The organism is Mycobacterium sp. GA-1199, from assembly GCF_001500045.1.
GTDB lineage: Bacteria > Actinomycetota > Actinomycetes > Mycobacteriales > Mycobacteriaceae > Mycobacterium.
Window position 1 is genome coordinate 1 of the sequence record NZ_LQIX01000016.1, and the last position, 57,120, is coordinate 57,120.

Here is a 57,120-nt window from a genome sequence, read left to right on the forward strand (position 1 = left end):
CCGGGCACACCTCGCATGATCGAGACGACGCCGTCGTGGGCGGTGACGTAGAAGTTGCTGCGGATGATCTCGCGGCCGACGGCCAGTCCGGCCAGGACGACCAGTACGACGAGGGCGGCGGCGATGAACATTCGCCGCCGCGACTTGGGCGGTCGCGGCGGTTCCTCCGGTTCCGGTAGCGCGCGCTTGGCTTCATTGCGTCGCGGGTTGAACGCCGACGCGCGACCGGCCGCGGTGTTGGGCGGCGGCTGGTCGTCGTCACCGGATACCGCACCGGCGATGATCGGTTGGGTCTGGCCGTAGTCGTAGGCATTGTTGTCGATGACGTCGGCCACCACGACGGTGACGTTGTCGGGCCCGCCGCCGCGTAGCGCCAATTCGATGAGCCGGTCGGCACTTTCGGCGACATCGGGGATCTGCAGCGCCTCGAGGATGGTCTCCTGGCTGACCGGGTCGGACAGGCCGTCAGAGCACAACAGATAGCGGTCGCCTGCGCGCGCCTCGCGCATGATGAGGGTGGGTTCGACCTCGTGGCCGGTCAGTGCGCGCATGATCAACGACCGCTGCGGATGGCTGTGGGCCTCCTCGGCAGTGATGCGGCCCTCGTCGACGAGCGTCTGGACGAACGTGTCGTCCTTGGTGATCTGGGTCAGCTCACCGTCGCGCAGCATGTAGCCGCGTGAGTCGCCGATGTGCACCAAACCAAGTCGATTGCCCGCGAACAGGATTGCGGTCAACGTGGTGCCCATGCCCTCGAGCTCGGGGTCGGCTTCCACGTGGGCGGCGATGGCGGAGTTGCCCTCACGCACCGCGGCGTCGAGCTTGCTCAGCAGGTCGCCGCCGGGTTCGTCGTCGTCGAGGTGGGCCAGCGCGGCGATCACCAGTTGAGAGGCCACCTCACCCGCGGCGTGCCCACCCATACCGTCGGCCAGCGCGAGCAGGCGGGCACCGGCGTACACCGAGTCCTCGTTGTTCGCCCTGACCAGGCCGCGGTCGCTGCGCGCGGCGTATCGAAGCACCAGGGTCACGGGCGCAGCTCGATTACCGTCTTGCCGATCCGAACCGGCGTGCCTATCGGAACGCGTACCGCCGTCGTCACCTTCGCCCTGTCGAGGTATGTGCCGTTGGTCGATCCTAGGTCCTCGACGTACCATTCCGAACCTCGAGGCGACAGCCTCGCGTGGCGCGTCGAGGCGTAGTCGTCGGTGAGGACCAGCGTCGAGTCGTCGGCCCGCCCGATCAGCACCGGCTGACTGCCGAGCGTGATGCGGGTGCCGGCCAGCGCACCCTCGATGACCACCAGATGCCGGGCCACGTTACGGCGCGCACGATTGGGCAGCAGCGAAGAGCGCAGCGGCAACCCGCGACGGACCATGACGGCACCGGTCGGGGCGTAGAGATCCGTCCGCAGGATCCTCAGCACCGACCAGATGAACAGCCATAGCAGCAACAGGAATCCGACGCGCGTCAGTTGCAGTACCAACCCCTGCATCTGACGTCCTCTCCGTCTCCATCCCGTTGCACCGCCTCGGCAACGCGGCCAGCCTCGGCACCGTCACGATACTTGGACGGTTACCGACATGAGGGGGAAGCGACAGCTTCTCCGCCCCGCCAGGCGCTCAGTGCACGCGGACGATGATCTCGGAGTGGCCCAGCCGGATCACGTCGCCGTCGGCGAGCTGCCACTCCTGGACGGGGGCGTTGTTGACGGTGGTCCCGTTGGTGGAATTCAGGTCGGACAGCAGCGCGACCTGGCCATCCCACCGGATCTCCAGATGTCGCCGGGACACCCCGGTGTCGGGCAGCCGGAACTGGGCGTCCTGGCCGCGGCCGATCACGTTGGTGCCCTCGCGCAGCTGATAGGTGCGACCACTGCCGTCGTCGAGCTGCAGCGTGACGGTCGCGCCGCTCGTGCCGTAGTCGGCCTGGCCGTAGCCACCGCCGTAGCCGGCCGGCTGACCGTAGTCGTAGCCGCCGCCCGCGGGCTCGGAGTAGCCCGGTTCGGCGTATCCGCCGGCGGGGGCGTCACCGTAGCGGCCGTAGTCCGGCGGGGCGCCGTAACCCTGGTCCGGGCGCCCGTACGGTTGGCCTCCGTAACCGCCCTGGTCGGGATAGCCACCCTGATCCGGGTAGCCGCCCTGATCCGGATAGGCGGGCCGGGGCTCGGGACGGCCCTCGGGACGGCCCTCTGGATGGCCGTAGCCGCCCTCCTCGTGACGGCCGGGGGCCGGGGGACGCCCGTAGTCGTAATCGGGTGCGCCGTAGCCGGGCTGCCCGCCCGGAGGGGGACCGTAGCCGCCCGGGGCCTGGCGGTAACCCTGGTCGGGATAGCCGCCCTGTGGGGGCGGGCCGTAGCCGGCCGGGGGGCGCTGCTCGTATGACGGTGGCGGGTAACCCTGGTCGGGGTAGCCGCCTTGATCCGGGTAACCACCTTGGTCGGGATAGCCACCCTGATCCGGATAACCGCCCTGGTCGGGGTAGCCGCCCTGGCGCGGGGCGTAGGGGTCGCCCTGCGGCGGGTAGCCGCCCTGCTCGTGCGGGGGATACGGTCCGCGGTCGTCGGGGCGGCCGTAGCGGTCGTCTTGCGGACGGTCCTGCGGACGGTCGTAATACTCGTCGCCGGGCCTTCCCGGCCCCTGGCCGCCGCGGTAGGTCGGGTTGTCGCTCATCGGTGGTACTCCTGATTCTGCGCTGGACGCACGTACATGGGGTGGTGGTGCGGATTGGCCAGTGGTCGTGTCGGGATTGACCGCTCCACGCGCGCGAAACTGTCCGGTGTGCAGGGTGGGTGATTGTTCGAACCTGACGACCACATCACCATACGTTTGCCACCCCTGCTCACGGATGTATCCCTCCAAGTGCTTGGCAAAAGTCGCTGACGTGAGGTCTGGGTCGGCGCTCACCTTCTGATAGTCAGGCACACTGAGGGTAATGACGTAGTCGTTCGGTGCCAAAACCTGGCCGCCCAGCACTTCGCGCCCACCGGTGTCGGCCTCCCGCCGAAGCATCGCCTCGACCTCCTGCGGGACGATCGAACCGCCGAACACCCGAGCGAAGGCATCACCGACCGTCGACTCGAGCTTGCGCTCGAAGCGGTCGACTAGACCCATGTCACCGCCCGCCTCACTCGGTCGTCGTCCGCCGGCCCTGCCCACCGCGACGGGAGCCAGCGTGTCGGCTGGCCACATTGTTCATGTGCATGGTATCGGCCGAGCGCCGGACAGCGGGACCAACAGAACTCTGAGAATCGCATCGCCGCAGTTCAGCGGCCCGGATCACGATCGGCCGAACGTAGCCGGGGGCCAGCCGGTACGGTTGGGGAGCCGGGTGTTGTGCGTGATAGGCTCCCCCGGTTGTTGGGGCGAGTGGCGGAATGGCAGACGCGCTGGCTTCAGGTGCCAGTGTCCTTCGGGACGTGGGGGTTCAAGTCCCCCTTCGCCCACAAACAGCGGTTATGGAATCGCAGCCATGAAGGTCACGAACTCGAAAGAGATCGTGGCCTCCAGTGCTCTGGTGGGGCGGGGTGTTTTGGCGGGGCAAGGTGTTCCGGTGGGGCACGCGTTGTAGCGGTTTGAGGCTGATCACGCACCGGTTGTCGGGGCATCGAGGTCGGCTTGGCGAAGCCGGCAGTCCGATTTCGCGGACAGGATCGTGTTGGCTTTGGTGCCGAACTCGAGTTCTATACCGTCGGCGCCGCCGAACACGACGTCGCGATCGCCCGGATTGTCGACAAGGGTGGTCATGTCGGATGCGCCGAGGCGCGCTGCCCCATCCTTGACGATCGCGAGCGCGGGTGCCCACTTGTCATCGGGCACCGGCCCCGCGAACACGATGTAGACATACACCTGGACGGCCGACGTCTTGGCGTAGGCGCCGCCGCAGCCACGCCAACTGTCTTCCTTGATCTGCCACGTCAGGCCCGGCACGAGCGCGCCGACACGATCGGCCATGTCGCGCAGCGCCGTTCGGTACTGCGCTTGGGCGGCTTCGAACGTTGGCTTGGAACGAAGCGCGGCTTCTGGATCGCTGGTAGGTGACGTGCTCATACCACCGTCTTCCTGGCCGGCCTCCGACTGCTTGCCGCAGCCAACCGCGATGAATAGTCCGATAAGGGTCAGCGCGATGATTCGCACGACGCGTTTCGCCACCTTCAGCCTCCCGGTGTCACTCGCGGCAGGGGTACCTGGCCGCCCTGTGGGATCAGAGGGACCGCGGGCGGTGGTGGCGCGAACACCAGCTGGCTGTCCGGCAGCCCGGCCACCACCGCCGCCAGGTTGTAGCCGGACATCCGCAGGCCGCCGGCATCGTCGGCCCGGGGATAGTCGGCGTGGCTCTGCACCCCTTCACGAAAGACGCCGCCGGCGTCGAAGCCCGCCTGTGACGACAGCTCTGCGAACATTCCGGCGTAGGGGTCGGCACCCCACCCGTGCAGCGGCGCCGTCGGCGCGACGAACGTGGTGATCGGATCGTCGGGCGCTCGCATCACATAGGCGTTGTCGGCGCCGAGGCCGAGTTGATCGGGACTGGTGAGTCCCAGCCCGGGTGAGCCGTAAAAGACGACATCGTCCACCGGGTGCAAGCCTTGCGCGTGCAGGTCCTGCAGGGCCAGAGACGACGTCAGCGAGCCGTAGGAGTGGCCGAGCAGCGTCACGTGTGCATCCGGATTGCTTGCCCGGACCTCTTGTAGATACGAGGACAATCCGGCCGCACCCGCATGGGCTTGGTTGTCGGTCACTGTGGTCCAGAGGTCGGCCGGGCTCATGGTGTTGAGGGGGTTGGGAGGTGCGTCGGAGCCCAGCCAAGCGATTGCCGTGACCGAGCCGGGCGCCCCCACTCGGTCGAGCTGGCGTTGGGCTGTGTCGCGCAGATTGCTTGCCTCGGTGACCATGTCGGGCAGGCTGCCGGTTGTGGTGCCGACGCCGGGCGCGGACACCGACACGTGCCTGGCCGTGTCCGGATTACCGACCGCGACGGCCGCCAGCACCGGCTTGCCCGTGCCCGTTCGCGGGTCGAACATCGTCAAATAGGTTTCGGGCGCCTTGCCGAGCGCGTAGTGCACGGCGTCCAGTTCACCGAGATACCTCTTGGCGTCGGTCAGCTCCTTGCCGAGAGTCTCCAGCTCGCTCATGGTGGCGGGACTGTGGTCACCGGTCGTGTAGGCCGCCGCAGCGAACTGGTCGTAGCGGCTCTGCATTTGATCGACATGGGCTCGGGCACTCACTCGTTCAGCGTTGAGGCGCCGCTCGTTGCCGTCACTGCTGACTTGGGTCGGTGTGAGACCCTCCGGCCCCACCGATGGCCCGGCCTCGTGGCGAATCGGCTCGGCACCGGTGGCCATTTTGATCGCGCGGGCCAGTTCGTCGTCGACGTGGCGGGCCTCGGCCAGGATCGCCGTGAGCTCCGTTTGGAGCTGCTCGGTCTTGAGCAAGATCTCCATCGGGTTGTCGCCGGCGTTGGGCCCCGGTACGACTGCGTTCGTCAAGGGGTCGATCTCCATGCCGAGCCGCGAGGCTTCAGCGCGCAGATTGGCCAACCGATGCTTGACCGACTCGATGCCACCGGCGGCCTGGTCGGCCGCCCGGGCGACCGCCAACGCTTCGTTGCCGTGGGCGTCGAGATCCTTCCGCAGTCGTTCGTTCGCGTTCTTCGCCGCTTCGGCAGCGTCACCGCCCCACGTCCCGAAGGCGGGCAGCGTGGCGATGCCGTCACGCGCCTCGAAGGTGGCCTCCGCCCGAGTGCGCGCAGCGTTGAACACTTCGCGGACATCGCCCGCGTCCCAGCGATCAACGTCGGCGACCGAAACCGTCACGACAGCTGACCGTGAGAGTCCGCGGTCAAGGGCGCCATCTGATCGCGACCCGGGCCATATTCGACACAGACTCTCCTCACGCGTCGAACAAACACCAGCGAACCGAGGTTACCGCGCCGGCGAGCGCGCCATGTGCGAGCAATCGGTGCAGATCGTCGGCGCACGACGCCGACCGGAGGGGGAGTCGAGGGCCGATCAGAAGGACTTCGGTGGCTCGTCTCATTTGTATGACGTCCCGCCTCGGCACCGGCACGCCTGAATCCCCGACCGACCCGGCGCGGGTACTTTTCACAGACATGCGGAACGCGATCCTTGCGCTCATCTCTGTCGTCGCCCTGCTTGCCACGGCGTGCACATCGACCGTCGAGGGATCCGCGGTGAGGGCAGCCGGGGGGCCTGCGCTGGATTTCGACCGGTTGGACCCGGGCCGGTTTGCCACGGCACCGCGGGATCCGCTGGGCGTCGCAGGCGACGCCATGCTCGGCGTCGTGCTCGAGGGCCAGCGACTGGCCAACCACGTCATCGGCCCGTGGGAGGTCGACGACGCGCTGACGGAATGGTTCGGCCTGGGCGCGATGGTGCTGCCCCGCGCCGAGGCGCTGGCCATGATCGGCCCGATGCACGTCGCCGCGGCGGCGGCCCGGCACGACTTCGTCACCGGCTTCGCCACGACCCGTACCGAGAAGAACAAGCAGATACTGCTCAACGCGGTGCTGCGCTTCGCCGACGATCGCGCTGCGCAGGCCGCGGCCGACGATATGGGCGACGCGGTATCGCAGCCGCGGGGCACCGACGGGCCGTCACCGAAACTGGAGATCCCCGGCCATCCCGAGGCGCGCGCGAGCAGTCACACCGGCACCGATCGCAACATCGGGAAATTCGGTGCGGTGCGGTCGTTCACCGCGCACGGACCCTACGTGTTGATGCAGCTAGCCCAGGTGACCGCCGGCATCGACGCCGCCGCCCGGCTGGTGACCGAGAGCCTCGACCTGCAGGCGCCGCAGATCGACAAGTTCCGCGCCACCGATCCCAGCGAGCTGGCCGACATCTCGATCGATCCGACCGGCCTGTTGGCCCGCACGCTCCCGCTCGACGGCCGCGACCCGACGTTCACCAAGGGCGGGACCTACGAACGGCGGGGCGCGCTGCACTTCCAATCCGACCCGGTGCGCTCGGCCAAGCTCTTCTCGGACACCGGCGTCGACCTGGTCGCGATGGCGGGGACCACCGTCTACGAAACCGAGGACGGCGCGGGCGCCCAAGGCGTGGTCGAGGAGTTCGCCGAGGAGGTGTCGGCGACGGCCAAACCGGCCAACCCGGTTCCGGACATGCCCGGCAGCCGCTGCCTGCGGACGAACGAGGGCGCCTTCTACTGCCTGGCCACCGCCGACCGGTACACGATCGAGACCAGTGCACCGACTCTGCTTGCGGCCCAACAGATGACGTCCGCGCAGTACATCATGCTGATGAGCTAGCCAGCCTGAACCCCATCCCGGTGGCGGTCGCCGCCCCCGCGACCTGACAAGATCGGGCCGTGGGCAAGAACGAACGCGCGAAGATCGTCATGTCCGGCGACGAGATCGCCGAATTCATCGAACGCAGTCGCACCGCCACCATGGCCACGGTGCTGCCCGACGGGCGGCCCCACCTGGTCGCGATGTGGTACGCCGTGCTCGACGGCGAGATCTGGTTCGAGACGAAGGCCAAGTCGCAGAAGGCGGTCAACCTGCGGCGCAACCCGACGGTCACGGTGATGATCGAGGACGGCGACACCTACGACACGCTTCGCGGCGTGTCCATCGACGGCAGGGCCGAGATCGTCGACGATCCGGAAACGGTTCTGCGCGTGGGTATCAGCGTCTGGGAGCGCTACACCGGACCGTACTCCGACGACATGCGCCCGTTCGTCGACCAGATGATGAACAACCGCATCTGTGTACGGGTGGTGCCGCTGCGCACCCGCAGTTGGGACCATCGCAAGCTCGGTATGCCGGCGATGCCGCTGGGCGGCAGCACGGCGCAGTACCTAGGTTGAGCCCATGGACCCGAACAACAAGCCCAAGCAGCTGAACTCGCCCGTCGTCGACAGGCTCATGAAGTACGCCGGCAAGGCCCACGTGTGGGTGTACCGCCGCACCGGGGGCAAGATCGGCGCGAACTGGCGCGTGGGCGCGGGGTTCAAGAAGCCCGTGCCGACCCTGCTGCTCGAGCACACCGGGCGTAAGTCCGGCCGACGGCTGGTGTCGCCGCTGGTGTTCATCCATGACGGCGACGACGTCATCGTGGTGGCCTCGAAGGGCGGCAGCGACACCGATCCGCAGTGGTACCGCAACCTGGTTGCCAACCCCGAGGCCTATGTCGAGATCGGTTCGGACCGCCGGCCCGTCCGCGCCGTGACCGCGTCGCCCGAGCAAAAGGCGCGGTTGTGGCCGAAGCTTGTGGAGGCCTACGCCGACTTCGACACCTACCAATCCTGGGCCGACCGCGAGATTCCGGTGGTCATCCTGCAGCCGCGCTGAACGACACGCCGACTGCGATCCATCTCACACCCCGAAGGCGTTCGGCTCCCCCCGCGCACCGGGTAGCCAACTGGACAGGTGCACCCCAGCGCCGACCCAAACCGTCAACGCTTAAGGGGCGAAAATCTATGACTACCACGAAGAGCACACTGATCGCGCAGTTGCGCACGATTCTTGACCTCACGCATACCGAGATCCAGGTCGCCGAGACCCGGATCGCGCAGGCCCGCACCGAGGCGGTGCGTCGCGAGCTGACGCAGAACGCCGAGAACGGTCGGATCCGCGCCGAGGCGATCGAGAAGGCGATCCGCGATCTGGGTGGCTTCCCGGACACGATCGGTCCGTTCCTGGGCCGCGCCGCCGCCGCGGTGAAGGCGCTCACCGAGCAGGCGCAGCCGTTCGATGAGGCGCTGCTGGGCGACCTGGCGCTCGAGGATCAGCTGCTCGACCGCGCCCGCTACGTCAAGGCGCTCGCGGTCGCTGCCAAGGAACCGGCTGTGCAGGATCTCGCCGATCGCCTGATCACCGCGCATTCGGCGACGGTGAACTGGCTGACCACGGTGCTGGCCGAGGATGCACTCGGCGGCCCGGCCGCGCTGCAGCGCACCCCGCTGCAGGCCGCTGCGGGTACCGCGGTGAAGCTGGTCAACCTGCCGGGGCAGTGGTCGGCGCAGTCGGTCGAGCGGCTCGCGGAGCTGCTGCGGTCGGCCGGACCGGCCGTCGATGACCTGCGCGAGCGCGCCCAGCGCGCCAGCGAGATCACCCTCAAGGCGCTCGGGGCGTCGCGCGACGGTGCCCTGCGCAGCGCGGAGAAGGTTGTCCGCCGCGAAGGTGCCGACGACGCGGCCGATGCGCTGCACAAGGCGCGCGCCCAGAGCGGTGTCGTGGACGCCGACGAGCTGCCGATCGCCGGGTACGACGACCTCAACCTCAGCGACGCGGTGGCTGCGGTGAAGGATCTCGACGATCCGTCCGACATCCGCACGATCATCGCCTACGAGGAGATGCACAAGAACCGCCAGCGGCTGGTGTCGGCAGCGCAGACGCGCCTGGCCGATATCGCTCAGGAGGTCGTTGGCATCAGCTGACCTTTTGGATGGCACCGGAAACACCCCGCGGGAGACCGCGGGGTGTTTCTCATTGGCGGACTACATGCGCGGCGGGGTGAAGCCGGGGTTCGCCAGCGCGTTGGCCACGCCGCTGCCGATCGGCCCGAACTCATCGACGATGGTCGCGGTGCCGGTGGCCACTCCGGCGTCGCTGAAGTGCGTCAGCGCGGCCAGCCCGAGATAGGGCCCCTTCGGTAGGCGGGACAACGTCAGGGTGTAGTCGGCGTTGATCCACTGCAGGCCGCTGGGCCCGAAATGTGTCAACGAGCTGACCATGTCGCCGGCCATCGCGGCGCGGGTGAACGGCGTGAGGTCCACGCCCGCGACCAGCGGGCGAAAGTCGCGGACCCACAGGTGTTTCGGGCCCGAGTGCTGCCAGTTCGCCAAGCCCTCGCCGGGTCCGGGTTCGCGCTCGTCCCGCCCGTAGGTCCACACCAGCGTCGACAGTTCGCGGGGGACGGGATCCGGTGTGGGCGGCGGCGCAGGCATGCTGACCGGTGACGTCCAGACGTCGTCGGCGGGCTGCTCTCCGCGGCGAAGGAACAGTGCTGTCGCCCGGGCGACGGTCGTGTCGCCTTGCGTCATCAGCGCATCGACCAGCTTGAGGCGGCGGCCCTGCCGGACGACGGCGGTCTGGACCCGGACCGCTGCCAGCGCGGCGGGGCGAAACAGGTCGACGGTCAGGCGGGCCGGCTGGAAGTCCGGGTCGCCGGCATCGCGTTCGAGCACGTGCCCGAGCAGACCGCCGGCGTAGTTGCCGCTGATCGTCTGTCCCCACGGGCCCTGCGCCATCGGCGCGGGCACGAACGCATCACCATCCGGGGTGAAGAACGCGGCCGCCATCGCGAAGACGATAGCGGGCGGGCTGTTAGCGGTTCTCGAGCCACTGCTCGACGTCGTCGGAAACCGGATCGACGACGTCGGAGAACTCGTCGTGCTTCTCGACGTAGGACGCCACCATCTTGCAGACGGGCACGATCCGCAGCCCGTCGTCGCGGGTCTTCTGCAGCGCCTCGCCGATCAGGATGGTCGCCAGGCCGCGGCCCTCGAAATCGCTGTCGACCTCGGTGTGGGTGAAGACTCGCTGACCGTCTCGGTCGGCGAACTCGGCGATTCCGACGCTCTTGCCGTCGACGGAGATGGTGTAGCGGTCGGCTTCGGCGGTGACCTCGGTGGGCGCGCCGGTCTTGTCGGTCGTCATGGTCTCTCTATACCCCCGGGTTCCGCCGGGGACGCAATGTCGCGTTCGGCAGCGGGGGAGCGGGTAGCCGCGTCACCGCGCCGCGGTAGCCCTGCACGGCGCCGAACCGCTCGTCGCCGTCCTCCCACTGCCTGCGGTAGGCCGCGATGTCGTCGTGGCTGCGGCCGACGAAGTTCCACCACATGACCAGTTCTTCGGGAAACGGCGGCCCGCCGAGCAACACCAGCCGCGCGGGCGCGCTGCCGCGGTTGGCCAGATGCAAACTCTCGGCCCCGGCCGCCTGGAACGCCAGATCGGCGACCTCGAGCGCGGTGCCGTTGACGGCGACGTCGCCGTGATCGAGCAGTACTCCGTGCTCGAATGCCGAGTCGACCTCCAGCGCCACCTCCGCCCCGGGGTCGAGGTCGACCTGTGCGCCGAGTAGCGGTGTGAACGTGTCGACGGGGGAGAGCAGGGCTTCGAGCTCGCCGACGAACACCCTTACCGTCGCGTCGCCGACTGCGCGCGGCGCAGGGACGAAGTGTTCAAAGCCGCGCGCGGTGTCGCGCGCCTCGTCAGGCAGAGCCACCCACAGCTGCACGCCGTGCAGGATCGTGGTGGCACCGGTCGACACCTCTGAGTGGCAGATTCCCGCTCCGGCCGTCATCAGGTTGAGCTCGCCGGGCCGCACCAGCGCGTGAACGCCGCCGCTGTCGCGGTGTTCGACCTCGCCGCTGAACAACCAGCTGACCGTCTGCAGCCCGGTGTGCGGATGAGGCGGCACATCCATTCCCGTCCCGCCGCGCACGTCGTGCGGACCGTAGTGGTCGGCGAAGCACCACGCGCCGATCAGCGATCGCTCCCGCTGCGGCAGCGTGCGCCGCACCCGGATCGCCCGCGGCCCACCCAGCGGCACCTCGCGTGGATGCAGCACACCCGCGAACGGGACTGCCGCACAGGTGACTTCGGCCGGCGCCGGTTCGGTGTTGCTCATCACCTCACAGTCGGTCTAACGGAGGCCCGTCATCGCCGAACGGATCACCTCCAGGTCGGCGTCGCCGATCTTGAACAACCCGAAGCGAAACTTGTACCCCCACCGCGACTTGTCCTCGATGAAGTCCAAGTGCTCGATGAGCGGCCGGATCGGGGTCTCCGCGCAATCGAGGAAGTCGACGTTGCGCCGCCACCGTTCGGCCTCCGGTGACGCGTCGAGGTAGGGCTCGTCGTCGGCGATCTGTCCGATCGCGGTGAACGCCTGCAGCGGCGGGCCGTCAGGGTAGACGGTGCGCGGGGAGTAGAAGACGACCCAATCGCCGCGCGCCATCCTGCGCAGCATCGTCGGTTTGCCGTGATTCGCCTGTGTGAAGCGGCCGCGGACGCCGAGCTCGACGTGGTCCCGGCTCACTGTGTTGATCCAGTTCGTCATACCGGCACGCTAAGTGCGCCGGCCGACAGTTCCCGGTGCTGCGGGAAGCGCCTGTGGATAACTCGGGTCGACGGCGCGTGATTAGCATCGGACGCCGTGGGTGACGAGTCGGTGCGCGACGACCACGCCGAGCTATTGCGGCGCCGCGAACTCACCGAGGACGCGGCCCGGCCGGATGCCGTCGCCAGGCGACACGAGGCGAATGCCAGGACCGCTCGGGAGAACATCGCCGACCTCGTCGACGAGGGCTCGTTCGTGGAGTACGGGCGGTTCGCGATCGCGGCGCAGCGTCGCCGGCGCGATCTCGATGACCTGATCGCGCGCACCCCCGCCGACGGGCTGGTCGCCGGGACGGCGCGGATCAACGGCGATCTGTTCGGTCCCGAGCGCAGCGCGTGCGCGGTGCTGTCCTACGACTACACGGTGTTGGCCGGCACGCAGGGTGCGCTGGGGCACCGCAAGAAGGACCGGTTGTTCGAGTTGATCGAGCGGATGCGGCTGCCGACGGTGTTCTTCGCCGAGGGCGGCGGCGGTCGCCCGGGCGACACCGACTATCCGGCGGTGTCCTCGCTCGATGCGCGTGCGTTCAAGCTGTGGGCGGCGCTGTCGGGCGTGGTCCCGCGCATCGCCGTCGTCCATGGCCGCTGCTTCGCGGGCAACGCCGTGATCGCCGGATGTTCGGACCTCATCGTGGCGACGCAGAACACGTCGATCGGTATGGGCGGGCCCGCAATGATCGCCGGCGGCGGGCTCGGTGAGGTGCCGCCCGACGAGGTGGGACCGATCAGCGTGCAGTCCCCCAACGGTGTGGTCGACGTCGTCGTGGCCGACGAGGCGGAGGCGGTCGCGGTGACGAAGCGGCTGCTCGGCTACTTCCAAGGTCCGACCGAACCGGGTCAGGTCGCGGACCAAACACGTTTGTGCACAATCGTTCCCGAGCGCGCCCGCCGCGCCTACCAGGTGGCCCCGATCATCGAGATGCTGACCGATGAGGGCACGGTGACGTTCCTGCGCACGAAGTTCGCGCCGGAGATGGTGACGGCACTGGGCCGCATCCACGGCCGCGCGGTCGGGATCATCGCGAACAACACGATGGTGATGGCCGGTGCGATCACGGCCGCCGCCGCCGACAAGGCGGCCCGTTTCCTGCAGCTGTGCGACGCGTTCGGGCTGCCCGTGCTTTCCCTGGTCGACTGCCCGGGCTACATGGTGGGTCCGGCGGCCGAGTCCGAGGCGCTGGTGCGGCGCGCGTCGCGGATGCTGGTGGCCGGTGCGGCGCTCGAGGTGCCGCTGATCGCGGTGATCCTGCGGCGGGGTTACGGATTGGGCGCACAGGCCATGACCGGCGGCAGCCTGCACGAGCCGGCGTTGACGGTGGCGTGGCCGGGGGCGCACCTGGGTCCGATGGGACTGGAGGGCGCTGTCCGGCTGGGCATGCGCAAGGAACTGGAGGCGATCGCCGACGCGGAGGAGCGCGAGGAACGGGTGCGGCAGGCGACGGCGGCCGCGCAGGAGAATGCCAAGGCGCTCAACGCCGCTGCGCTGTTCGAAATCGACGATGTGATCGACCCGGCTGAAACCCGCGACGTCGTGATCAATGCGTTGACCGCGGCCACGGCGCACGCGCCCCGCGGTCAGGGCCGACGGTTCGTCGACACCTGGTAGGGCAGAAAGGGGACGGTGCCGCCTGCGCCTCTCGGCGAGTGGTCGCTCGAAGCGACGATTGTGACTGGGGCCCGGGGCATGCCCGGCACCGTCGCATCCCTCAACCGCGCGCTTACCGGAGATATTCCGGTTGACGGTCGAACCCGCCGCCGACCCCCCGATCCGGCGGCGGGCCGATCCGCCCTCAGGCCGATTCCGCGTAGAACCGGCGAGCCCGCACGGGGTGGCCGTGCTGTTCTGCCAACGACCGCAGCTGCCGCAGAGCAAACGTGCGGCCACGTCCCGCCTCGGGTACGAAGATCCCGGCCCACAGGCCCTCGGCGCGCGGTAGCTCGCAGGCCTCCCGGGCGCAGAGCCAGCGGCGCGGGCACGCGCGGCAAATGGCCTTCGCCTGCTCGTCGGCCGATGTGGTCCACCGCTCCGGATCCCGGGTGCAGGCACCGACGGGCGTCTCGTCCCATTCAGTCGTGTTCATGCGTGATGCTCCTCTGCGCTGTGTGCGGCCCGCCGGCTGCGATATCGAAAACGTAGCGTACAAACCGTAGCGACGCAACAGTTAGACGATGCAGCTTATCTGCGCATCGGCGAATATTGAGCGCTGAGCAGGCAATACATGGCCACGAACCACCGAAAAGATGTCGCGCAGCGAGCCCGCCGATGCGCTGTAACCGCAGCGTCGATACGATTCCTCCGCCGCCACGCCGGCCCAAGCCGTAGCGCGCAACATAATGGGGGATACGATTACGGCGACTTCTCATCCCCGCCATCGAGGACCCGCCGCGCCCATGACCAATCCGGAGTCGATCGACGGATCGACCGAGGCGCTCGATCCCGGCATGGTTCGAGCGGGCGCGGCGGCCGCGGCCCGACGGCGCGAACTCAACATCAGCCAACGCAGCCTTGCCGCGGACGGCATCATCAACGCCGGCGCCCTGATCGCCTTCGAGAAGGGCCGAAGCTGGCCGCGGGAGCGGACCCGAGCAAAGCTCGAAGAAGTGCTGCGGTGGCCGCCCGGCACGATCGCGGGGCTCCGCCGGGGAGATCCGGTCGGCGAGGGGCAACGGCCGGCGGGGCCGCCGCGCAGCGACGAGGTGCCGTTGATCGCCGAGGCGGTGATCACCGCCGCGAGGACGTTCGACTCGGCCATCGCGGCGCTACCGGAATCCTCGGATCCCGAGTTCGGCGCCAAGGCGGCGAAGATCCTGGCCGACCTGCGTCAACTGGAGGCAGTGGCGGCGCGGGCGGCGCGGATCGGCAGGGTGACTCCGTCGCTGATCAAGGCGTTGAGCGCGGTGCGGACACGCTACGACGAGCTGATGCTGCGCGCGGCCAGATCCGCGGGCGCCACACTCGGTCAGCGCCTCTACGCCGCGCGACGTCGGGCGAACCTCACCATCGCCGAGACCGCCCAGGCGGCAGGGGTTTCCGACGACGACATCGCACACGCCGAGGCAGGAGAGCAGGTTCCGGCGGCGGCCGCCGAGGCGATCGCCGCACTGGTCAACGAGCTCAGTTGAGCCGGCGAATCAGTAGCGTTCGCGGCTGCGGTCGTCGCTGGTGGGGAAGTGCTCGGCCAGCGCGGCGGCGATCTCGAGGAACCGCCGACGGGTCTTGGCGGACATCTCCGATGTCCCGTTGATGACACCGCCTGGCCGCAGATGCCCGTCGAACGGCACCTCGATGACTCTTTGACCCTGACCCGAAAACTGTTGGGCCAGAATCGAACGCGTGCGCTTGTCGGCGTGCCCGTCGGAGTCGTTGAGCACGATCACCGTGCGCTGCAGGAGCCGCGTCAGCCCCCGCGCGGCCAACCAGTCCAGTGTCTGGCCGGCCACGGCCGCGCCGTCGACCCACGGTGAGGACACCACGACCATCGCGTCCAGGTCGCGAAGCACCTCCTGGGTGACCGGAGAGTCCATCGTCGAACTGCAGTCGATGATCGAGATCGTGAAGTAGCGGTCCAGCCGCGAGGTGGCTTCCCGGTAGATCGCCGGGTCGAGCACGCGGCGGCGCGCGGGCGTGCCTTCACCGGCGAGTACGAACAGCCCGGCGGCGTTGTTTCCGACTCGGCTGCGGACGTCGGCGAAGGTCTCCAGATGCTGGTCGGAGGCCAGTTCCCAGTACGAGCCCGGGGCCTTGGGGTCGACGCGGCTGCCCAGCTTGCCGAACGCGGTGTCGGCGTCGATCGCGACGACCCGGTCGTCCTGCCGTATCTCGGCGAATACGGAGCCGATGCTCGCCGAGACGGTCGTCTTACCGACCCCGCCCTTGCCCATCACGCCGATCTTGTAGTGACCCCGCAGCGCGCCGCGGATCTTCGCCTCCAATTCGGCCTGGCGCACCTCGTCCGGCCCGGGCCCGAGGTTCACGTATCCGAAGGTGGCTCGGTAGAGGGCGAACCGCCAGCCCCGGGTGGGCGCGGGCTTACGCGGAGGCACCAGTTCGTCGGGCCTGATCCGTTCGGCGTAGGAGCCCGTCGGTTGTGGGGCCGCGGGCTGGCCTTGCGGGCCGGGTCCCGGCCAACCGACGGTGGTCGGCTGACCGGGCTGCTGCGGAGGACGAGGCGGATGCGGCTGCTGCCTGGTCGGGTGGCCCCACATCCGTGGGTCGGGGCGCGGCGCGGCGGGCACCGGTCCGGTGTCGTGGAGGGAGTCCGGAGGTGGTCCAAAGCGGGACGGCTGTTCGCGGAAACTGGTGAGCGGCGCCTCCGGATCCGGAAAACCCGGTGGCGGGGACTGCGCCGGCTCGGGTTCGGACGCCGGTGGTGGCTCCGGCTCGGGTTCGTCGGGGCTCGCCCAACCGAGTTCTTTCCGCAGTGCGTCATCGCGCTCGCTCAAGCGATCTCCTCAAAGAAGTTGTCGGTCGGTCCCCGGGCTCAAGTATCAACCACGGTCCCAGGTGCGGCCGTGTCTGCTCTCTCAGCTAACACCGACCGGGGATCCGCGGTGAGGACGCCAGCCCTCGCCAGCCGACGTTCGACCGACTGGAACCGCCAGGCGCACACGCTTGCCGACGGGAGCAGGCGCTCGCGGCTTCAGCACGGACAAACGGTGACCAAGCGCATCAATAGAGTTTGCTGCAACCGCCATAGGCGCGCTTATACCGCTGGGATGAAACCCCACACATTAACTGGGATGCGTCTGGGCGCGACCCTTGACCAACCCCGAGGAGCCCGAGATTGGTGACTTTGGGGGTGCTCAACCGCTGGTACGCTAGCTCGCGGTGACGGGGCCTGAGTACTCGGTCCCGGCCTTGTGACGGGGTTCGCGGCAAAAGACTCGACGTTTGTGCGCAAACGGGCGGCGCCGACAGATGCTTGTCACTGCACGACGAAGAGAAGGGGTGAACGGCGATGTCCGATGACGATCTGCGGGTCTCCGCCGCGCACCTGGACGATCTGGCCGCCCGGCATGACCGCACGGCCACCGGCACGCTGGCGATCAGTCGTATCGCCGACGACCTCCAGGCAGCGATCGCGAACACGCACGGCACGATCGCGGCGCCGGCCGCCGGTGCGCTCGATGCCGTCCTGACCTCGCGAGACCACGCGGGCGCACTGGCCGCGGAATCGTCGGCCACGCTCTCCGACGAGCTGACCGACGCCGCCGCGCGCTACGAGCGGGCCGATGACGCGGCGGCCTCGACGCTGAGCACCCTGATGCAGACGGATCAGCCGTGAGCGCGGACGCCACGCACATCGACGACGTCGTGGGCGTCGAGGCGACCATCGACGGCATGCTGGTCATCGCCGACCGGCTGGGCCTGATGGAATTCCCCACCGCGTTGGGCATCCGGCCGAACATCCCCCAGCCCGAACTGCGCGACCGTGTGTGGGACCAAGTCGCACGGGACCTGTCCGCTCAGGGCGTGCTCGACGTGTTCGGTCATCCGCACCCGGAGGTGGCGGCGATGGTCGACACGTTGAGCCGGGCGGACCGCACGTTGGAAGCTCGCTGGTGGCGACGCGACGTCGGCGGCAAGCTGATCAGATTCGTCGTCTGTCGCAAGGGTGACCGCCACGTCGTCGCGGCCCGTGACGGCGACATGCTCGTGTTGCAGCGAGTGGCTCCCCAGGTCGGTCTGGCGGGCATGGTGGCGGCGGTGCTGGGTACCGCGACACCGGCCGACGTGGAACCGCTGACCGGGGTGGCGAGCAAACTCGCCGCATGCCGCGACGCAAACCAGATCGCCGCCTACGGAATCGGGCCCTCGTCGGCACGCGCCTACGCCGAGATCATCGCCGACCCGCAGAGCTGGGCGGAGATCACCGCGATCGAGCGGCATGCCGGCGGCACGTTCACCCAGGCCGACGTCGCGGCGGGCGTGCTCGACTCCAAGTATGGGCGGATCGTGTCGATTCCCCGGCGGGTCAGCGGTGAACTGTACGGCAGCTTCCTGCCGGGCAGCACCGACAACCTGCAGCGCGCCCTCGACGGATTGATCGAATTCCTGCCGTCGCGAACGTGGTTCGAGCACGCCACGCTCGATCCCGCGGAGGCCTCGCACGGTGGATGAGATGTCCGAACGCCATCCCGAGGACGAGCGCGACGACTTGGCCGCGCTCGATTTCAGCCCGCCGGTCGAATCCGATGACTCCGTCCTCGACGCCCTGGATGTCTACGGCCCGGCCGGAACCGGCGGCGCCGAACCGCCGGTGCCCGTCGTCACCGTGACCAATCCGCCGGGAACCGTCTCCGTCAGCGCCTTCCTCGACGGCCGGATCAGTCGAATCGAACTGTCGCCGAAGGCAAGTGGGCTGACGGAAGCCAAGCTCGCCGAAGAGGTCGTCGTCGTCGCGGGGCTCGCCGGTCAAGACGCGAAGAGCACGCAGTACGTCAGCATGCTCGAGGGCATGCGTCGACAGGGTCACGACGACGCCGCGACCCGCGACTTCCTCACCCGTGATCTCGGCCTTCCGAGCCCGGAACAAGCCCGCGCCGAGCGCACCCGCGTGTTCACGACAAGATATGCCGGTGACCATGACTGAGCACCTCTCCAGCCTGTTCGGAAGCGCGGTCGGCATGCTGGCCAGCACCCCCGCGCGTGCCTTCGAAATCTTCACGGAGATCACCACTTTCGACGAATCGGCCTGTGACGCGTGGGTGGGCCGCATCCGTTGCGGCGATACCGACAGGGTCACGCTGTTCCGCGCGTGGTACTCGCGGGCCAACTTCGGTCAGCTCGCCGGGTCGGCAGAGATCTCGATGAACAGCCTCAACGCGCGGGTGCCGATCGGCGGGCCGTTCGGCGACATCACTTACCCGGTCAATTCGCCGCTGGCCATCACCATGGGTTTCGCCGCCAACGAGGCGTCGATCGGCAACTACGCCGACGCGATGGAGGCTCTCGAAGACGCCCCGGCCGCCGGGGCCGAACACCTGGTGTCCTGGATCAAGGCCGTGATCTACGCCGCCGCCGAACGCTGGACCGATGTGATCGAGCAGGTCCGCGGTGCCGCAGCGTGGCCAGACAAGTTCCTCGCCGCGGCCGCCGGTGTGGCGCACGGGGTCGCGGCGGCCAATCTCGGGCTGTTCACCGAGGCCGAGCGACGGCTCACCGAGTCCAACTCCTCCCCGGCGGGGGAGGCATGTGCGCCGGCCATCGCGTGGTTCCTGGCGATGACCCGCCGAAGCCAGGGCAACGAAGAGTCGGCGGTTGCGCTGCTGGAGTGGTTGCAGGCCACCCATCCCGACCCCAAAGTCGTTCAGGCACTTCGAGATCCGTCATACCGGCTCACCACGACGACCGCGGAGCTGATCGCGGCACGCAGGGATCCGTGGGATCCGGGCAGCATCGAGGCCGACACGACCGGTCGAGACCGGTTGCTCGCCGACGCGCAAGCCGAACTCGATCGCCAGATCGGGCTGACGCGGGTGAAGGAGCAGATCGAGGCCTACCGCGCCGCGACACAGATGGCCAAGATCCGCGCGGCTCGCGGTATGAAGGTCGCGCAGACGTCGAAGCACATGATCTTCGCGGGACCGCCCGGCACGGGGAAGACGACGATTGCGCGCGTCGTCGCCAACATCCTGGCGGGCCTGGGCGTCACCGCCGAACCCAAACTCGTCGAATCCTCCCGCAAGGACTTCGTCGCCGAGTACGAAGGGCAGTCGGCCGTCAAGACCAGCCGCACCATCGACCGAGCCCTCGGCGGCGTGTTGTTCATCGACGAGGCCTACACCCTGGTGCAGGAACGCGACGGCCGTGCCGACCCGTTCGGCACCGAGGCGCTGGACACGCTGCTCGCCCGGATGGAGAACGACCGGGACAGGCTGGTGGTGATCATCGCCGGCTACAGCGCCGACATCGACCGCCTTCTGGAATCGAACGACGGTCTGCGCTCGCGATTCGCCACCCGGATCGAGTTCGACTCGTACACCCCCGACGAGATCGTCGAGATCGCCGAAGTCATTGCCCGCGCGAACGACTCGTCGCTGAACGAGCAGGCCGCCAAGCAGGTGCTCGAGGCCGCCACCCTGCTGAGCAGCCGCACACTGAACGGCAAACCCGCGCTCGACATCGCGGGCAACGGCCGCTACGCCCGCCAGCTGGTCGAGGCCGGTGAACAGAACCGCGATATGCGGCTGGCCCGTTCGATCGACATCGACAGCCTCGACGACGAACAGCTCAGCGAGATCAACGGTGAGGACATGGCCGCCGCGATCGGCGCGGTGCACGCACGTCTGAGCATCGGCGACTAGACATGGCGGGATTCCGGCTCACCACCAAGGTGCAGGTCAGCGGTTGGCGCTTCCTGCTGCGCCGCGTCGAGCACGCGATCGTGCGCCGGGACACCCGGATGTTCGACGACCCGTTGCAGTTCTACAGCCGCGCCGTGTCCGCGGGCGTGGTCATCGCGGTGCTCATCTGCCTGGGCGCCGCGCTGCTGGCGTACTTCAAACCGCTCGGGAAGCAAGGGAACGACACGCTTCTCGTCGATCGCAACACCAACCAGCTCTACGTGATGCTCCCGGGTAGCGGTCAGTTGCGGCCGGTGTACAACCTGACGTCGGCACGACTCGTCCTCGGCAACGCCGGAACCCCGGTGGCAGTCAAGTCCGACGAGTTGAACCGCATGCCGAAGGGGCAGTCGATCGGGATTCCCGGTGCGCCCTACGCGACGCCGGTCGGCGCCGCGAACTCGATGTGGACACTGTGCGACACCGTCACCAAGCCGCAGAGCGTGGCGCCCAACCTGGAGTCGTCGATCATCGTCCGTCCCCTGGTCGCCGATGCCTCGGTCGCCCCGATGCGCCCCGATCAGGGGATGTTGGTCTCCTACGAGAACGACACCTGGCTGGTGACCGAAAGCGGCAGACACGACATCGATCTCGCCGACCGCGCGCTCACCTCGGCGGTCGGCATCCCGGTGACGGCGAGGGCGACGCCGATCTCACGGGGCCTGTTCAACGCGCTTCCCAACGCGGGTCCGTGGCGTCTCCCCGACATCCCGTCCTTCGGGGCCCCCAATTCGGTCGGGCTGCCGCCCAACCTCGTGGTGGGCTCGGTGTTCAAGGCGTTGACCGAGGACCGTGAACAGCATTTCGTGGTGCTGCCCGACGGTGTCGCGCAGATCAACCACACCACCGCCGCTGCGCTGCGCGCGACGAATTCGTTCGGGCTCGTCACGCCGCCGTCGGTGGAGGCCAGTGTGGTCGCGCGAATCCCCGAACACGTCTTCGCCTCACCACTACCCGACAAACCCTTGGAGATCCTGCTGCGTGAGGAAGCCCCGACGTTGTGCTGGGCGTGGCAGCGCGAGCCCGGTGATCAGGCGCCGAAGACGACGGTGATCGCGGGGCGGCGCCTGCCCATCCCAGCGTCGGCGATGGGCACCGGGATCAAGCAGATCGGCGGTGATGCAACCGTTTACATCGATGGCGGTCAGTACATCCAGTTGCAGTCGCCCGATCCGCGGTACGGCGAGAGCCTCTACTACATCGACCCGCAAGGCGTGCGGTACGGGCTGCCCAACGAGGACACCGGCAAGACGCTCGGGCTGACCGGTCCGACCACCGCGCCGTGGCAGGTGGTCGGCCGTCTGGTGGACGGTCCGGTGCTGTCGAAAGAGGCGGCGCTGATCGAACACGACACCCTGCCCCCGAACCCCAACCCGCGAAAGATCGGCGGCGACTCGACCGCGCAACCGGCCGCGGCCCCGTCCGGAGGCGGCGGATGACCACCAAGAAGTTCACCCCGATCATCAAGCGCGGACCGCGGCTGACACCGGGCGAGATCAACGTCGCACCGCCCGAAGACCTGGGCGTCGAAATCCCGCCGTCGGGCATCCAGAAGGCGCTGCCGTGGGTGATGGGCGGCGGCATGCTCGGCATGATCGCGATCATGATCTTCACCGGTATCCGGCAACTCTCACCGTACATGCTGATGATGCCGCTGATGATGATCATGGCGACCGTCGGTTTCATGGCAGGAGGCGGCCCCGGCGGCAAACGCGTTCCCGAAATCAACGCCGACCGTAAGGAATATCTCCGTTACCTGGCCGGGCTCCGCACGCGGGTCACATCCTCGGCGGCCGCTCAGGTGACGTTCTTCAACTATCACGCGCCGCACCCGGAGGATCTGCTGTCGCTCATCGGTGGCAACCGCCAGTGGTCCCGACAGACCAACGCCGATTTCTTCGCCGCGACCCGAATCGGACTGGGCACGGAGCCTGCGGTCGACCGACTGCTCAAGCCGGCGGTCGGCGGAGAGCTGGCGGGTCCGCAGGGCGCGCCGCAGCCGCACCTGGAACCGGTGAGCCACATGTGGGTGACGAAGTTCCTGCGCACCCACGGGTTGATCCACGACTGCCCGAAACTCGTTGCGCTGCGCTCGTTTCCGACCATCGCCGTCGGCGGCGATCCAGCCGGTGCAGCGGGTCTGCTCACGGCCATGATCTGTCACCTCGCCGTGTTCCACCCACCCGACCTCCTGCAGATGCGGGTGCTCATCGACAACCCCGAAGACCCGAACTGGTCCTGGCTCAAGTGGTTGCCACATCTGCAGCATCAAACCGACACGGACGCCGCGGGTCCCACCCGCATGATCTTCACCCGGCCCGACGGCCTCAGCGACCTGACCGCACGCGGCCCTCACACCGCCGATGCGGCGCCGAGCGGACCCTATGTCGTCGTCTTCGACCTCACGGGCGGCAAGGCCGGCTTCCCGGTCGACGGCCGGGCGGGCGTCACCGTCATCACGCTCGGCAACCACCGAGGATCGGCGTACCGCATCCGGGTGGCGGCCGACGGCACCGCCGACGATCGGCTGCCCAACCAGACGTTCCGGCCGATCACCTCGAGGGTCGACCACTTGACATCGGACCAGGCCGCTCGCGTCGCACGCAAGCTGGCGGGTTGGTCGATCACCGGCACCATCATCGACAAGAGCGTCCGGGTGCACAAGAAGATCGCGACCGAGTGGCATCAACTGGTCGGGGCACAGTCGATCGAGGAGGTGACCCCGGCACGGTGGCGCATGTTCAGCGACACCGACCGCGACCGGTTGCGCATCCCGTTCGGCCACGAACTCAAGACCGGCGACATCATGTACCTCGACATCAAGGAGGGCGCCGAGTTCGGCGCCGGGCCACACGGGATGCTGATCGGCACAACGGGTTCCGGGAAGTCGGAGTTCCTCCGCACCCTGATCCTGTCGCTGGCCGCCACCCACCACCCCGACCAGGTGAACCTGCTGCTCACCGACTTCAAGGGTGGCTCGACATTCCTGGGTATGGAGAAGCTGCCGCACACCGCAGCCGTCGTCACCAACATGGAGGAGGAAGCCGAGCTGGTCAGCCGCATGGGCGAGGTGCTCAGCGGCGAGCTGGACCGCAGACAGTCCATCCTGCGCCAGGCCGGTATGCAGGTCGGTGCGGCCGGTGCGCTGTCCGGCGTCGCCGAGTACGAGAAGCATCGCGAACGCGGCGCCGACCTGCCGCCGTTGCCAACCCTTTTCGTCGTCGTCGACGAGTTCGCTGAGCTCCTGCAGAACCATCCCGACTTCATCGCACTGTTCGACCGGATCTGCCGGGTGGGCCGCTCGCTGCGGGTGCACCTGCTGTTGGCGACGCAGTCGCTGAACACCGGCGGTGTGCGCATCGACAAGTTGGAACCCAACCTCACCTACCGGATCGCGTTGCGCACGACCAGTTCCGCCGAATCGAAAGCCGTGATCGGCACGCCGGAGGCGCAGTACATCACGAACAAGGAGAGCGGCGTGGGCTTCCTTCGCGTCGGCATGGAGGACCCGGTCAAGTTCCACAGCGTCTACACCGGCGTCAACTACGTCCCCACGTCCGGGCGACAGGACAACGGGGAAGTCAGGCCGCAGGCCAGACGGCCGAGCCAGCCGCGGATCCGGCCCTTCACCGCGGCGCCGATCCCGGAGACGGCGGTGAGGTCATGAGCATCGAACCGGACCAGCGGGTGCTTCGCGAGGTGGTGCTGGAGCAGCTGACCACCGGCGAAACCCGCGCCTATCGGATGTGGTTGCCGCCGTTGGCCGACCCGACACCGGTCAACGAGCTGATCGCCAACGACCGCCAGCGCCAGCCGCTGCGCTTCGGCCTCGGCATCATGGACGAGCCACGCCGGCACCGCCAGGAGGTGTGGGGCATCGACACGTCGTCGGCCGGCGGCAACATCGCCGTCGGGGGTGCACCACAGACCGGTAAGTCCACCTTCCTGCAGACGCTGATCCTGTCGGCGGCCGCGTCCCACACGCCGCGCCAGGTCCAGTTCTACTGTGTCGACCTCGGCGGTGGCGGGTTGCTGTACCTCGAGGACCTGCCGCACGTGGGAGGCGTCGCGACACGCTCCGAGCCGGACCGGGTCAACCGTGTCATCGCCGAGATGAAAGGTGTACTGCGGCAGCGCGAAGCGATGTTCAAGCAGTATCGCGTCGGATCGATGGCCGCATATCGCGAGATGCGCGACGATGCGAACCACCCGTTGGCGGCCGATCCGTTCGGCGACGTGTTCCTGGTCATCGACGGGTGGCCGGCGTTCGTCGGGGAGTTCGGTGACCTCGAGCCCGTCGTGCAGGATCTCGCCGGCCAGGGCCTGCAATTCGGGGTGCACACGGTGATCTCGACGCCCCGCTGGACCGAGCTCAAAGCACGCGTGCGCGACTACCTGGGCACGAAGGTCGAGTTCCGGCTGGGCGACGTCAACGAGACCCAGATCGACCGCATCACCCGCGAGATACCGGCCAACCGGCCCGGCCGCGCGGTGTCGATGGAGAAGCACCACTTGATGATCGGGGTGCCGCGCCTCGACGGTGTGCACAGCGCCGAGAACCTCGTCCCCGCCATGTCCGACGCGGTTCAGGTGATCGCGGCGCGGCACACCGACCAGGCCCCCAAGGTGCGCGTCCTGCCCGAGCGCATCTATCTGCACCACCTGGATCCCAACCCGCCCGGCCCGGACGCCGACTACCGCACCCGGTGGACGGTGCCGCTGGGACTGCGCGAATCCGACATGGGCGTCGCCTACAACCACATGCACACCACTCCGCACATGTTGATCTTCGGTGGGCCCAAATCGGGTAAGACCCGGATCGCACATGCTGTCGCACAAGCGATTTGCGCACGCAACAGCCCGGACCAAGTTCGGTTCATGCTGGCCGACTACCGGTCCGGTCTGCTCGACGCGGTGCCGCAGACACATCTGCTGGCAGCGGGCGCCATCAACCGCAACAACGCGAGCCTGGAAGAGGCGATCAAGGCGTTCGCCATCAACCTGCAGCGGCGCCTTCCGCCCGCGGACCTCACCACGGCCCAGTTACGCGCCCGATCCTGGTGGAGCGGGCCGGATGTGGTGCTGCTGGTCGACGACTGGCACATGATCGTCGCCGCCAGCGGTGTGGTGCCGCCGATGGCTCCGTTGTTCCCGCTGTTGCCCGCGGCCGCCGATATCGGCCTGCACATCATCGTCACCTGCCAGATGAGCCAGGCGCACCGCGCCACCATGGACAAGTTCGTCGGAGCCGCGTACGGCGCCGGATCCCCGACGCTGTTCCTGTCGGGCGAGAAGCAGGAGTTCCCCTCGAGTGAGGTCCGGCTGAAGCGCCGTCCCCCCGGCCAGGGATTCCTGGTCTCACCGGATGGGAAGGAGGTCATCCAGGCGGCTTATGTGGACCCCCCAGAAGAAGTTGTGTAAAGAGCACCCTGAAACCGCCGTTAAGATGATTCGAGACGCGCCAGCAAATTGAGTGGCGACGCCATAGCAAAGAGGTCGGGGGACCGGTTCCTGGCTGTCGGACAGCGGTGTCCGCGCGTGTACAAGTTCATACGCATTGAATTCATGACCGACGAGGAGATCTGCAAATGGAACCGTTGATGCACAATCCCGGTGCCGTGGGAATCGGTACACAGGTGGTGGCTAACGGCACCCGAGGCCTCGCCGCGGGCACGACGGCAGGTGCCGCTGTCACCGCGCTGGTGCCGGCCGGTGCCGACGAAGTGTCGGCGCAGGCGGCGGTCGCGTTCGCCGCCGAGGGCGTGGAAACGCTGGCAATGAACACGTTCGCCCAGGAGGAGTTGGCTCGAATGGGCGCGGCCGTGATCGAGAGTGCCGGAATCTACACCGCCGTGGACGGCGCCAACGCCGCGACGTTCTGATCGCGTCAGCCACCCTCTATTCAACGGACCAGGGAAGACCTAGACGATGTTCTGGCATGCCATGCCGCCAGAATTCAACACCGCCCGGCTGATGGCCGGCGCCGGAGCGGCGCCGATGCTGCAGGCCGCCGCGGGGTGGGAGGCGTTGGCGATCTCGCTGGAGACGCAGGCCGACGAATTGGCCGCGAGCCTGGTTTCCCTGACGTCGGTATGGAGCGGCGCGGCCAGTGAACGGGTCGTGGCCGCCACGATGCCGATGGTCGCGTGGCTGCGGACCGTGTCCGCCCAGGCCCAGAAGCGCGCGCTGCAGGCGACCGCGCAGGCCAACTCCTACAGCCTCGCGATGGCCACCACGCCACCGCTCGCCGAGATCGAGCAGAACCACATCACCCACGCGGTGCTGGAAGCCACCAACTTCCTCGGCGTCAACACCGTCCCGATCGGCATCAACGAGTTCGACTACTTCGTCCGGATGTGGAACCAAGCAGCCGGGGCGATGGACGTCTACCAGGCCGAAACCGCGCTGAACCTGCTCTTCGAACCGATCATGCCGCCGAAGCCGATCGTCATTCCCGGTGTTGCCGCCGCAGGCGCGGCCGTCGCGGTCGGGCACGCGGCGGCGTCGGCACCGATGACCGCCATGCGTAACGCCGTGATCGCCCAGGTGGGTGTGCAGGCCTCGATGGAGTCGGCGGTGCTGCAGGGAGGACGCGCGACCGCGCAGATCGGCATGTCGGCCCAGCAGGCCCAGGGGCAGGTCCAAAAGTCCGAGAACCTCGCCCAGCGGGCAGCGAGCCCCAATCAGATGACACAGCAGGGCATGCAGATGGGCGTGCAGATGGCGTCGCAGCTGGGCTCGACGCTGGCCCAGGTGCCGCAGCAGGGCATGCAGATGGTCATGCAGCCGGTGCAGCAGATGACCCAGCCGTTGCAGCAGGTCACGTCGCTGTTCACCCAGCTCGGAAGCAATTTGGGCAGCGAGAAGATGCAGGTCGGTCTGGTCGGGGCCAGCCCGTTGTCGAATCATCCGCTCGCTGGCGGTTCCGGTGCGACCTCCGGCGCCGGCCTCGTGCGTGCCGCGTCGCTGCCCGGTGCCGGCGGGACGATGGCCCGCACCCCGTTGATGGCCGAACTCATCGGCCAGCCGACCGCGGCGTCCGGCGGCGCGGGCGGCGCGGCAGGCGGGAGCGGGGCGGGTCTCGCACCGGTCGGCGCAGGCGGTGGCGGAACCGGACCGATGGGGCACATGGGCCAACGGGCAAGCAGCGGTGGCAGCAGGAACGGGTTGACGGCGCCGCGGGTCCTACCCCAGGACCTCGGCGAAGACGAGGACGACGACTGGTGATCGTCCACCATGACTTCCCGGTCACCCGACCGGAAAGACTCGCCGTCGATGGTGAGGACAGAGGAAGAGAGAAAGAGTATCCAGCATGGCAATGAATACCGACGTTGCTGTCCTCGCCAAGGAGGCAGCGAATTTCGACCGGATCAGCGGCGAACTGCAGGCCGTGATCCGCTACGTCGAGGCGACGACCGGCTCTCTGCATGTCCAGATGCAGGGCGACGCCGGTGGGGCAGCCCAAAAAGCTCTGATGCGTTTCCAGGAAGCGGCCGCTCGTCAGGTTCAGACGCTGACCGACATCTCGGCCAACATCCACACCGCCGGCGTGCAGTATGCCGCGACCGATGACGACGGGGCGGCCTCGCTGTCCACGGCGATGCAGTTCTGACCCTACTGACACGAACGGAGTACATGACATGACTGAAAAGGTTTACAACTACGCCGGGATCGACGGTTCGTCATCCGAGTTGAGCGCCGCGGTCGCGCAGACCGAAAATCTGCTCGTGGAGGGCAAGGGCTCGCTCACCGCACTCGCGGCCGTTTGGGGTGGCGCCAGTTCCGAGGCTTACCAGGCCATCCAAATGCGTTGGGACACCGCTTCGATGGAGCTCAACGCCGCACTGAAGAACCTCGCCGCCACCATCCAGGAGGCCGGCGGCACCGGGGGGACGATGTTCCAGGCGGACAGGCTCATCGAGAGCTCGTTCGGAGCTTGACGCTGCACGCGGGTGGGCAAGCTCGTCCTTCGGGGGGTCTTGCCCACCTCGTGCGTTCGCAATCACTGACTGAAGAGAGGTACCCATGTCGGCAGACTATGACCGGCTTTTCCACTCCGCGGGAGACGCTGTCCAGACAGCCGACGACGACGTAGTGGATCGCGACGACGCCACCGGATCGACGCCTTCCGGACCGGCACCCACAACGCCGCCTCCGCCCATCGGCCAGGCTCCCGTCGAGATGACGGGGCCCACGATGCCCGTCACACAGACCAAGGTGGGGCAGACACCGCCGCCGCAGCAGAACGAGATCACCACGCAGATGCCGGCGGCGCGGTCGGTAACGCCGCCGCCACAACAGAATTCGATGATGAGGGTGCCGATGAGCGGTGCACCGGCGGGCGCGCGGTTCGAGCAGGTTCGCTCGGCGCCGCCACAGATGCCGCGGCCCGCGACCGCCCCTGCGCCCAGCCAGCATTTCGCAGAGCCCCAGCCCGAGACGAGCGGAGGCTTCGTCGCGGCGGCTCAGACGTCGGCTGCCACCATCGGCAATCACCGCGCGATCGACGCCCTCTCCCACGTGGGGGTGAAGTCGGCGGTGAAGATGCCGTCACAGCGGGGCTGGCGGCACCTGCTCTACCTGCTGACGCGTATCAATCTCGGCCTGTCGCCGGATGAGCTCTACGAGATGGAGCTGCACAGCCGAATACGGCGGAACGCCAGAGATTCCTACCAAATCGGCGTCTTCGGCCTCAAGGGTGGTGTCGGCAAGACCGCCGTGACCGTCGCCCTCGGTTCGGCGATGAGCAAGGTGCGCGGCGACCGGATTCTGGCCGTTGACGCCGATCCCGACGGCGGCAACCTCGCCGACCGTGCCGGACGCCAGTCCGCGGCCACCGTCGCGAATCTTCTCTCCGACAAGGATTTGGCGCGCTACAACGACATTCGCGCCTACACCAGCATGAACGCCGCGAACCTCGAGGTGCTCTCCAGCGAGGAGTACAGCGGGGCGCGTCGCGAGTTCAACGACGAGGACTGGAAGGGCGTGACCAACATCGTGTCGCGCTACTACAACCTCGTCCTCGCCGACTGCGGCGCCGGACTGTTTCAGCCCGCCGCCCGCGGTGTCTTGTCGACGGTCTCGGGGTTGGTCATCGTCGCGAGTGCCTCGATCGACGGTGCGCGGCAGGCTGCGATGACCATGGACTGGTTGCGGCAGAACGGATACCAGGATCTGCTGAGCCGGTCGTGCGTGGTGATCAACCACACCGTGCCGGGTAAGCCGAACATCGATGTCGAAGACCTTGTCGCGCAGTTCGAGCGCCATGTCCCTCCGGGGCGGGTCGTCGTGTTGCCCTACGACAAGCACATCGCGGCTGGCACCGAGATCCAACTGGAACTGCTGGGCAAGACGTTCCGTCGGCGCACCATCGAGTTGGCTGCGGCCCTGTCCGACGACTTCGACAGGCTCGAACGGCGGTGACATCAACGGCCGCAGCACCATCCGCGTCGGGCGTCACGCCCGGGCGGCCGTCGACCACACGGGTCACGATCCTGACCGGCCGTCGTATGACGGATCTGGTGCTGCCCGCGGCGGCGCCGATCGAGACCTACATCGACGAGACGGTGGCCGTGTTGGCCGACCTTCTCGAGGACACCCCGAAGGACGTGCTCGGCGGCTTCGACTTCAAGGCGCAGGGGGTGTGGGCCTTCGCGCGGCCTGGCGCCCCACCGTTGAAGTTCAACGAATCCTTGGATGACGCCGGGGTTGTCGACGGGTCGCTGCTGACGTTGGTGTCGGTCAGCCGCACCGAGCGCTATCGGCCGCTCGTCGAGGACGTCATCGACGCGATCGCCGTGCTGGACGAGTCGCCGGAGTTCGACCGGTCTGCGTTGAACCGCTTTGTCGGGGTGGCGATTCCGCTCGTGTCGATTCTCATGACGGTGATGGTGTTGCTGGCGTGGTCGCGGGCCGGACACGACTGGTGGTGGGCGGTGGCCCTTGGCGTGCTGGGGTTGGGTCTGCTCGGCGGCAGCGCGCTGGCGACCAACCGCTACCGCACCATCGACCTGGCCGAGAGCCTGCTGATTGCGGCGATGCCCGCCCTTGCGGGGGCGGTGGCCCTGGCGGTGCCGTTACCGCGCGGCGCCGCCGGACTGGGTGCGCCGCAGATCGCAGGTGCCGCCGCAGTGGTGTTGTTGCTGACGCTGGCCACCCGGGGTGGGCCGCGCCGACGCGCGGAGTTGGCGTCGTTTCTGGCGGTGACGTCGATCGCGGCGACGGGGGCGGCGATCGCGTTCGGCTACGGCTGGCAGCACTGGGTGCCCGCGGGAGCGCTCGCGTTCGGTTTGATCGTGGTCACCAACGCGGCCAAACTGACTGTTGCGGTTGCCCGCATCGCGCTGCCACCGATACCCGCACCGGGTGAGACCGTTTCCAACGACGAACTGCTCGACCCGGTCGCGACATCGGGGAGCGAGGAGGAATCGCCGACCTGGCAGGCCATCATCGCTTCCGTTCCCGATTCCGCTGCGCGCCTGCACGAGCGCAGTCAGTTGGCCAGGCGGCTGCTCATCGGGTTCATCGCGGCTGGAGCGCTGGTGCTGTCGGTCGGCGCGATCGCCGTTGTGACGCAAGGTCACTTCTTCGTGCACAGTCTGATCGTCGCGGGACTGATCACGATGATCTGTGGCTTTCGGTCCCGGCTGTATGCCGAGAGATGGTGTGCCTGGGCGTTGTTGACGGCCGTCGTGGCCATTCCGACCGGTGTGATGGTTCGGCTGTGCCTCTGGTATCCGGACAAGTCGTGGCTGGTCCTGGCGGCCTACGCGCTCGCGGGGGTCGTCGCGTTGACCGTCGTCGGCGCCACGGCGGGCGTGCGCCGGATCTCCCCGGTCACGAAACGCGTCCTCGAATTGCTCGACGGCGCAGCGATCGCCGCCGTGATTCCGATGCTGCTGTGGATCGCCGGCGTGTACGACCTGTTGCGCAACTTGCGCTTCTAGGAGTGCGAGATCATCGCACTTCGCGGGACAGTGCCGGTGCGAAGTCGGAGTCGAGATACCGGCTTGCGAGGTAACCCCCGGCGCCGGTTAGCGCGGCGATTTTGTCCGCTTCGTCGACAACGACCATCTGTCCTTGATAGCCGAGGAAAGGTCTTGGCAAGCCGTCGAATCCGCCTCCCCCGGCCCGGCTGTCGGTGCGGATCACCACGAGTACGTCGGTTTCGATGCGATAGACACCGGTCGGGTCGGGCATCGGCCGCGTGTCGCCGGTGTCGGTGCCGGCGCGGACAAGCTCCTGGCTGTAACGCAGTCCCAGCGCTTCGAGGTAGTCGGCGGCCGTGGACGGGGTCAGTATCTCCGAAACGCCGGTATCCGAATTGATGACTGCTGCGACCGATTTTCCGATCCACGATGGGTTCTGATTCTTCAGATCGTCCTGTTGCGAACGAATATCGCTGATGAGTTCCTTGGCCTTCGTCTCATAGCCGAGGATCTCGCCGATCCAGGTCAGCCGGTTCTGCCACGTCCATTGTTCGGCCGCTTGGTCTTTCGGCCTGGTCACGGTCGGCGCGATGGCGGCGAGTTTGTCGTAGGTGGCCTGGTCGATGGGGCCGGTGGCAATGATGGCGTCGGGCTGGGCGTCGGCGACCGCGGCGGTGTTGGTGAATCCGGTCAGCACAGTTGGATCGCCGGTGAGCGCCGACTTCTCCCAACTCGGCAGCACACTGGTCGAAGAGCCGATCACCACGGGTTGCACCCCTAGGGACAGCACCGCATCGCCGTCACCGGGGCTCACCGCTGCCACCCGTTGCGGACGAGCGGTGAGCTCGGTAGCACCGTATTGGTGGGTGAATGTCTGTGCCTGATAGGCCGGTTCGTCCGGTCCTCGATCCCACAGCATCACGCCGGCGACGCTTGCGACGACGACCAACACCGCGACACCGGCGGCGATGAGGGCGCGTTTCCGGCGGCGACCGAATCGGCCGATTCCGCTTGAGCCGGGCTGTGCGGTAACTGCCGGGAGTGGGCTCTGTGGGGGCGCCCAACCGCTCGGATAGGTGATCGCATCCGAAGCGCGCGGCGGCCCGCCGGGCGCCAGGTACGCCGGCGGCGGACCGGTCGGTTGCCCAGCGGTGGGTAGCGGTGGTGGCCACTCGGCCGGCGGACGCGCAGGGGCAGGTGTGGCCCTCAACTGCACGGTTGTGTCGTCGAGAGCCGCGGCGGCGGCAGCAGCGAGATCGGTGGCGCTTTGGTAGCGGTGGTTCGGGTTCTTGGCCATCGCTTTGGCGATGACCGCGTCAATCGCCTGCGGTGCGTGAGGTATCCGGTCGGTGACTCGGGGAGGCGGCGCTGACAGATGGCCGGCTACGGTCGCTCCCACGTCGGCGCCCGGGCGGGCGAACGGGGTTTGACCGGTGAGCATCGTGTAGAGGCTGCAACCCAGGGCATAGATGTCGGCGCGGTGGTCGGCGGGTTCGCCGGTGAGTGTTTCAGGCGCGGCGTAGGCGATTGAGGCCATCACCATCCCCGTCTGCGTCAGCCCGGCCGCCTCGTCACTTCGCTTGGCTATCCCGAAGTCCGCCAGGAAGATTCGCTTGTCATTAGCCGCCAGCAGAAAGTTCGCAGGCTTGACGTCACGGTGAAGTAAGCCGCGCTGATGGGCGTAGTCGAGCGCGTCGGCGACCGCCACGGTGATGCGCAGCGCGCGCGCCGGCGTCATACGTCCGGCCTTCAGCTCGCGGTGCGCATCGCTGCCATCGACGTACTGCATGGCGATCCACAGGTGTCCATCGGGGGTTTCGCCCCGGTTGTAGACCGACACGATGTGGGGGTGATCCAGCGTTGCGGCCAAGTCGGCCTCGCGAAGGAACCGGTTGCGAAAGTGCTTGTCCAGAGACAAGTCTGACGACAACACCTTGAGTGCGTCTGAGCGTGGCAGGGTGGGGTGGGCGGCACGATATACCGTGCCCATACCACCCCTGCCGAGAACCGCTTCGATACGGTAACCGGCCACTACCGAGCCCACGCCGAGCGCCATCTGTATCGCTCCCTCGCTATGTTCGGTTCAGCGTATGTTTCGACCGTGGACCGGTCGGTGGAGCCGGCCGGCTCACGGGGCCGTCAGCATGACGTATTGCGCGGCGGTCAGCTGATGAGCATCGGTCAACTGCGGCGAGGCCGCTTCGATGACATACCGGTCGGTGGCGGCGAAGCACACGACGTAGGCGCCCAGCGGCTCCTCGCGCCTTATGCAGGGCGAATCGGGCATATTCGGTACGGATGCAACCGCCTGGCCGGTCGAGTCCGTCAACTCGGTCGCGAACTGCTCGAGCATTTCGGCAGCGGATTGCTCATCGCGAACGCGGTACACCGACGCTCTACCCTTGGACCACACATCCATATCCGTGTCGGCGAACAATTCCGCCGAAGCCTGCGGGAACGTCTGGAAGTGCGTAGCGGCGCGCGGCCCGAATGTCTGATTCGTCACGGCAGGCGGATTGTCCCTGGTCTCCGGGACGGTCCGCGCCAGCATTTCGCTCTCGTCCACCGGGAGATTGGCGAGTTCCGATACTGCGGTAGGTGTGAACGCGTCTATCGCTGCGATCTGCTGATCCAGCGTCTTGGCGACCATGTCGGCGGTGGGGCCCGCCCCGTCAGGGGTTTCCGCGGACTGGACGAGCACGAACGGCCCGTGCGCCGTATAGGCGCTGACGGTGGTTTCCATCAGGTCGGAACCCACCTGGCGGAGTTGGAAAGCGGAGGCGCGGGTTCCTGGGTGATTGCGCACGGAGACAGGTTGTGCTTGGGGCACGTAGTCCAGGAGGCCGGGCTGCAATGCGATGTCGCCGAACTCAGCGGCCGCGGCCGCGGCTGCCTGGGGATCGGGGAAGCGCAGCACGGCATTGACCAGGCTCGCGCCATCGTCCTCCGTGCGCCGGGCCGAGGAGAAACCCGTGACGAAGTTGTGCTTGCCTGCGGCCATTGCGGACTCCTCGAAGAGAAGCATCCTGAGCGCCGCGGAGTCCTTCAAAATCGCGGTTGGCATGACATAGTGCGCGAGTTCGGAATCGACCTCCCACGGCCCGACGACGTATTCGGCCATCCGCCCGGCCTCGATTAGCCCGCCCTTCGCCGGATTGCCTGCGACGCCCATGGGCGGGGCGGGCTGCGTGGCGTAATTGCCGGTGTCGAGCAAAGCCACGTCAACCGAGGCCGGCGACTGATCCCCCGCTGGCCGCTGCGCCGTTCCGTCCACCACTGCGGTGCACGCTGTGGTGGTCAGGAGCGCGGTCACCAGGCCCGCGCCAACGGCGCGTGGCGACCGATGCGTCCAGAGCGCTCTGGAGGTGACGCTGGATGTGCCCGCTGAGGGTCGATGCGGGAAGAACCTCATAAGCCGTACATTAGCGGCACAGGTGCGATACGACGTGCTCGATCGCGTCAGCGAACCCTACGGCACTTTGGCCAGTATGCGATCGGTGAGCGTGTTGGCCGGGGCCGTGCTGTCACCGTCAGTGCAGACGACGACATCGACCAGCACGTTGGCCCGGTGTGCGACCACGTGGTGACAGTTGCGTGGCAGCCCGTCGCGCTGGAAGGTCGTGCCGATGCGGTCGGGCCCGGTGGTGACCGGATAGGGCACCCAACGCTGGACGTTGTCGGGGCCGAGTTCGATGAAGAAGATGTCGCCGTCGGGGCAGTTGCGCCATTCGTGTTCGATGATCCACATCGCCTCACCCTGACCCGTGATGTCGGCGCGGTTTTCGAAGACGGCAACCATCTGTGTGACCGCCTGTCCGTGCGTACCGCGATTGGCGTTGCCCACCACGGTCGGCTTCTTCGCCCAGACCCCGGTCTCGCCGGCCAACGCGCGCGATCGGCACGCCCACGGCTCGATGTCCACGTTCGACCGCTGCGCCTGGGTGTAGGCCTGTGTTTCAACGAGATCGGTGTCACCGATGATGGCGCCGAGTTCGCTGCGTTTGAGCAGCAAGTCGCCTCCCGCTGCGGCCGGCACCAGCGTCGGTGTCGGCGTGGCGGAAGTCGTCGAGGGGGTTGCCGGCGCCGATTGTGTTGTCGGCACGGGGCTTTCGGCCCGGCCGGCATCCCCGTCGACGGTAGCCGAGCACCCGGCCAACACCACGACCGCACACACGGCCACACCGGCGTGGATGGATCCCATTGCTGCGTTCCCTTCAGATCATCGGGCAGGTTAAGGCGCCGGGGCGATCTTGTCTGCGATCGCTTTTGCGATCGAGAGTCCCGCGCTGCCGACGGTCGGCGAGCAAGCACGGACATCGACAACCACGTTGCCCCGCACGGTCATATCGCGTTCACACTGCTGACCGGCGGTCTTCGAGGTCGTGGGAACGATCATCACCGACAGGATGTCGCCGGTGAACGCCGGGACGCCGATATCGGCCTCGGTGACGCCGCCGTACTCATACCTGATGTGTTCGGATTTGCAGACATTCCACGCAACACCTTGTGCGATGTAGAACTCCTTGGCTGAGGTGGTATCGGGGAACGAGACGACGGCCTGCACGACCTTGTGCGTCGGGTCTGCGTTTATCCCCTGCACGGCCACGCCGGTGAAACCCGACCCCCGGTAGGTGACCTCGTAGGCGGGACCCCATGCGCCCGTGCAGCGTTCAGGCATGGCGGCGCCGGGCAGCAGCCGGTGTACGACCGGCCCCGGCGCCATGCCGGGGGCGTTCATCCGCTGGCTGACCTGCTCGGGGGGCAGGAGCAGTCCGGGCAGTGCTTCCACGGCCAGGACCGGCCCGGGTGGCGGTGGTGGCGGCGCAGCCGGGGGCTGCGACGGCGCGGCGGTCGGGGTGGCAGGCACGGTGGTGGTGGGACCAGCGGGCACCTGCGCCGGGCTGGTCGGCGGCCCGTCGTCCGAGGAGCCGTCGTTCCCGCCGCTGACCGCGACGAGCGCGATGACCAGCACGACGACGACGGCTGCGGCACCGCCGATGACCCACCAGCGGTGCTTCGAAACCCGTTCGGCCAGACTGGGTTTCACGACAGGATTGATAGCCGGCGGGCGCTGAAATACGGTGGGTCCGGGCGCGGGCTGCTGGTAAGGGGGATCGAACCCGCCCGGTCCGGGCTGGTGCGGTGGCGTCGCCCAAGGCGTAGGCCCGGCCGGGCCCGGCGTAGCCGGAGGGGGACCGCTCGTGGGGGCGGACGACGGGGGTCGTTGCTGCTGTGAGCGGAGGAATTGCGCTGCGTCCAAGGTGGTTTCCTCATGGAAGCCGCGCGGCCTCGCCGGGGTGGGCCGGGTGGCCTCCTCCTCCGGCGGCGTCTGTGCCGGCGGGTTCTGACCGACCGGCCAGTCCGTCGTCTCCTCACCGCGCGGCCCGCTCTCCGGGTCGTTCGCGTTCATATCCGCCCCTCACCATTCGGTGTTCTGCGCCCACTACGTCGGTCGGTCCACACGGGCTGGGCCAACCCAAAAATCATCGCATGAACCATCGCACCGCCAGTGCACAAATTTCTCCGGTTCGGGTGCCCACTGCGCAGAATGGCGGCTTCAGCAGCGTGAACAGCGGGATACGATGGGCGCACATCGTTGCTGGATTCGCGGCGAAACCATAGCGTCGAGGCGTCAAACGATCGCATTGGCGTCCCTTCGCCGACCACCCCAGCGGGCTGTGCGAGGAGGCTTCATGGATGAGGGAAGGCCAACGGTCCTCGGCGCGACCACCGGGGAGCTGCCCTCCCTGGTGATCACGGTCGCCGGCAGCGACTACACCGCACACCCCGGTGATGGAGTGGTCACCATCGGGCGCGAATTGCCCGCGCAGATCCGCGTCAGCGAGCCGGGGATCTCCCGCACACATGTCCGGATCGAACCCGCAGGCGACCACTGGAACCTCGTGGACTGCGGTAGCAGAAACGGCACCTATGTCGGAGGACAGCGCGTCGATTCCGTCGTCCTCGACCGCGAGGTCAGCGCATATCTGGGCAACCCCGAAGGCATCTTGGTTCGGGTGAGCCCTCGGCCGCGCACGCCAGCCGCCGGGACCGAGACGTTCGAAGGCCCGCCCACCGACGAGCAGGAACGCGACGACGCGGACGCGACCGAGCACTCCACTGACGACCCAGCCGACGATCCCGGCGATCAGCCCGATCCCGACATCGCGCGCGCAGGGGCCGCCGTGGCAGCGCGGCGTGAGGAACTGGGGCTGTCTCAGCGCAAACTCACCGACGACCACGTCATCAGCCAAAGCGTGCTGGTCAAATTCGAGCGCGGCAGGCATTGGCCACGCGAACGCACTCGCGCCAAGATCGAGGAGTACCTGCATTGGGCGCCGGGGACACTCGCGCGGATCAGGGCGGGAGAGCCGGTTCCCGAGGAAGACGCCACCGAGGCGATCACGCCGACCGTTCAGGTGGCGGTCGCCATCGACGCCGCCGACATCGCGCTGCGCGGAATCTATGCGCGCGCCGCGCTGCTGCCCATGGGCGACGACCCGCGTTTCGCCGGCGAAGCGGCCGCATTGCTGGCCGAACTGCGCCGCCTGGAGACATCGCTGACCAACGCCGCGCGGACCGCCACCGGCAGGCCCGAGCTGGCGATCACGCTGGGTGAGGTTCGGCAGGCGTACACCGATCTCATGCGGCGAGCCGCGGCCGCCCCGACGGCGACACTCGGCCAGCGGCTCTACATGGCACGCCACCATCGCCAGCTGACGGTGCAGGAAACCGCCAATGCCGCCGGCGTATCGGCCTCCGACGTCACCAATGCAGAGTCCGAAATCGCGGTTCCTGATCCGGCCGCGGCGACCCTGCAGCGGTTCGTCGACATGCTCGAGCGGCCCGCAGAGCGGTGACGGGTCGCCGGGCGCGCAAATTGGTGTCGGGAGGCCCCTTCCAGCGCCGTTAGCATCAGATCGACAAGGCTGCAGGCCGAAAGGGAGGCCATGAGGGTTACCGGTGAAGCGCGGCGCGGTCGCCGTGGGTGGCTGCCGGCCGCGGTATTGGCCGCGGTCGGCGCCGTGGTGCTCTGCGGCTGCTCGGAGGTGAAGGGTCAGGCGGTGTCGAGCCTGTACAACCCGAACACCGTGGGCGGACTGACCGTCGCCGACGGCCCGAGCGGGCTGCGGCCCGACGCGGGCGAGCCCACCGGTGAGGTCCGCTACAGCGATGGCGGACCCGTGGACCGGATGGCGCTGTTGGCGGTCAACGATCTCGTCGAGTACTGGGACAAGCACTACAGCGAGGCGCTGGACGGGACGTTCGAACCGGTCGAGAACCTCGCCTCCTACGACTCCGAGGACCCGCTCGGCCCGGTGCTGTGCGGTCAGATCCTCTACGAGTCACCCAACGCGTTCTTCTGCCCCCGCAGCGACCTGATCGCTTGGGACCGAGGGGTTTTGGTGCCCACCGGGCAGAAGTTCTTCGGCGACATGTCGGTTGCGGCGCTGATCGCGCACGAGTACGGCCACGCAGTGCAGAACATGGCAGGCCTGGTCGACCGCACCGTCCCCACCATCGTTCGCGAACAGCAAGCCGACTGCTTCGCCGGCAGCTACACCCGCTGGGTCGCCCAGGGATCGTCGCCACGCTTCGAGATGAACACGGGCGACGGGCTGAACAGGGTGCTCGCCGGCGTCATCACCATCCGCGACCCGATCCTGACCCCCGAGGACGTCGAGATGATCGAAGGCGGACACGGCACCGCGCTGGATCGTGTCAGCGCATTCCAAACGGGGTTCGTCGATGGTGTGTCAGCCTGCGCGGCAATCGATTTGGACTCGATCGAGCAAAGTAGAGCCGGCCTGCCGATCGTTCTCGATGTCGATGACAGCGGCGCGGTGCAGACCGGTGAGGCTCCGCTCGACGAGGAGCTGATCAAGACGGTGATCGAGGCCCTCAACCTGCAGTTCACGCCCGCGCAGCCCCCCACGTTGTCGATGCAGCCGGCGCAGTCGTGTGCGGACGCCAAGGTGACCGAGCCGGTGTCGTATTGCCCTGCGACCAACACCATTTCGGTGGATCTGCCGAAATTGCAGGCATTGGGCACTCAAGCAGATACCGCGGAGGGCGTGCTCGTCCAGGGTGACAACACCGCGATCTCGGTGCTCACCTCTCGCTATGTGCTCGCGTTGCAACACCAGCGGCAGGCCAACCTTGACTCGGCTGCGGCCGCCTTGAGGACCGCCTGCCTGACCGGCGTGGCGCAGCACGGGATGGTCTCCGAGGTCGAGCTGCCGTCGGGCGCCACCATCATGTTGACCGCGGGCGACCTCGACGAGGCGGTCGCCGGACTGTTGAACAACGGCATGGCGGCAAGCGATGTCAACGGCAACACCGTCATGGCCGGCTTCACCCGCATCATGGCCTTCCGGTCGGGTCTGACGAAGCCCGACGCCGACGCCTGTTACACCCGGTTCCCGTGAATCGCTCGGCGCTCAACTCCACTGGGTGGCGGGGCGTTCCCGGCGCACACCATCGACGGTGACGTCGACGCGCTCGTCGAAAAAGCAGATGCGGTCGCGGACCCGTTCGCCGTCGGGCAGCGGATCGCGGTACGTCCACGCGACGTCGCGTGGCCCGTCGGGAACCGAGAAGTAGGACGCCCGGCCCTTGTACGCGCAGTAGGAGATGGTGTCGCTGCCGACGAGGCCGGCGACGACGTCCTCGCGCGGCAGGTAGTACCGCACCGGCAGATGCGTCTCGAACAGCAGCAGCGGGCGCTTGGACTCCGCGAGCAGGTGGCCGTCCGATTCGATGCGGACGTGGCGGCTGCTCGTCAGGATGTCGATGCGGTGGTACGGGTCGTGCGGATGGCTGACGATCGGCTCGTCCTCTTCGTGCCACTCGAAGGCGCCGAAGTCCAGCACCGCATAGTCGGCGAGGCCGGGATCCTCGGGTTGGAAGGCCGCTGCGGGTGCCGTCTCCTCACCGGCGATGACGTCGAACTCGGCGCCGGGACAGGAATGGGTGCCGAACGGAACCGTCGGATCGAGCACGGCGCGGTCGATGCCGGGGCGATCCGCGTCGTCGTCGCCGGATTCGGCGCCCGCGGGCACCAACTGCCCGGCGAGGTCGGTGAGCCGGACCGCGTACGTCGGCAGGATCCGGCGTGGTTCCCACACCAGCAGGGCGTCACACGTGTCGACGAGGGGTTCACCGGCCAGGGCCACGCGAATCCGCTTCGGGGTCGGTTCGTATCGCAGGGAGTCGAGGCTTCCGCGCAGTAGGTCGGCCATCCGAACGGCCATCGGGCGCCCCTTGTCTGCTGTACCTGCGAGTCATTTGCGCGGCGGGCGCAACACGTTCATCGCCAACCGCATTATCGGTGCGGGCACCCGGTCCTTGGCGTTGAGCGCGGCATCGGCGGCGCGTCCTCGCAGGGGTGTACCACGGCCGAACATCTTGTTGAACGGGCCGCCGCTGGGTTCGAGGTCGAAGTGCAGCGGAGGCTTCCCGTCGGCGGCGCCGAGCGCATTGGCGATGACGACCCGCTGAATCTCACTGGTGCCCTCAAAAATGGTGTACAACTTGGCATCCCGATACCACTTCTCGACGGGATGATCCTTGATGTAGCCCCAACCGCCCATCGTCTGGATGGCGCGCTCGGTGGCGCGGACCGCGACCTCGCTGGCCGCGAGCTTGGACATCGAGCCCTCGCCGCGTTCGAACGGGACACCGCTGGCGGCCATCCACGACGCACGCCAGGTGAGCAGGCGGGCGCCGTCGAGCGTGGTCGCCAGTTCGGCGAGCGGGAACGCGATGCCCTGGTTGTCGATGATCGGGGCGCCGAACGCCTCCCGCCGGTTGGCGTACTCCGTGGCGTATTCCAATGCGGCCCGGGCGATTCCGAGCGCCTGGGCGGCGACCATCGGCCGCGTCTGCTCGAATGTGCCGAGAGTCGCCGAGCCAGAGTGTTTGGCGCCTTCGACGGCTTCGCGCGCCTTGGCCAGCTTGTAGTCGAGCTTCTCCTGACCGCCGAGCAGGTTCTCGCCGGGGATGCGCACGCTGTTGAACTTCAACTCCGCGGTGTGCGAGGCACGGCAGCCGAGCTTGTCGAGTTTGCGGACCATTTCCAGTCCCGGGGTACCGCCGGGGACGATGAACAGCGCCTGGCCCTTGTGGCCGAGCTCCTGGTCGACGACGGCGTTGACGACGTGGACGTTGGCGATGCCGCCATTGCCGATCCACATCTTGTGTCCGTCGATGATCCAGTCGTCGCCGTCGCGGCGCGCCGTGGTGCGCAGGTTACGGACGTCGCTGCCGCCCTCGGGCTCCGAGATCGCCAGCGCCGCCAGCTTGAGGTCGCCTGGCGTGCCGAAGCATTCGGGTGCCCACTGCAGCATCTGTTCGGGCGAGGCGGCCTGACCGATCGCCGACAGTGCGAGCGCCGGCATCACCACGGCCAGGCCGATGCCCGCGCATCCCCAGAAGAGCTCCTCCATGAACATCGGCAGGGAGAGCCCGGTCGGGTCGCCGATCAGGTCGCGGTAGAACAGGGGACTGTAGAAGCCGCGGGCGGCGGCCTCCTCGAGAACCGGCCAGGGGAACTCCTGGCGCTGGTCGTAGTCAAGCGCTACGGGACGGATGCACTGCTCGGCGAATTCGTGGGTCCGTCGCGCCAGGTCATGCTGCGCCTCGGTGGGCGTCAGGTCGAAAGCCACGACAGTGAGTTAGCCGCGCTTCGGCGATCCGAAACACTTGTTCGCTGAAAATGGTCGGCCCCCGGATGCCAGGGGGTGCATCCGGGGGCCTGTCTCGTGGGGGAGCTACTTGACGTCCAGGTAGATCGTCTTGTTGATCACCCGGGTGTTGCGGTCGCCGCCGACGCCCAGGCTGTCGGTCTGGGTGTAGGTCTGACCGGGGCGCACCGCCACCACCGACGCCTTGTCCAGCGGGGCGTTGCCGATGCGGTTCACGATCACGTGGTAGCCCTGCGATTCCAGCTCGCTGATGGTCTGCTGCGCGTTTCCAGGGCCGGACGGCGCGGCCTGGGCGGGTGCGGCCAGTCCGATCAGGGCGGCGGCAAGGGCGCTAGCGACGACGGTAGCGATACCAAACTTCTTCATGTCGGAGCCTTCTTCTGTTGTTCGTTTCGTATCCGAGCCGTGGCATGTGTCGCGGTTCGTAGCTGCAGCTGATCTTGGAAACCTCGTGGTCAAAGGATTTAATTCCGGTGGCAGAAATTGATTGCCGGATGGCAGGAATCGTGCCGCGGGTCAGCCGATCCCCCATGTTCGGATGTCCGAATCGGCCCGCCGCCGACCCGTGTTGAGCGGTGGTGTGGGCGGTCGCCGAAGACTCGCGGCCAGCGACACGACCTCGAACGTATGATCGAACGGTGGGCGAGCTGAAGGGCATCGGGTACAACGGGCAACCCGTTCAGCAAGCCTTCCGGCGGGTCGATCCGCCGATCGCGGTGCTCGTCGACCTGGCCGCGGTCTTTCCCCGCGAGCCGCACGCCGTCGGCGGCTACAACCCGGCCGGCCTGCAGATGCACGCGGTGGTCGACGGGCGGCTCACGTGCTGGGGCCTGTGCGAGCAGGGCTACTGGTGGGGACTGGTCACCTACGACATCGCCTACGGCGCGCGCCGAAAACCTGTCACGCACTGGATCCCCGCATGGACGCTCAAGCCCAAGGCGGAGTAGCGGCCGCGACGATGGGCAACGCATCGATGGCCTTCGCAACCCTCCCACGATCGGTAACCCCAGCTCATGGCTACGACGCGGCCTGACCGAGCCGCCGCTGCGCCTCTCCGGGCGAGATCCGCAAGCGCCGAGCCACGTCACGCGGCGTCGCGCCGCGGTCGAGAAGCAGCCGACCGAACAGCCGTCGTTCGAGTGCCGCCACTTGGTTGTCGAGCTTGTCGAGCTGCTCGATCAGCGCGTACAGCTCGGTCCGTGTCAGACCGTCGAGCCGGAGGGTCGCAAGCTCTCGGTACAGCGACTCCAGCGTGGTGAGCACATCGGAGATTTGATTCGAACGCATGTACGAAAGGCTAGCGCGAGGGTACGACAAGCCACCCGAAGTCCTTTGCGGACTCGGCGCGCCGGCCCGGGGAATGAATCGGACCTCAGTCCGGTTAACCGAAGTATGCCTGCCATCACCGCCGATACGCTCACACTTCCCCGCATCGCCGCGGCCGGACCGTCCGACACCGACCGCCCCGTTCGGTCGATCACCACGGGCCCGCGCGGCTTCGAGGGCGAGGGTTTCCCCGTCGTCCGCGCCTTCGCCGGAGTCTCGGCCGCCGAGCTCGATCCGTTCGTTCACATGGACCAGATGGGCGAGGTGGAGTACCAACCGGGAGAGCCGCGAGGCACCGACTGGCATCCGCACCGCGGCTTCGAAACTGTCACCTACATGATCGACGGCCGATTTGCACACCAGGACTCCCACGGCGGCGGCGGGCTGATCACCGACGGCGCCACCCAGTGGATGACCGCCGGCTCGGGGATCTTGCACATCGAGACGCCACCCGCCGAACTCGTCGAGAGCGGCGGCATGTTCCACGGCATTCAGCTGTGGGTCAACCTGCCGCGCAAGGACAAGTTCGCGACGCCGAAGTACCAGGCGATCGAAGGCGGCCAGGTCACGCTGTTGTCGTCCGACGACGGCGGCGCGCTGGTGAGGGTCGTTGCCGGCGGCATCGACGGCCATGTCGGTCCAGGGGCGACGCATACTCCGATCACGTTGGCGCACAGCTCGATTCAGCCCGGAGCCCGGCTCGACCTGCCGTGGCGGCGCGACTTCAACGCGCTGGTCTATGTGTTGTCCGGGCGCGGAACGGTCGGCCCCGTCGCACACCCGATCCAGCAGGGGCAGCTGGCGGTGCTCGGCCCCGGTGACCGGGTCCGTGTGCACGCAGACCCGAGCCAGGACGCTCACCGTCCCGCCCTCGAAGTGCTGATCCTCGGCGGTCTTCCGATTCGCGAACCCGTGTTCCAGTACGGACCTTTCGTGATGAACAGCAAGTCCGAGCTGATCGAAGCACTCGAGGATTACCAGGCCGGTAAGTTCGGCCAGATCCCTCCGAACGCCCTCATGCCTCACCGCCCTTAGTCGAGGGTGCGGGGGCGGGCTTGGGGTAGAGCAGGTTCAACGCTCCGAGATGGGCGGCGACGGCCACCAACGGCAGCGCCGCTGATACCGCGAGATTGTCGTCGGTGGCCTCGGTCCGCAGCGACGTCACGAAGTCGTCACTGAGCGGCGGTGGGGAATGGACCGCACCGCCGGTGACCCTCGCACAGATCGCCTCGGCGTGGGTTTCGAGCACCTCCCTGGTCTGCGGATAAATCCCGTGCGGCGGGGGAACGACGTCGGCGATCAGTTCGGCGGCGGCGCGGAGCCTGACGGCCCGGTTTGCCGATCGCACCGCGGGCCCGCGAATATCGGTCGGCCCGCTACTCTCCGAAAGAAACTGTCGCACTGCGTCATCCACGGTCCGCGTCGCCCGCAGCGCCTGCTGGCTCAGTGCGATCACCCGATCGTTGGCCTCCTCCGACGCCCCGCGGGTCACCCGCAGGACCGCGGCGTTGAGGAACGTCGCGCCGACGGCGAACGCGTCGTCGATGGCCCGGCCCAGCCGGTTACCAACACCCCGAGGCCACAACAGGACCGACACGACCACTCCCACGAGCGCGCCGACCACGACGTCCTCGACGCGTATGAGGCCGACGCTCCAACCCGTCGGCGCGATCAAGTTGAAGATGATCAGCACCATCATCGTGAAGGCGGCCTGGCCGGCGATGAAAGACGCCACCTCCGGAACGAAGGCCGATCCGAAAGCCACCAACGGCAACAGCATCCACATGACGACCGGATCGACGCCGACGAGCTCGATGAGCCCGACGCCCAACAGAAACCCGATCGCGGTACCGGCGACGGCCCTTAGCATCCGCGTTCCGGTGGTCAGCGCGCTGCTGCGCAGTACCGACATCGCTCCGAGCACGACCCAGAATCCGTGCTCGAGGGGGAACAGGTGGGTGACGGCGACCGCCAGCGCCAACCCGAGGCCCGTGCGGATGCTGTTGCGCAACACCACCGCCCGGGTGGCGACGAACCCGCGGGTGATCGCAGCGACGGCGGTGGTCTCGGGCATCACCCAGTCCGCCGTCCCGGTCTTGGGGAGGCCACGGCCCAGCACCCGGGCCCACACGGGGCGGGCGTCGGCGGCTGCGGCATTGCGGATGATGCGGCCGGTGACCCCGACCGTCGCCGAAAACGTGCGACGCCCAAGGAGGTTGCGGCCCACGGCGATCGCGTCCGCGTCGTCAGAGGATGCGAGGATCTCGAGGATGTCCTCCCGGTAGCGGCCCTGGGCGATCTCGCGGAGTTCGGTGAGCGCGGCGTCCAGGTCGGCCGTGCGGGCGGCGCGGGTCGAGACGTCGGAGATCTGCAGTACGGCAGCCGAATCCCGCAGCACCCGGATCAGCGGGTGTTTCATATCGCCGAGGAGTCGCCCCGTGCCGTCGGTGATCCGGTCCGACAGCCAACCGAGGTCGTCGACCACCCGGACCAGGGCGCGGCTGCCCGCGGTGAGCGCGACGGGTCGGTAGTCGGCACTGAGGAACGTCTCCCACAGATGGTTCATCGCCCGGGTGACGTTCCTGGCCGGGGTGGTGCCCTGCAGACAGTCGGCCAGCCGGTCGCACACGCGGGCGGCACCGATGCGCAGCTCGTCGTGATGGCGCGGCGGCAGGAGGAACAGGGCGGCGGGCACACAGAACACGAGCGCTATGAGCCAGCCGAGCAGCCGATCGGGGATGGGCCCGGCGGGAGTACACGCGGGCAGCACGAACGTCATGAGCGTCGCGCGCTGCCCGGCGGCGATGATCTCGCTGAGCACCCCGAAGAACGTCACCACCACGCCGAGGACGAACATCGCCGCGACGCTGAGCCACGGATGCGGTGCCACCAGGGTGCCGAGCGTGATCAGGACGGCGCCGTTGAAGGCCAGCCCGAGGTAGGCCAGCGCGCGTGCCGGCCGGTTTCCCGGGAAGTCGACCAGGATCAGCAGCGCGACCGAACCGAAGATCGTGATCATCGGCGTCTGGGTCCCACCGCCGACCGCAAAGCTCACCGCGGCCGCGATCGGCAGCACGATGGCAGCCCGGAGCGCACGGCGCAGCGCGTCGAGTTCGGGATCGCGCCGTCGCAGACGGTCCTCCGCGTGGCGCCACACCGGGGCGACGACTTCAGTGAGCGACAACCCCGCTGCCCGCGCTAATCGACGTCGGGGACCGACGCGAACCGACCGTCGTGCAGGGCTTCACGCAATTCGCCGGAGATCCACCGCAACCCCTCCGGGTCGCGCGGCAACGTCGTCTGCTCGTAACCGACGAAGACATAGACCGCGCATTCGGCGAACAGCTGCGCCTGCCTCTTGTGCTGCAGGATTTCGAACGCCGACTCATACAAGATGTCGAAGCGCTGCTGGTCGACCGCGACCTGCACCTCGTGCACATGCGGGTCCAGCCTGCTCCACACCCGGATGGCGGCCTCGGCACTATGAGGAAGATCCAGACCGGTCTGGAACAGGGCCTCGATGCGGCGGCGCGGGTCTGGCTCGTTGCGCACCGCTTCGATCACCCGCACGGTGCGCTCCTGCGTCCAGTGCGCGAGCAGCTCCCTGGTGTAGGCGGGCCAGTTCGGGAAGTAGTGGTAGAACGACCCGGTCGTCACGCCGAGGCGTTGACAGACCTCCGCGAGCTTCAGACCGCCGTATCCCAGATCGGACAGGATCTCGATACCCACGTCGAAGTAACCGTCCCGCGATACGACGCTCCCCATTACCTGGACATTAGTTCTAAGTCGGGCCGATTCTCTACGTCGAATTTCCCGGCCGCGAAAGCCCGCAATTTGCTGATAAAGGCAGGTCGGAACCCCCGGGAAAGCTGACGCCTGAAGGGCCAAGTGACGTGTGGCACAATTTGACCGTGCCGCATACGGCGAGTAGAGGTCCGGGTCGTCCCCCCGCAGCGAAGGCTGCCGAGACGCGTGAGCGCATCATAGGAGCCGCGCGCGAGGTTTTCAGCGAACTCGGATACGACGCCGCGACCTTCCAGGCGATCGCGATTCGCGCGGATCTGACCCGCCCCGCGATCAACCACTATTTCGCCAATAAGCAGGTTTTATGGCGCGAAGTCGTGCAGCAGACCAACGCCGCGATAGTCAGCGCGGGTAAAGCGCGCGCACAAAACGAAAACAATCTGCTCGCCAGATTGTCGGCCTACTTCACCGCAGCGATGCAGGCGGACTCCGAAGATCGTTCGGCCGCAGCATTTTTGGTGACATCGGTGCTGGAGGCGCAGCGCCATCCGGAACTCAGCGACGAGGAGCACGACTCGCTCAAGCACTCGCGCGAGTTCGTCGCCTGGGCGGTCAACGACGCGATCGCGCGCGGCGAGCTCGCCACCGACACCGAGGTCGACTCGCTCGTCGAGATGCTGGTCGCGGTGATGTGGGGGATGGGTTTCTACGCCGGATTCGTCGGCAGCCACGACGAGCTCAAAGCGGTGGTCCGCCAATTCGAGCTGCTGATGTCCAACAACCTGTGGCGTCTGCAGTCCTGACGTCGCGGTGACCTACCCCACTGCTCGATAGCCTGCCTAAGTTCTTCGGTTACCATGGCCTGCGATGAGTTCGCTGCGCACTGAGGACGACACCTGGGACATCGCCACCAGCGTGGGCACCACCGCGGTGATGGTGGCATCCGCGCGGGCCGCCGAGACCGACCGAGACGACGCGCTGATCCGCGATCCGTTCGCCAAAGTGCTGGTCGCCGGTGCCGGTGGTGGCGTCTGGGACATCATGCTCGACCCGCAGACCCGCGTGAAGGTCGCCGAGGCGGATGAAGACGTCGCGGCGATCTTCGAGCACATGGGCAATTACCAGGCCGTGCGGACGCACTTTTTCGACGCGTACTTCATCGATGCCGTCGAGGCGGGTATCCGGCAGGTCGTCATCCTGGCGTCGGGGCTCGACTCCCGCGCGTACCGCCTGCAGTGGCCGGCGGGTACCACGGTGTACGAGATCGACCAGCCCAAGGTGCTCGAGTACAAGGCGGCCCGGTTGGCCGAGGAAGGTGCATTGCCGACCGCCAAGCGCGTCGCGGTGGCCGTCGACCTGCGACAGGACTGGCCGGCCGCGCTGCACCAGGCCGGTCTTGACCCCGACGCCCCGACCGCGTGGTTGGCCGAGGGCCTGCTGATGTACCTGCCCGCCGATGCCCAGGACCGGCTCTTCGAGCAGATCACCGCGCTCAGCGCGCCCGGTAGCCGCGTCTCGGTGGAGACGGTCGGGGTGCAGGCCGAGGAGCGGCGCGAGCAGATGCGGGAACGTTTCGAACGGGTCCGGGCGCAGCTCGGCATGGAGGAATCCGTCGACGTCGCGGAGCTGATGTACAACGACCCCGACCGTGCGGATGTCTCCGAGTGGCTCGATGCGCACGGCTGGCGGTCGACCGCGGTGACCTCGCAGCAGGAGATGCGTCGGCTGGACCGCTGGGTGCTACCCGAGGAACACACGAACGACGACGGGTTCTCCGAGTTCGTCATCGCGTACAAGGTCTGATCTACCGCGCATCGGGCACCGAACCTCGCGCGAGCGACCGCGTTTGTACGCTGATTCGCGGCGTGTCGAGGGACGAACACGGTCGCTCGCCCGCTTTGCGCGGGGTCCAGGTACATGGAGTGAGAGAGGCCTTCTGGGCGGCCCAACCGGTTGGTTAGGATCGGGGCATTCCTCGGGTCAGGAAGGACTCCCCATGACCACCGATATCGCCACGTCGACACAAGCCACCGAAGACATCCCCAGCATCGTGCGCCGCCTGCGCGAGACCTTCAAGACCGGGCGCACGAGGGACATCGAGTGGCGCATACGGCAGCTCAAGGCGATCGAACGCCTCGCCGTCGAGAACGAGGAGGCCATCGCCGCCGCGCTCGAACAGGATCTGGGGCGCAACCGCTTCGAGGCGTGGCTGGCCGACATCGCGAGCACCGCGGGTGAGGCCAAGGACGCCGCGAAGAACGTCAAGAAGTGGACCAAGCGCCGGTACCGACTGCTGGAGATGTCGCAGCTGCCCGGCCGCGGCTGGGTCGAGTACGAGCCGTTCGGCACGGTGCTGGTCATCGGCGCGTGGAACTTCCCGTTCGTGCTGACGCTCGGCCCGGCGATCGGGGCGATCGCGGCGGGCAACACCGTGGTCCTCAAGCCCTCGGAGGTCTGTCCGGCGTCGTCGGCGCTGATGGCCGAACTGGTGCCGCGCTACCTCGACTCCGACGCGATCGCGGTGGTCGAAGGCGACGGCTCCGTCAGCCAGGAGCTCATCGCGCAGGGGTTCGACCACATCTGCTTCACCGGCGGCACCGAGATCGGCCGCAAGGTCTACGAGGGCGCCGCACCGCATCTGACGCCGGTCACGCTCGAACTCGGCGGCAAGAGCCCGGTGATCGTCTCCGCCGATGCCGACATCGATGTCGCGGCCAAGCGCATCGCGTGGACGAAGCTGATCAACTCCGGGCAGATCTGCATCGCGCCCGATTACGTGCTGGCCGACGCGAAGATCCGCGACAAGCTGGTCGACAAGATCAAAGAGGCGGTGACGACGTTCGAGTCGGAGAACCCCGACGGCAAGCGCATCGTCAACGAGCGGCACTTCGGGCGGCTGACCGACGCGTTGGCCGCGACCAAGGGTGAGGTGGTCGTCGGCGGTGGTTCGGACGCGTCGAAGATCAGCATCCAGCCGACCGTCGTCGTCGATCCCGACCCGGCGGAACCGTTGATGACCGACGAGATCTTCGGCCCGATCCTGCCCGTCGTGACGGTCCAATCACTGGACGACGCAATCAGTTTCGTCAATTCGCGGCCGAAGCCGCTGGCGGCCTACCTGTTCACCAAGACCAAGAGCATCAGGGAACGGGTGATCAAGGAGGTGCCCGCGGGCGGGATGGTGGTCAACCACCTGTTGTTCCACTTCGCCACCAACAAGCTGCCGTTCGGTGGCGTCGGGCCCTCGGGCATGGGCGCCTACCACGGCAAGTACGGCTTCGAGCAGTTCAGTCACAAGAAGACCGTGATGACCAAGCCGACCCGACCCGATGTCGGCGCGTTCATCTATCCCCCGTATACAGAGAAGGCGCTGAAGCTCGCCAAACGCCTGTTCTAGCGGTTCCGGTGGCGCCCGGCGCATCTGATCCGAAACCGCAGAATGTTCAGAAAGGAACCCCATGCCAGGAGTGCAGGATCGCGTCGTCGTCGTCACCGGGGCCGGAGGTGGGCTCGGGCGCGAATACGCGTTGACGCTCGCCAAGGAGGGCGCCAGCGTCGTCGTCAACGACCTCGGCGGTGCCCGTGACGGCACCGGTGCCGGCCACAACATGGCCGACCAGGTCGTCGCGGAGATCAAGGACGCCGGTGGCCGGGCCGTGGCCAACTACGACTCGGTCGCCGAGCCCGAGGGCGCCGAGAACATCATCAAGACCGCTCTCGACGAGTTCGGCAAGATCGACGGCGTGGTTTCCAACGCGGGCATTCTGCGCGACGGCACGTTCCACAAGATGGAGTTCGCCAACTGGGACGCGGTGCTCAAAGTCCATCTGTACGGCGGCTACAACGTGATCCGCGCGGCCTGGCCGCATTTCCGGGAGAACAGCTTCGGGCGCATCGTCGTGGCCACCTCGACCAGCGGCCTGTTCGGCAACTTCGGCCAGGCCAACTACGGCGCCGCGAAGCTCGGCCTCGTCGGCCTGATCAACACGTTGGCCCAGGAGGGCGCGAAGTACAACATCAAGGCCAACGCCGTCGCCCCGATCGCGGCGACCCGGATGACGCAGGACATCCTGCCGCCGGAGGTGTTCGAGAAGCTGACGCCGGAATACGTTGCGCCGGTGGTGGCCTACCTGATGACCGAGGAACTGCCCGACACCGCCTCGGTGTTCATCGTCGGTGGAGGCAAGGTTCAGCGCACCGCGTTGTTCCAGAACGAGGGCATCACCTTCTCCGAGGTTCCCTCTGTCGACGACATCGCCGCGAAGTGGGGCGAGATCACCGACCTGTCGGCGGCTCAGCGGGCGACCTTCAGCCTCGGCTGAGTTCGATGAAAGCGCTTGTCGCGCAGGAACTCACCGGGCCCTCCGGGCTGGTCTACACCGATGTCGAGGATGTCGGCGGCGAGGACGTCGTTGTCGTCGACGTCGGTGCGGCCGGGGTCAGCTTCCCCGACCTGTTGCTGCTGCGCGGCGAATACCAGCTGCGGCTCGAGCCACCGTTCGTGCCCGGCATGGAGGTCGCCGGGGTGGTGCGCTCGGCGCCGTACGAGTCCGAATACAAGCCCGGGCAACGGGTGACGGCGCTGTCCATGCTCGGCGGGTGGGCCGAGCAGGTGGCGGTGTCGCCCGACAGCCTGACGCCCACCCCGGACGGCCTCGATGACGCGCAAGCCGTTGCGCTGCTGGGTAACTACCAGACGATGTACTTCGCGCTGGCCAAGCGCGGTGCGCTGCGCCCAGGTGAGACGGTGCTGGTGCTCGGATCGGCAGGCGGCATCGGGGTGGCCGGCATCCAGATCGCGAAGGCGTTGGGCGCCAGGGTGATCGCGTTGGTGCACCGCCCGCACGCGAGAGAGTTCGTCGAGTCGCTGGGTGCGGACGTCGTGCTGCCGTTGACCGACGGATGGTTGAAGGCGGTCAAGGAGGCGACGGACGGCCGTGGCGTCGATCTGGTGGTCGACCCGATCGGCGGTGACGCGTTCGACGATGCGATCCGCGCGCTCGCCGTGGAGGGCCGGCTGCTGGTGATCGGCTTTGCCGCGGGCGGTATTCCGACGGTGAAGGTGAACCGGCTGCTGCTGCGCAACGTCGCGGTGATCGGTGTGGGCTACGGCGAGTACGTGAACCGCAAGCCCGGTTCGCAGTCGGTGTTCGAGTTCGGCGTGGCACAACTCGTCGAGGCCGGTCTTCGCCCGCCGCCGCCCATGCGCTATCCGCTGTCGAAGGGCGCCGACGCGTTGCAGGCGCTCGCCGACGGCGGGGTGCTGGGCAAGGTCGTGCTGGAGCCCTAGTGGCGCCGCGCGCGTTGGCGTTCGACACGTTCGGCACGGTGGTCGACTGGCGTTCGAGCATCATCCGAGAGCTCGAGGAGTTCGGCGCAGCCCATGGCGTCCAACGGGACTGGGCCGCCTTAGCCGACGAGTGGCGGGCAGGCTATCCGCCCGCCATGGACCGGGTGCGCCGCGGTGAGCTGCCGTGGACCAAGATCGACGGTTTGCACCGCATGATCCTCGTCGAGCTGCTCGACGCAGCGGGCATCGAGGGCGTCGACGCCGCCGCCGTCGACCACCTCAACCGGGCCTGGCACCGCCTGGACCCGTGGCCCGACGCGGTCGAGGGTCTCACCCGTTTGAAGGCCCGCTACCTCATCACGACGCTGTCCAACGGCAACGTCTCGCTGCTGGCGAACATGGCCAGCGGGCGGGACTGCCGTGGGACTGCGTGATCTCCGCCGAGCTGTTCCGCCACTACAAACCCGATCCCGAGGCCTACCTCGGATGCGCCGAACTGCTCGACGTCGCGCCCGCTGAGCTGATGCTGGTGGCCGCGCACGCCAGCGATCTGCGCGGCGCGAAGCGGGCAGGCCTGATGACCGCCTACGTCGACCGGCCGCTGGAATACGGAGCGGGCCGACGCCGCCCGTCGAAGATCGAGAACGGGGAGTTCGACGTCATGGCAGCCGATTTCGTCGATCTGGCGGACCAGCTCGGGGCGTAGCGCGGTGGTGATTTGTGAGTGAAAACGCTCGGACAGCGAACGGAATCACTCACAAGTCGCGGGGGTAGCGTGGAAGCGTGACCGATCCGTCGACATCATCGCTGCCGCCCGCGCTGCGTCGAGCGGTCGAGCTGTTCTCCGATCCGCCGACGCGTCTGGATCTCCGCGACGGCTACCTGGACCTGCTCGACGACGCGGCATCGCCGAACCAGGCTCCGCCCGAGAACAAGGGTCTGATCCAGACCGTGTGGGCCTCGGGTCCCGGGTCGATGTTCTACGACTACGCGCAGGGCCTCGCCCGCAGATTCGTGGGCGCATGGCAGTTGCCGATCGAGTGGCTCGACATCCCGAAGGGCGGTGTCGCGCTCGACATCGGAAGCGGGCCGGGCAACGTGACCGCCTCGCTGGCCCACGCGGCGGGACCCGAGGGGCTGGCGCTGGGCATCGACATCTCCAGACCGATGCTGGCGCGGGCCGTCAGCGCACAGGCCGGGCCCAATGTCGGGTTCCTGCGCGCGGACGCGCAGCGGCTGCCGTTCCGCGACGAGAGCTTCGACGCGGTGACGTCGCTGGCGGTGGTGCAACTCATCCCGGAGCCGTCCTCGGCGGTGTCCGAGATGCACCGCGTGCTGCGGCCCGGCGGCCGGATCGCGGTCATGGTGCCCACGGTCGGCAACGTGCCCCCGCCGTTGCGCTGGTTGTCGCGGGGCGGGGCGCGCTTCTTCGCCGAAGACGAACTGGGCGACCTGTTCGAACAACGCGGATTCGAGCGCGTGCGCACCAAGACCATCGGCAACATCCAGTGGGTGCGGGCGCAGCACCCGTAAATTCGACGCATGAGCGCCGGTGGGATCGTGCTTGTCGCGTTGGCCATCGCGGTCGGCATCGTCGGCATCGTGGTGCCGCTGCTTCCCGGCACGCTGCTGGTCTTCGGGGCGATCGCGGTGTGGGCAGTCGTCGAGAAAGAGACCACCGCGTGGGTGACGTTGGCCGTGGCGACGGTGCTGCTCGGCGCCGCGGCCCTGATCAAGTACACGTGGCCGGTGCGGCGGATGCGCGAGGCCGATGTGCGCACCCCGAGCCTGCTGGCTGGCGGGGTGCTCGGCGTGATCGGCTTCTTCGTGATCCCCGTTCTGGGGCTGGCGATCGGCTTCGTGCTGGGTATCTATCTCGCCGAACTCACCAACCGCCACGACCGGCGCGCGGCGTGGACATCGACGAAGCACGCGCTCAAGGGCGTTGCCCTGTCGGTCGGCGTAGAAATGGCCGGCGCGCTGCTCGCCACCGTCGTTTGGGTCATCGGGGTGTACGTGACGCAGTAGCTTGCAGGCATGGCCAAGCTGCGTTTCGGATACTTCATCGCACCGTTCCACCGCGCCGGCACCAACCCGACGCTCGCGCTGCAGCGCGACCTCGAGCTCATCGAGCACCTCGACGCGCTGGGCTTCGACGAGGCGTGGATCGGCGAACACCATTCGGCGGGAAGCGAGATCATCAGCTCACCCGAGGTGTTCATTGCGGCGGCCGCGCAGCGCGCCAAGCGGATCCGGTTTGGTACCGGGGTCATCTCGCTGGCGTACCACAACCCGCTGTGGGCGGCCGACCGGCTGATGCTGCTCGACCACCTCACCCACGGTCGCGTCATCGGCGGCATGGGGCCCGGCTCGCTGCCCACCGACTCGGCGATGATCGGCCTGACGCCCACCGACACCCGCGAACTACTGGAGACCAACCTCGACATCGTCGTGCGGTTGCTCAAGGGTGAAACGGTCTCGGCCAAGACGGCCACCCACGAACTCCACGACGCCAGGCTGCAACTGGCGCCCTATGCGGAGGACGGCATCCCGCTCGCCGTCGCCGCGGTGGCCTCGCCGACCGGTGCGCGGCTGGCCGGCAAGCACGGGATCGGGCTGCTGTCGATCGGGGCGACGCTCGTCGTCGAGGGATTCGACGCCCTCGCGCATCACTGGGGAATCGCCGAGGAACGTGCGGCCGCGTTCGGCACGACGGTCGATCGCCGCAACTGGTCGCTGGTGTGCCCCATGCACATCGCCGAAACCGAGGAGCAGGCGCGCGCCGACGTCCGCTTCGGCATCGAGCACTGGTACCGCTACTTCCAGAAGGTCGCGGCATTCCCGCAGATGGAGGTGCCCGGTGAGAACATCGACGAGGTCGTCGACATCATCAACGGCGCAGGCGCCGGCGTCATCGGAACGCCGGAACAGGCGCGCGCCCAAGTGCAGCGGCTGTGGGACCAGTCCGGCGGCTTCGGGTGCATGCTGCAGATGGGCCATGAATGGGCCAACCCGGCAGCCACCAAGCGCTCGGCGGAGTTGTTCGCCGCCGAGGTCATACCGCACTTTCAGGGTCAAGCCCAGCCGACGTTGGACGCCGCGGCGCGCGCCCGCGATGTACGCCAGGAGCTCGCCCAGACGCAGCTGTCCGCGATCGAGCACATGAATCAGAAGTACGAGGCCGAAAAAGGCGGAGGGTGACGGCGTTTCAGCCGAGCAGGACGGCGCGCAGGCGCACGACCTCGTCGTCGGTGACGCCGGCGGCTTCCAGGTAGCCCCGCACCGAGCCGTAGTTCTCGACGATCGAACGTCGCGCGGTCTCGAGGTAGTCCTCGCGCACGCCGAGCACCTCCTCGGTGAGCCGCGCCTCGGCGAAGGTGACGATCTCGTCGGTGGTGTCCTCGGACCGGTTGCGGATGGACTCGAGGATGCTTTCGCGCAGCTGTGACACCGCCTCGTTGCTGCGAAGGAAGTCGGCCACGATGGCGTCGCGCTCCACACCGACCGCCTCGAGCACCGTCGCGACAGTGAAGCCCGTGCGGTCCTTACCCGCGAAGCAGTGCGCGATGACCGGGCGTTGTCCGGCGAGCATCGAAATCACCTGGCGCACGGCCAAGTGCGCACCGGGCAGCGTGGGGAACTTCTGGTACTCCTCGGTCATGAACCGCCCCGCGGCCACCGCCACGTCCTCGTCATCGGGTTTCTCGGTCATCATGCGCTGGAAGCTCTGCTCATGCGGGGCCTCCGCGCCGGGCTTGGCCAGCTCGTGAAACGGCAGCCGGTGTATCGCGACGCCGTCGGGCACCCGTCCCGGCCCTCGCCGCTCGACCTCACGATCCGAGCGCAGATCGGCGACATCGGTGATGTTCAAGCGGCGCAACAGCTCCCGGCCCGCCTCGTCCAGACCGCTCAGCTCGCTCGACCGGAAGAACTGCCCGGGTCTGATACCGGTCTCCTCGGCGATGTCGCGGAAGTTCCACGCCCCTGACAGGGCGTCGGGGTTGCCCGCCACCTACCGAGCCCCGCCCGTCGCCGCGGGGCCCAATTGGCGGCTCGCCGCCGTCGCGAAAGCGCTTTTCTCCCTGCCGAGTTCCGCGCGGGCGATGGTCCGCATGTGCACCTCGTCCGGGCCGTCGAACAGCCGCATCGCACGGTGCCAGGCGTACAGCCGCGCCAACGGCACGTCGTCGCAGATTCCCATGCCTCCGTGCACCTGGATGGCGCGGTCGATGACGTCGCACGCCATCTGCGGGGCGACCGCCTTGATCTGAGCGACCAGGACCTGCGCGTCCTTGCTCTTGTTGCCCTGCTGGTCGATGGTCCACGCCGCCTTGTGGCACAACAGGCGGGCCTGGTCGATCTGGTTGCGCGACTTGGCGATCGACTCGCGCACCACACCCTGCTCGGACAGCGGCTTGCCGAACGCCACTCGCTTCTGCACGCGGTCGATCATCAGCGCCAGCGCCCGCTCGGCGGCACCGATCGCGCGCATGCAGTGGTGGATGCGGCCGGGGCCGAGGCGGGCCTGGGCGATCGCGAACCCGCTGCCCTCCTCGTGGAGCAGGTTCTCGGCGGGCACCCGCGCGTTGTCGAAGACGATCTCGCAATGCCCGTGCTGATCCTGCCAGCCGAACACCGGCAGCGAACGCTGGATGTCGACACCCGGGGTGTCGGTGGG

At 67.9% G+C, this 57,120-nt stretch carries 54 protein-coding genes, 1 tRNA gene and 1 pseudogene (1 of these 56 only partly in view); 33 read left to right on the forward strand and 23 right to left on the reverse strand.

The features are described 5' to 3' along the window. The 3 genes from AU198_RS12815 to AU198_RS12825 form a co-directional block, all read right to left on the reverse strand. Positions 1 to 1,028, reverse strand: a 1,028-nt coding sequence (locus AU198_RS12815) for a PP2C family protein-serine/threonine phosphatase (protein WP_064348525.1), incomplete at its 3' end; no start/stop codon positions are given. Beyond that, positions 1,025 to 1,492, reverse strand: coding sequence for an FHA domain-containing protein FhaB/FipA (locus AU198_RS12820; protein ID WP_064348526.1), 468 nt, complete (start codon positions 1,490 to 1,492; stop codon positions 1,025 to 1,027). The genes AU198_RS12815 and AU198_RS12820, both read right to left, overlap by 4 nt. 127 nt (positions 1,493 to 1,619) lie before the next feature. After that, on the reverse strand, positions 1,620 to 3,110 hold the full coding sequence (locus tag AU198_RS12825) for an FhaA domain-containing protein (RefSeq protein WP_064348596.1): 1,491 nt from the start codon (positions 3,108 to 3,110) through the stop codon (positions 1,620 to 1,622). 249 nt (positions 3,111 to 3,359) lie between these two features. Here AU198_RS12825 and AU198_RS12830 point away from each other — a divergent pair. Beyond that, positions 3,360 to 3,442 (forward strand) — tRNA-Leu (locus AU198_RS12830). 139 nt (positions 3,443 to 3,581) lie between these two features. Here the strand turns inward: AU198_RS12830 and AU198_RS12835 are convergent. Both AU198_RS12835 and AU198_RS26425 read right to left on the reverse strand, forming a co-directional pair. Further along, on the reverse strand, positions 3,582 to 4,148 hold the full coding sequence (locus AU198_RS12835; protein WP_064348527.1) for an LppA family lipoprotein: 567 nt from the start codon (positions 4,146 to 4,148) through the stop codon (positions 3,582 to 3,584). Between the two features lie 2 nt (positions 4,149 to 4,150). Further along, complete coding sequence (locus AU198_RS26425) at positions 4,151 to 5,809, reverse strand: alpha/beta hydrolase (RefSeq protein WP_064348528.1); 1,659 nt, start codon at positions 5,807 to 5,809, stop codon at positions 4,151 to 4,153. Positions 5,810 to 6,105: 296 nt separating this feature from the next. Between AU198_RS26425 and AU198_RS12845 the strand changes: the two genes are divergently transcribed. The 4 genes from AU198_RS12845 to AU198_RS12860 all read left to right on the forward strand — a co-directional run bounded on the left by AU198_RS12845 (position 6,106) and on the right by AU198_RS12860 (position 9,416). Continuing rightward, entirely contained in the window at positions 6,106 to 7,284 is a 1,179-nt protein-coding gene (locus tag AU198_RS12845) for a DUF7373 family lipoprotein (RefSeq protein ID WP_064348597.1), read from the forward strand. A gap of 59 nt (positions 7,285 to 7,343) precedes the next feature. After that, positions 7,344 to 7,844 carry a pyridoxamine 5'-phosphate oxidase family protein gene (locus AU198_RS12850; RefSeq protein WP_064348529.1) on the forward strand — a complete coding sequence of 167 codons (501 nt, stop codon included), beginning with the start codon at positions 7,344 to 7,346 and terminating at the stop codon, positions 7,842 to 7,844. 4 nt (positions 7,845 to 7,848) lie between these two features. Further along, a complete protein-coding gene (locus tag AU198_RS12855; RefSeq protein ID WP_064348530.1) occupies positions 7,849 to 8,328 on the forward strand; it encodes a nitroreductase family deazaflavin-dependent oxidoreductase in 480 nt (159 codons plus the stop codon). A gap of 128 nt (positions 8,329 to 8,456) precedes the next feature. Beyond that, positions 8,457 to 9,416: a coiled-coil domain-containing protein gene (locus AU198_RS12860; RefSeq protein ID WP_064348531.1), complete on the forward strand. Its 960-nt coding sequence runs from the start codon at positions 8,457 to 8,459 to the stop codon at positions 9,414 to 9,416. 60 nt (positions 9,417 to 9,476) lie between these two features. On the opposite strand, the gene AU198_RS12865 is transcribed toward AU198_RS12860, so the two are convergent. Genes AU198_RS12865 through AU198_RS12880 form a run of 4 tightly spaced genes read right to left on the reverse strand, consistent with a single transcriptional unit; the run spans position 9,477 to position 12,043 of the window. Then, a complete protein-coding gene (locus AU198_RS12865) occupies positions 9,477 to 10,280 on the reverse strand; it encodes an acyl-CoA thioesterase domain-containing protein (protein ID WP_064348532.1) in 804 nt (267 codons plus the stop codon). 25 nt (positions 10,281 to 10,305) lie between these two features. Then, complete coding sequence (locus AU198_RS12870; protein ID WP_064348533.1) at positions 10,306 to 10,638, reverse strand: GNAT family N-acetyltransferase; 333 nt, start codon at positions 10,636 to 10,638, stop codon at positions 10,306 to 10,308. 7 nt (positions 10,639 to 10,645) lie between these two features. Further along, positions 10,646 to 11,611, reverse strand: a complete 966-nt coding sequence (locus tag AU198_RS12875) for a pirin family protein (protein WP_064348534.1) — start codon at positions 11,609 to 11,611, stop codon at positions 10,646 to 10,648. A 15-nt stretch (positions 11,612 to 11,626) separates the two neighbouring features. Then, positions 11,627 to 12,043: an EVE domain-containing protein gene (locus tag AU198_RS12880; protein WP_064348535.1), complete on the reverse strand. Its 417-nt coding sequence runs from the start codon at positions 12,041 to 12,043 to the stop codon at positions 11,627 to 11,629. Positions 12,044 to 12,139: 96 nt separating this feature from the next. Here AU198_RS12880 and AU198_RS12885 point away from each other — a divergent pair, with 96 nt between their 5' ends. Further along, complete coding sequence (locus AU198_RS12885; protein WP_064348536.1) at positions 12,140 to 13,708, forward strand: acyl-CoA carboxylase subunit beta; 1,569 nt, start codon at positions 12,140 to 12,142, stop codon at positions 13,706 to 13,708. Between the two features lie 184 nt (positions 13,709 to 13,892). Here the strand turns inward: AU198_RS12885 and AU198_RS12890 are convergent, their stop codons facing one another. Continuing rightward, a complete protein-coding gene (locus AU198_RS12890; RefSeq protein WP_064348537.1) occupies positions 13,893 to 14,183 on the reverse strand; it encodes a WhiB family transcriptional regulator in 291 nt (96 codons plus the stop codon). A gap of 310 nt (positions 14,184 to 14,493) precedes the next feature. Here AU198_RS12890 and AU198_RS12895 point away from each other — a divergent pair, with 310 nt between their 5' ends. Beyond that, on the forward strand, positions 14,494 to 15,225 hold the full coding sequence (locus AU198_RS12895; RefSeq protein WP_064348538.1) for a helix-turn-helix domain-containing protein: 732 nt from the start codon (positions 14,494 to 14,496) through the stop codon (positions 15,223 to 15,225). Positions 15,226 to 15,234: 9 nt separating this feature from the next. On the opposite strand, the gene AU198_RS12900 is transcribed toward AU198_RS12895, so the two are convergent. Further along, a complete protein-coding gene (locus tag AU198_RS12900; protein ID WP_064348539.1) occupies positions 15,235 to 16,545 on the reverse strand; it encodes a MinD/ParA family ATP-binding protein in 1,311 nt (436 codons plus the stop codon). Between the two features lie 515 nt (positions 16,546 to 17,060). On the opposite strand from AU198_RS12900, the gene AU198_RS12905 reads away from it, so the two are divergent. From AU198_RS12905 to eccD, 13 genes are all read left to right on the forward strand, one after another. Then, a complete protein-coding gene (locus AU198_RS12905) occupies positions 17,061 to 17,387 on the forward strand; it encodes a type VII secretion target (protein ID WP_064348540.1) in 327 nt (108 codons plus the stop codon). A 56-nt stretch (positions 17,388 to 17,443) separates the two neighbouring features. Next, positions 17,444 to 18,223: an ESX secretion-associated protein EspG gene (locus tag AU198_RS12910; protein WP_156431590.1), complete on the forward strand. Its 780-nt coding sequence runs from the start codon at positions 17,444 to 17,446 to the stop codon at positions 18,221 to 18,223. 1 nt (position 18,224) lies between these two features. Continuing rightward, positions 18,225 to 18,695: a hypothetical protein gene (locus AU198_RS12915; protein ID WP_064348598.1), complete on the forward strand. Its 471-nt coding sequence runs from the start codon at positions 18,225 to 18,227 to the stop codon at positions 18,693 to 18,695. Then, entirely contained in the window at positions 18,688 to 20,409 is a 1,722-nt protein-coding gene (gene eccA / locus AU198_RS12920; RefSeq protein WP_064348599.1) for a type VII secretion AAA-ATPase EccA, read from the forward strand. The genes AU198_RS12915 and eccA overlap by 8 nt, the downstream gene beginning before the upstream one ends. Positions 20,410 to 20,411: 2 nt before the next feature. Next, positions 20,412 to 21,887, forward strand: coding sequence for a type VII secretion protein EccB (gene eccB / locus AU198_RS12925; protein WP_064348542.1), 1,476 nt, complete (start codon positions 20,412 to 20,414; stop codon positions 21,885 to 21,887). Then, positions 21,884 to 24,115 (forward strand): type VII secretion protein EccCa, encoded by a 2,232-nt coding sequence (eccCa, locus tag AU198_RS12930; RefSeq protein ID WP_064348543.1) that lies wholly within the window; start codon positions 21,884 to 21,886, stop codon positions 24,113 to 24,115. The genes eccB and eccCa overlap by 4 nt, the downstream gene beginning before the upstream one ends. Continuing rightward, positions 24,112 to 25,869: a type VII secretion protein EccCb gene (gene eccCb, locus AU198_RS12935; RefSeq protein WP_064348544.1), complete on the forward strand. Its 1,758-nt coding sequence runs from the start codon at positions 24,112 to 24,114 to the stop codon at positions 25,867 to 25,869. Before eccCa ends, eccCb begins: the two co-directional genes overlap by 4 nt. A 167-nt stretch (positions 25,870 to 26,036) precedes the next feature. Next, positions 26,037 to 26,330, forward strand: coding sequence for a PE family protein (locus AU198_RS12940; RefSeq protein WP_064348545.1), 294 nt, complete (start codon positions 26,037 to 26,039; stop codon positions 26,328 to 26,330). 46 nt (positions 26,331 to 26,376) lie between these two features. Beyond that, positions 26,377 to 27,675: a PPE family protein gene (locus AU198_RS12945; RefSeq protein ID WP_064348546.1), complete on the forward strand. Its 1,299-nt coding sequence runs from the start codon at positions 26,377 to 26,379 to the stop codon at positions 27,673 to 27,675. An 85-nt stretch (positions 27,676 to 27,760) separates the two neighbouring features. Continuing rightward, a complete protein-coding gene (locus tag AU198_RS12950) occupies positions 27,761 to 28,060 on the forward strand; it encodes a WXG100 family type VII secretion target (protein ID WP_064348547.1) in 300 nt (99 codons plus the stop codon). Between the two features lie 28 nt (positions 28,061 to 28,088). Beyond that, positions 28,089 to 28,388: a WXG100 family type VII secretion target gene (locus AU198_RS12955; RefSeq protein WP_064348548.1), complete on the forward strand. Its 300-nt coding sequence runs from the start codon at positions 28,089 to 28,091 to the stop codon at positions 28,386 to 28,388. Positions 28,389 to 28,473: 85 nt separating this feature from the next. Continuing rightward, entirely contained in the window at positions 28,474 to 29,871 is a 1,398-nt protein-coding gene (locus tag AU198_RS12960; protein ID WP_064348549.1) for a MinD/ParA family ATP-binding protein, read from the forward strand. Further along, positions 29,868 to 31,394: a type VII secretion integral membrane protein EccD gene (gene eccD, locus AU198_RS12965; RefSeq protein ID WP_064348550.1), complete on the forward strand. Its 1,527-nt coding sequence runs from the start codon at positions 29,868 to 29,870 to the stop codon at positions 31,392 to 31,394. The genes AU198_RS12960 and eccD overlap by 4 nt, the downstream gene beginning before the upstream one ends. Before the next feature lie 10 nt (positions 31,395 to 31,404). Here eccD and AU198_RS26820 read toward each other — a convergent pair whose 3' ends face one another. The 4 genes from AU198_RS26820 to AU198_RS12985 all read right to left on the reverse strand — a co-directional run bounded on the left by AU198_RS26820 (position 31,405) and on the right by AU198_RS12985 (position 36,423). After that, on the reverse strand, positions 31,405 to 33,432 hold the full coding sequence (locus AU198_RS26820; protein ID WP_064348551.1) for a serine/threonine-protein kinase: 2,028 nt from the start codon (positions 33,430 to 33,432) through the stop codon (positions 31,405 to 31,407). Between the two features lie 72 nt (positions 33,433 to 33,504). Beyond that, positions 33,505 to 34,689, reverse strand: coding sequence for a DUF7373 family lipoprotein (locus AU198_RS12975; protein WP_064348552.1), 1,185 nt, complete (start codon positions 34,687 to 34,689; stop codon positions 33,505 to 33,507). Positions 34,690 to 34,845: 156 nt separating this feature from the next. After that, positions 34,846 to 35,577 (reverse strand): sensor domain-containing protein, encoded by a 732-nt coding sequence (locus tag AU198_RS12980; RefSeq protein ID WP_064348553.1) that lies wholly within the window; start codon positions 35,575 to 35,577, stop codon positions 34,846 to 34,848. A gap of 30 nt (positions 35,578 to 35,607) precedes the next feature. After that, positions 35,608 to 36,423: a sensor domain-containing protein gene (locus tag AU198_RS12985; protein WP_064348554.1), complete on the reverse strand. Its 816-nt coding sequence runs from the start codon at positions 36,421 to 36,423 to the stop codon at positions 35,608 to 35,610. A 646-nt stretch (positions 36,424 to 37,069) separates the two neighbouring features. Between AU198_RS12985 and AU198_RS12990 the strand changes: the two genes are divergently transcribed. Together AU198_RS12990 and AU198_RS12995 are read left to right on the forward strand one after the other, a co-directional pair. Further along, a complete protein-coding gene (locus tag AU198_RS12990; protein ID WP_064348555.1) occupies positions 37,070 to 38,236 on the forward strand; it encodes an FHA domain-containing protein in 1,167 nt (388 codons plus the stop codon). A 90-nt stretch (positions 38,237 to 38,326) separates the two neighbouring features. Further along, positions 38,327 to 39,805, forward strand: a complete 1,479-nt coding sequence (locus AU198_RS12995) for a neutral zinc metallopeptidase (protein WP_064348556.1) — start codon at positions 38,327 to 38,329, stop codon at positions 39,803 to 39,805. A 12-nt stretch (positions 39,806 to 39,817) separates the two neighbouring features. Here the strand turns inward: AU198_RS12995 and AU198_RS13000 are convergent, their stop codons facing one another. From AU198_RS13000 to AU198_RS13010, 3 genes are all read right to left on the reverse strand, one after another. Beyond that, a complete protein-coding gene (locus tag AU198_RS13000) occupies positions 39,818 to 40,630 on the reverse strand; it encodes a DUF427 domain-containing protein (protein ID WP_064348557.1) in 813 nt (270 codons plus the stop codon). A 30-nt stretch (positions 40,631 to 40,660) separates the two neighbouring features. After that, positions 40,661 to 42,043 carry an acyl-CoA dehydrogenase family protein gene (locus tag AU198_RS13005; protein WP_064348558.1) on the reverse strand — a complete coding sequence of 461 codons (1,383 nt, stop codon included), beginning with the start codon at positions 42,041 to 42,043 and terminating at the stop codon, positions 40,661 to 40,663. Positions 42,044 to 42,148: 105 nt separating this feature from the next. Beyond that, complete coding sequence (locus AU198_RS13010; protein ID WP_064348559.1) at positions 42,149 to 42,448, reverse strand: hypothetical protein; 300 nt, start codon at positions 42,446 to 42,448, stop codon at positions 42,149 to 42,151. A gap of 272 nt (positions 42,449 to 42,720) precedes the next feature. On the opposite strand from AU198_RS13010, the gene AU198_RS13015 reads away from it, so the two are divergent. Next, positions 42,721 to 43,029 (forward strand): hypothetical protein, encoded by a 309-nt coding sequence (locus tag AU198_RS13015; RefSeq protein ID WP_064348560.1) that lies wholly within the window; start codon positions 42,721 to 42,723, stop codon positions 43,027 to 43,029. Positions 43,030 to 43,099: 70 nt separating this feature from the next. Here the strand turns inward: AU198_RS13015 and AU198_RS13020 are convergent, their stop codons facing one another. Continuing rightward, positions 43,100 to 43,369, reverse strand: coding sequence for a hypothetical protein (locus AU198_RS13020; protein ID WP_064348561.1), 270 nt, complete (start codon positions 43,367 to 43,369; stop codon positions 43,100 to 43,102). Positions 43,370 to 43,474: 105 nt separating this feature from the next. On the opposite strand from AU198_RS13020, the gene AU198_RS13025 reads away from it, so the two are divergent. Beyond that, complete coding sequence (locus AU198_RS13025; protein ID WP_064348562.1) at positions 43,475 to 44,443, forward strand: pirin family protein; 969 nt, start codon at positions 43,475 to 43,477, stop codon at positions 44,441 to 44,443. Here the strand turns inward: AU198_RS13025 and AU198_RS13030 are convergent. Both AU198_RS13030 and AU198_RS13035 read right to left on the reverse strand, forming a co-directional pair. Further along, entirely contained in the window at positions 44,424 to 46,592 is a 2,169-nt protein-coding gene (locus tag AU198_RS13030) for an FUSC family protein (RefSeq protein WP_064348563.1), read from the reverse strand. The two genes, AU198_RS13025 and AU198_RS13030, sit on opposite strands and share 20 nt — an antisense overlap. Positions 46,593 to 46,606: 14 nt before the next feature. Then, positions 46,607 to 47,173, reverse strand: a complete 567-nt coding sequence (locus AU198_RS13035; RefSeq protein ID WP_064348564.1) for a TetR/AcrR family transcriptional regulator — start codon at positions 47,171 to 47,173, stop codon at positions 46,607 to 46,609. 146 nt (positions 47,174 to 47,319) lie between these two features. Between AU198_RS13035 and AU198_RS13040 the strand changes: the two genes are divergently transcribed. The 9 genes and pseudogenes from AU198_RS13040 to AU198_RS13080 all read left to right on the forward strand — a co-directional run bounded on the left by AU198_RS13040 (position 47,320) and on the right by AU198_RS13080 (position 55,643). Further along, positions 47,320 to 47,955 (forward strand): TetR/AcrR family transcriptional regulator, encoded by a 636-nt coding sequence (locus AU198_RS13040; protein WP_064348600.1) that lies wholly within the window; start codon positions 47,320 to 47,322, stop codon positions 47,953 to 47,955. Positions 47,956 to 48,019: 64 nt separating this feature from the next. Then, positions 48,020 to 48,955 carry a class I SAM-dependent methyltransferase gene (locus AU198_RS13045; protein WP_064348565.1) on the forward strand — a complete coding sequence of 312 codons (936 nt, stop codon included), beginning with the start codon at positions 48,020 to 48,022 and terminating at the stop codon, positions 48,953 to 48,955. Between the two features lie 193 nt (positions 48,956 to 49,148). Beyond that, positions 49,149 to 50,549: an aldehyde dehydrogenase family protein gene (locus tag AU198_RS13050; RefSeq protein ID WP_064348566.1), complete on the forward strand. Its 1,401-nt coding sequence runs from the start codon at positions 49,149 to 49,151 to the stop codon at positions 50,547 to 50,549. Positions 50,550 to 50,610: 61 nt separating this feature from the next. Continuing rightward, on the forward strand, positions 50,611 to 51,474 hold the full coding sequence (locus tag AU198_RS13055; RefSeq protein ID WP_064348567.1) for an SDR family NAD(P)-dependent oxidoreductase: 864 nt from the start codon (positions 50,611 to 50,613) through the stop codon (positions 51,472 to 51,474). Positions 51,475 to 51,479: 5 nt separating this feature from the next. Further along, entirely contained in the window at positions 51,480 to 52,442 is a 963-nt protein-coding gene (locus AU198_RS13060; RefSeq protein ID WP_064348568.1) for an NADPH:quinone oxidoreductase family protein, read from the forward strand. Then, positions 52,442 to 53,148: pseudogene (locus AU198_RS13065) on the forward strand (haloacid dehalogenase type II). Before AU198_RS13060 ends, AU198_RS13065 begins: the two are co-directional and overlap by 1 nt. A 77-nt stretch (positions 53,149 to 53,225) precedes the next feature. Next, entirely contained in the window at positions 53,226 to 53,975 is a 750-nt protein-coding gene (locus AU198_RS13070; protein WP_064348569.1) for a methyltransferase domain-containing protein, read from the forward strand. 9 nt (positions 53,976 to 53,984) lie between these two features. Beyond that, positions 53,985 to 54,470, forward strand: a complete 486-nt coding sequence (locus AU198_RS13075; protein ID WP_064348570.1) for a DUF456 domain-containing protein — start codon at positions 53,985 to 53,987, stop codon at positions 54,468 to 54,470. A 9-nt stretch (positions 54,471 to 54,479) separates the two neighbouring features. Next, positions 54,480 to 55,643: an LLM class flavin-dependent oxidoreductase gene (locus AU198_RS13080; protein WP_064348571.1), complete on the forward strand. Its 1,164-nt coding sequence runs from the start codon at positions 54,480 to 54,482 to the stop codon at positions 55,641 to 55,643. Positions 55,644 to 55,650: 7 nt separating this feature from the next. Here AU198_RS13080 and AU198_RS13085 read toward each other — a convergent pair whose 3' ends face one another. Then, complete coding sequence (locus AU198_RS13085; RefSeq protein WP_064348572.1) at positions 55,651 to 56,454, reverse strand: tyrosine-protein phosphatase; 804 nt, start codon at positions 56,452 to 56,454, stop codon at positions 55,651 to 55,653. Beyond that, a protein-coding gene (locus AU198_RS13090) for an acyl-CoA dehydrogenase family protein (protein ID WP_197416108.1) crosses the window boundary here: on the reverse strand, positions 56,455 to 57,120 show its 3' portion. The gene runs 588 nt beyond the window's last position; the window shows 666 of its 1,254 coding nt (coding positions 589-1,254); its start codon lies off the right edge, out of view; it ends in the stop codon at positions 56,455 to 56,457.

Bases quoted from the DNA above. Each gene is read 5' to 3' on its own strand.
- AU198_RS12820 (WP_064348526.1), bottom strand. From the start codon at position 1,492: ATGCAGGGGTTGGTACTGCAACTGACGCGCGTCGGATTCCTGTTGCTG.
- AU198_RS12825 (WP_064348596.1), bottom strand. From the start codon at position 3,110: ATGGGTCTAGTCGACCGCTTCGAGCGCAAGCTCGAGTCGACGGTCGGT.
- AU198_RS12845 (WP_064348597.1), top strand. From the start codon at position 6,106: ATGCGGAACGCGATCCTTGCGCTCATCTCTGTCGTCGCCCTGCTTGCC.
- AU198_RS12855 (WP_064348530.1), top strand. From the start codon at position 7,849: ATGGACCCGAACAACAAGCCCAAGCAGCTGAACTCGCCCGTCGTCGAC.
- AU198_RS12860 (WP_064348531.1), top strand. From the start codon at position 8,457: ATGACTACCACGAAGAGCACACTGATCGCGCAGTTGCGCACGATTCTT.
- AU198_RS12865 (WP_064348532.1), bottom strand. From the start codon at position 10,280: ATGGCGGCCGCGTTCTTCACCCCGGATGGTGATGCGTTCGTGCCCGCG.
- AU198_RS12870 (WP_064348533.1), bottom strand. From the start codon at position 10,638: ATGACGACCGACAAGACCGGCGCGCCCACCGAGGTCACCGCCGAAGCC.
- AU198_RS12875 (WP_064348534.1), bottom strand. From the start codon at position 11,611: ATGAGCAACACCGAACCGGCGCCGGCCGAAGTCACCTGTGCGGCAGTC.
- AU198_RS12880 (WP_064348535.1), bottom strand. From the start codon at position 12,043: ATGACGAACTGGATCAACACAGTGAGCCGGGACCACGTCGAGCTCGGC.
- AU198_RS12890 (WP_064348537.1), bottom strand. From the start codon at position 14,183: ATGAACACGACTGAATGGGACGAGACGCCCGTCGGTGCCTGCACCCGG.
- AU198_RS12895 (WP_064348538.1), top strand. From the start codon at position 14,494: ATGACCAATCCGGAGTCGATCGACGGATCGACCGAGGCGCTCGATCCC.
- AU198_RS12905 (WP_064348540.1), top strand. From the start codon at position 17,061: ATGTCCGATGACGATCTGCGGGTCTCCGCCGCGCACCTGGACGATCTG.
- AU198_RS12910 (WP_156431590.1), top strand. From the start codon at position 17,444: ATGCTGGTCATCGCCGACCGGCTGGGCCTGATGGAATTCCCCACCGCG.
- AU198_RS12915 (WP_064348598.1), top strand. From the start codon at position 18,225: ATGTCCGAACGCCATCCCGAGGACGAGCGCGACGACTTGGCCGCGCTC.
- eccA (WP_064348599.1), top strand. From the start codon at position 18,688: ATGACTGAGCACCTCTCCAGCCTGTTCGGAAGCGCGGTCGGCATGCTG.
- eccB (WP_064348542.1), top strand. From the start codon at position 20,412: ATGGCGGGATTCCGGCTCACCACCAAGGTGCAGGTCAGCGGTTGGCGC.
- eccCa (WP_064348543.1), top strand. From the start codon at position 21,884: ATGACCACCAAGAAGTTCACCCCGATCATCAAGCGCGGACCGCGGCTG.
- eccCb (WP_064348544.1), top strand. From the start codon at position 24,112: ATGAGCATCGAACCGGACCAGCGGGTGCTTCGCGAGGTGGTGCTGGAG.
- AU198_RS12940 (WP_064348545.1), top strand. From the start codon at position 26,037: ATGGAACCGTTGATGCACAATCCCGGTGCCGTGGGAATCGGTACACAG.
- AU198_RS12945 (WP_064348546.1), top strand. From the start codon at position 26,377: ATGTTCTGGCATGCCATGCCGCCAGAATTCAACACCGCCCGGCTGATG.
- AU198_RS12950 (WP_064348547.1), top strand. From the start codon at position 27,761: ATGGCAATGAATACCGACGTTGCTGTCCTCGCCAAGGAGGCAGCGAAT.
- AU198_RS12955 (WP_064348548.1), top strand. From the start codon at position 28,089: ATGACTGAAAAGGTTTACAACTACGCCGGGATCGACGGTTCGTCATCC.
- AU198_RS12960 (WP_064348549.1), top strand. From the start codon at position 28,474: ATGTCGGCAGACTATGACCGGCTTTTCCACTCCGCGGGAGACGCTGTC.
- AU198_RS26820 (WP_064348551.1), bottom strand. From the start codon at position 33,432: ATGGCGCTCGGCGTGGGCTCGGTAGTGGCCGGTTACCGTATCGAAGCG.
- AU198_RS12980 (WP_064348553.1), bottom strand. From the start codon at position 35,577: ATGGGATCCATCCACGCCGGTGTGGCCGTGTGTGCGGTCGTGGTGTTG.
- AU198_RS12990 (WP_064348555.1), top strand. From the start codon at position 37,070: ATGGATGAGGGAAGGCCAACGGTCCTCGGCGCGACCACCGGGGAGCTG.
- AU198_RS12995 (WP_064348556.1), top strand. From the start codon at position 38,327: ATGAGGGTTACCGGTGAAGCGCGGCGCGGTCGCCGTGGGTGGCTGCCG.
- AU198_RS13000 (WP_064348557.1), bottom strand. From the start codon at position 40,630: ATGGCCGTTCGGATGGCCGACCTACTGCGCGGAAGCCTCGACTCCCTG.
- AU198_RS13010 (WP_064348559.1), bottom strand. From the start codon at position 42,448: ATGAAGAAGTTTGGTATCGCTACCGTCGTCGCTAGCGCCCTTGCCGCC.
- AU198_RS13020 (WP_064348561.1), bottom strand. From the start codon at position 43,369: ATGCGTTCGAATCAAATCTCCGATGTGCTCACCACGCTGGAGTCGCTG.
- AU198_RS13025 (WP_064348562.1), top strand. From the start codon at position 43,475: ATGCCTGCCATCACCGCCGATACGCTCACACTTCCCCGCATCGCCGCG.
- AU198_RS13035 (WP_064348564.1), bottom strand. From the start codon at position 47,173: ATGGGGAGCGTCGTATCGCGGGACGGTTACTTCGACGTGGGTATCGAG.
- AU198_RS13045 (WP_064348565.1), top strand. From the start codon at position 48,020: ATGAGTTCGCTGCGCACTGAGGACGACACCTGGGACATCGCCACCAGC.
- AU198_RS13050 (WP_064348566.1), top strand. From the start codon at position 49,149: ATGACCACCGATATCGCCACGTCGACACAAGCCACCGAAGACATCCCC.
- AU198_RS13055 (WP_064348567.1), top strand. From the start codon at position 50,611: ATGCCAGGAGTGCAGGATCGCGTCGTCGTCGTCACCGGGGCCGGAGGT.
- AU198_RS13060 (WP_064348568.1), top strand. From the start codon at position 51,480: ATGAAAGCGCTTGTCGCGCAGGAACTCACCGGGCCCTCCGGGCTGGTC.
- AU198_RS13075 (WP_064348570.1), top strand. From the start codon at position 53,985: ATGAGCGCCGGTGGGATCGTGCTTGTCGCGTTGGCCATCGCGGTCGGC.
- AU198_RS13080 (WP_064348571.1), top strand. From the start codon at position 54,480: ATGGCCAAGCTGCGTTTCGGATACTTCATCGCACCGTTCCACCGCGCC.